Source organism: Pseudomonas corni (genome assembly GCF_057128765.1).
This window is the reverse complement of the sequence record NZ_JBSKHW010000001.1, coordinates 559,364-616,079: the sequence shown is the minus strand read 5'-3', so window position 1 is coordinate 616,079 and position 56,716 is coordinate 559,364. Positions and strand designations below refer to the sequence as shown.

Annotated in this window: 55 protein-coding genes and 1 riboswitch; of the genes, 26 read left to right on the top strand and 29 right to left on the bottom strand. The window is 59.7% G+C overall.

Going from position 1 to position 56,716, the window contains the following annotated elements; genetic code table 11:
- The first annotated feature begins 166 nt into the window (after window positions 1–166).
- The 3 genes from speB to ACWKV9_RS02760 all read left to right on the top strand — a co-directional run bounded on the left by speB (window position 167) and on the right by ACWKV9_RS02760 (window position 3,236).
- Entirely contained in the window at window positions 167–1,117 is a 951-nt protein-coding gene (gene speB / locus ACWKV9_RS02770; protein WP_483834546.1) for an agmatinase, read from the top strand.
- A 213-nt stretch (window positions 1,118–1,330) separates the two neighbouring features.
- Window positions 1,331–2,710 (top strand): sodium:solute symporter family protein, encoded by a 1,380-nt coding sequence (locus tag ACWKV9_RS02765; protein ID WP_483834545.1) that lies wholly within the window; start codon window positions 1,331–1,333, stop codon window positions 2,708–2,710.
- A 235-nt stretch (window positions 2,711–2,945) separates the two neighbouring features.
- Window positions 2,946–3,236, top strand: a complete 291-nt coding sequence (locus ACWKV9_RS02760) for a hypothetical protein (protein WP_483834544.1) — start codon at window positions 2,946–2,948, stop codon at window positions 3,234–3,236.
- Window positions 3,237–3,361: 125 nt separating this feature from the next.
- On the opposite strand, the gene ACWKV9_RS02755 is transcribed toward ACWKV9_RS02760, so the two are convergent.
- The 3 genes from ACWKV9_RS02755 to ACWKV9_RS02745 all read right to left on the bottom strand — a co-directional run bounded on the left by ACWKV9_RS02755 (window position 3,362) and on the right by ACWKV9_RS02745 (window position 6,879).
- Window positions 3,362–3,487 (bottom strand): PA1414 family protein, encoded by a 126-nt coding sequence (locus ACWKV9_RS02755; RefSeq protein WP_483834543.1) that lies wholly within the window; start codon window positions 3,485–3,487, stop codon window positions 3,362–3,364.
- Between the two features lie 182 nt (window positions 3,488–3,669).
- Window positions 3,670–5,121, bottom strand: a complete 1,452-nt coding sequence (locus tag ACWKV9_RS02750) for an NCS1 family nucleobase:cation symporter-1 (RefSeq protein ID WP_483834542.1) — start codon at window positions 5,119–5,121, stop codon at window positions 3,670–3,672.
- A 393-nt stretch (window positions 5,122–5,514) separates the two neighbouring features.
- The gene (locus ACWKV9_RS02745; protein WP_483834731.1) at window positions 5,515–6,879 is read right to left on the bottom strand and encodes a DNA recombination protein RmuC; all 1,365 of its coding nucleotides are present in this window, start codon (window positions 6,877–6,879) and stop codon (window positions 5,515–5,517) included.
- Between the two features lie 1,094 nt (window positions 6,880–7,973).
- Here ACWKV9_RS02745 and ACWKV9_RS02740 point away from each other — a divergent pair.
- The 3 genes from ACWKV9_RS02740 (at window position 7,974) to ACWKV9_RS02730 (ending at window position 10,400) form a co-directional block, all read left to right on the top strand.
- On the top strand, window positions 7,974–8,198 hold the full coding sequence (locus tag ACWKV9_RS02740; protein ID WP_483834541.1) for a hypothetical protein: 225 nt from the start codon (window positions 7,974–7,976) through the stop codon (window positions 8,196–8,198).
- 278 nt (window positions 8,199–8,476) lie between these two features.
- Window positions 8,477–8,968, top strand: coding sequence for a hypothetical protein (locus ACWKV9_RS02735; RefSeq protein ID WP_483834540.1), 492 nt, complete (start codon window positions 8,477–8,479; stop codon window positions 8,966–8,968).
- Window positions 8,969–9,107: 139 nt separating this feature from the next.
- Window positions 9,108–10,400 (top strand): OmpP1/FadL family transporter, encoded by a 1,293-nt coding sequence (locus tag ACWKV9_RS02730; protein ID WP_483834539.1) that lies wholly within the window; start codon window positions 9,108–9,110, stop codon window positions 10,398–10,400.
- A gap of 182 nt (window positions 10,401–10,582) precedes the next feature.
- On the opposite strand, the gene ACWKV9_RS02725 is transcribed toward ACWKV9_RS02730, so the two are convergent.
- From ACWKV9_RS02725 to cobO, 12 genes are all read right to left on the bottom strand, one after another.
- On the bottom strand, window positions 10,583–11,134 hold the full coding sequence (locus ACWKV9_RS02725) for a glutathione peroxidase (RefSeq protein ID WP_483834538.1): 552 nt from the start codon (window positions 11,132–11,134) through the stop codon (window positions 10,583–10,585).
- 210 nt (window positions 11,135–11,344) lie between these two features.
- Window positions 11,345–12,553, bottom strand: coding sequence for an MFS transporter (locus tag ACWKV9_RS02720; protein ID WP_483834537.1), 1,209 nt, complete (start codon window positions 12,551–12,553; stop codon window positions 11,345–11,347).
- Window positions 12,554–12,804: 251 nt separating this feature from the next.
- Window positions 12,805–13,536, bottom strand: a complete 732-nt coding sequence (locus ACWKV9_RS02715) for an adenosylcobinamide-GDP ribazoletransferase (RefSeq protein ID WP_483834536.1) — start codon at window positions 13,534–13,536, stop codon at window positions 12,805–12,807.
- On the bottom strand, window positions 13,537–14,109 hold the full coding sequence (cobC, locus tag ACWKV9_RS02710; RefSeq protein ID WP_483834535.1) for an alpha-ribazole phosphatase family protein: 573 nt from the start codon (window positions 14,107–14,109) through the stop codon (window positions 13,537–13,539).
- Window positions 14,106–15,158: a nicotinate-nucleotide--dimethylbenzimidazole phosphoribosyltransferase gene (gene cobT, locus ACWKV9_RS02705; RefSeq protein ID WP_483834534.1), complete on the bottom strand. Its 1,053-nt coding sequence runs from the start codon at window positions 15,156–15,158 to the stop codon at window positions 14,106–14,108. The genes cobC and cobT overlap by 4 nt, the downstream gene beginning before the upstream one ends.
- Window positions 15,155–15,679: a bifunctional adenosylcobinamide kinase/adenosylcobinamide-phosphate guanylyltransferase gene (cobU, locus tag ACWKV9_RS02700; protein WP_483834533.1), complete on the bottom strand. Its 525-nt coding sequence runs from the start codon at window positions 15,677–15,679 to the stop codon at window positions 15,155–15,157. The genes cobT and cobU overlap by 4 nt, the downstream gene beginning before the upstream one ends.
- Complete coding sequence (locus tag ACWKV9_RS02695) at window positions 15,676–17,142, bottom strand: cobyric acid synthase (protein WP_483834532.1); 1,467 nt, start codon at window positions 17,140–17,142, stop codon at window positions 15,676–15,678. The genes cobU and ACWKV9_RS02695 overlap by 4 nt, the downstream gene beginning before the upstream one ends.
- Entirely contained in the window at window positions 17,139–18,143 is a 1,005-nt protein-coding gene (cobD, locus tag ACWKV9_RS02690; RefSeq protein ID WP_483834531.1) for a threonine-phosphate decarboxylase CobD, read from the bottom strand. The genes ACWKV9_RS02695 and cobD overlap by 4 nt, the downstream gene beginning before the upstream one ends.
- Window positions 18,136–19,044 (bottom strand): adenosylcobinamide-phosphate synthase CbiB, encoded by a 909-nt coding sequence (gene cbiB, locus ACWKV9_RS02685; protein ID WP_483834530.1) that lies wholly within the window; start codon window positions 19,042–19,044, stop codon window positions 18,136–18,138. Before cbiB ends, cobD begins: the two co-directional genes overlap by 8 nt.
- Window positions 19,041–19,691 (bottom strand): 5,6-dimethylbenzimidazole synthase, encoded by a 651-nt coding sequence (gene bluB, locus ACWKV9_RS02680; RefSeq protein ID WP_483834529.1) that lies wholly within the window; start codon window positions 19,689–19,691, stop codon window positions 19,041–19,043. Before bluB ends, cbiB begins: the two co-directional genes overlap by 4 nt.
- A 289-nt stretch (window positions 19,692–19,980) precedes the next feature.
- Window positions 19,981–21,276 carry a cobyrinic acid a,c-diamide synthase CobB gene (locus ACWKV9_RS02675; protein WP_483834528.1) on the bottom strand — a complete coding sequence of 432 codons (1,296 nt, stop codon included), beginning with the start codon at window positions 21,274–21,276 and terminating at the stop codon, window positions 19,981–19,983.
- A 10-nt stretch (window positions 21,277–21,286) separates the two neighbouring features.
- Window positions 21,287–21,898 carry a cob(I)yrinic acid a,c-diamide adenosyltransferase gene (gene cobO / locus ACWKV9_RS02670; protein ID WP_483834527.1) on the bottom strand — a complete coding sequence of 204 codons (612 nt, stop codon included), beginning with the start codon at window positions 21,896–21,898 and terminating at the stop codon, window positions 21,287–21,289.
- 109 nt (window positions 21,899–22,007) lie between these two features.
- Window positions 22,008–22,208, bottom strand: a riboswitch (cobalamin riboswitch).
- 147 nt (window positions 22,209–22,355) lie between these two features.
- Between cobO and ACWKV9_RS02665 the strand changes: the two genes are divergently transcribed.
- The gene (locus ACWKV9_RS02665) at window positions 22,356–23,702 is read left to right on the top strand and encodes a PQQ-dependent sugar dehydrogenase (RefSeq protein WP_483834526.1); all 1,347 of its coding nucleotides are present in this window, start codon (window positions 22,356–22,358) and stop codon (window positions 23,700–23,702) included.
- Between the two features lie 58 nt (window positions 23,703–23,760).
- Here the strand turns inward: ACWKV9_RS02665 and ACWKV9_RS02660 are convergent, their stop codons facing one another.
- The 6 genes from ACWKV9_RS02660 to ACWKV9_RS02635 all read right to left on the bottom strand — a co-directional run bounded on the left by ACWKV9_RS02660 (window position 23,761) and on the right by ACWKV9_RS02635 (window position 29,139).
- The gene (locus tag ACWKV9_RS02660) at window positions 23,761–24,297 is read right to left on the bottom strand and encodes a C40 family peptidase (protein WP_483834525.1); all 537 of its coding nucleotides are present in this window, start codon (window positions 24,295–24,297) and stop codon (window positions 23,761–23,763) included.
- Window positions 24,298–24,393: 96 nt separating this feature from the next.
- On the bottom strand, window positions 24,394–25,080 hold the full coding sequence (locus ACWKV9_RS02655) for a C40 family peptidase (RefSeq protein ID WP_483834524.1): 687 nt from the start codon (window positions 25,078–25,080) through the stop codon (window positions 24,394–24,396).
- 75 nt (window positions 25,081–25,155) lie between these two features.
- Window positions 25,156–25,929: an NAD-dependent deacylase gene (locus ACWKV9_RS02650; RefSeq protein WP_483834523.1), complete on the bottom strand. Its 774-nt coding sequence runs from the start codon at window positions 25,927–25,929 to the stop codon at window positions 25,156–25,158.
- Window positions 25,926–26,630 carry a DnaA regulatory inactivator Hda gene (gene hda / locus ACWKV9_RS02645; protein WP_483834522.1) on the bottom strand — a complete coding sequence of 235 codons (705 nt, stop codon included), beginning with the start codon at window positions 26,628–26,630 and terminating at the stop codon, window positions 25,926–25,928. Before hda ends, ACWKV9_RS02650 begins: the two co-directional genes overlap by 4 nt.
- A gap of 304 nt (window positions 26,631–26,934) precedes the next feature.
- Window positions 26,935–28,008 (bottom strand): AI-2E family transporter, encoded by a 1,074-nt coding sequence (locus ACWKV9_RS02640; RefSeq protein ID WP_483834521.1) that lies wholly within the window; start codon window positions 28,006–28,008, stop codon window positions 26,935–26,937.
- Window positions 28,009–28,080: 72 nt separating this feature from the next.
- Window positions 28,081–29,139, bottom strand: coding sequence for a DUF2066 domain-containing protein (locus ACWKV9_RS02635; RefSeq protein ID WP_483834730.1), 1,059 nt, complete (start codon window positions 29,137–29,139; stop codon window positions 28,081–28,083).
- A 327-nt stretch (window positions 29,140–29,466) separates the two neighbouring features.
- On the opposite strand from ACWKV9_RS02635, the gene purM reads away from it, so the two are divergent.
- The 4 genes from purM to ACWKV9_RS02615 all read left to right on the top strand — a co-directional run bounded on the left by purM (window position 29,467) and on the right by ACWKV9_RS02615 (window position 32,413).
- Entirely contained in the window at window positions 29,467–30,525 is a 1,059-nt protein-coding gene (purM, locus tag ACWKV9_RS02630; protein ID WP_483834520.1) for a phosphoribosylformylglycinamidine cyclo-ligase, read from the top strand.
- Window positions 30,526–30,536: 11 nt separating this feature from the next.
- Entirely contained in the window at window positions 30,537–31,190 is a 654-nt protein-coding gene (gene purN, locus ACWKV9_RS02625) for a phosphoribosylglycinamide formyltransferase (RefSeq protein WP_483834729.1), read from the top strand.
- A gap of 32 nt (window positions 31,191–31,222) precedes the next feature.
- Entirely contained in the window at window positions 31,223–31,939 is a 717-nt protein-coding gene (locus ACWKV9_RS02620; RefSeq protein ID WP_483834519.1) for a DUF3108 domain-containing protein, read from the top strand.
- A gap of 291 nt (window positions 31,940–32,230) precedes the next feature.
- Window positions 32,231–32,413, top strand: coding sequence for a DUF3110 domain-containing protein (locus ACWKV9_RS02615; protein WP_483834518.1), 183 nt, complete (start codon window positions 32,231–32,233; stop codon window positions 32,411–32,413).
- A 237-nt stretch (window positions 32,414–32,650) separates the two neighbouring features.
- On the opposite strand, the gene ACWKV9_RS02610 is transcribed toward ACWKV9_RS02615, so the two are convergent.
- The 7 genes from ACWKV9_RS02610 to ACWKV9_RS02580 form a co-directional block, all read right to left on the bottom strand.
- A complete protein-coding gene (locus tag ACWKV9_RS02610) occupies window positions 32,651–33,193 on the bottom strand; it encodes a DUF2058 domain-containing protein (protein ID WP_483834517.1) in 543 nt (180 codons plus the stop codon).
- 26 nt (window positions 33,194–33,219) lie between these two features.
- Window positions 33,220–34,053: a nucleoside triphosphate pyrophosphohydrolase gene (gene mazG / locus ACWKV9_RS02605; protein ID WP_483834516.1), complete on the bottom strand. Its 834-nt coding sequence runs from the start codon at window positions 34,051–34,053 to the stop codon at window positions 33,220–33,222.
- Window positions 34,054–34,182: 129 nt separating this feature from the next.
- Window positions 34,183–36,426: a GTP diphosphokinase gene (gene relA, locus ACWKV9_RS02600; protein WP_483834515.1), complete on the bottom strand. Its 2,244-nt coding sequence runs from the start codon at window positions 36,424–36,426 to the stop codon at window positions 34,183–34,185.
- A gap of 160 nt (window positions 36,427–36,586) precedes the next feature.
- Complete coding sequence (rlmD, locus tag ACWKV9_RS02595) at window positions 36,587–37,942, bottom strand: 23S rRNA (uracil(1939)-C(5))-methyltransferase RlmD (protein ID WP_483834514.1); 1,356 nt, start codon at window positions 37,940–37,942, stop codon at window positions 36,587–36,589.
- Window positions 37,942–38,844, bottom strand: a complete 903-nt coding sequence (gene cysM / locus ACWKV9_RS02590; protein ID WP_483834728.1) for a cysteine synthase CysM — start codon at window positions 38,842–38,844, stop codon at window positions 37,942–37,944. Before cysM ends, rlmD begins: the two co-directional genes overlap by 1 nt.
- A 704-nt stretch (window positions 38,845–39,548) precedes the next feature.
- Window positions 39,549–40,913, bottom strand: a complete 1,365-nt coding sequence (locus ACWKV9_RS02585) for a HAMP domain-containing sensor histidine kinase (RefSeq protein WP_483834513.1) — start codon at window positions 40,911–40,913, stop codon at window positions 39,549–39,551.
- Window positions 40,906–41,646 (bottom strand): response regulator transcription factor, encoded by a 741-nt coding sequence (locus ACWKV9_RS02580; protein WP_483834512.1) that lies wholly within the window; start codon window positions 41,644–41,646, stop codon window positions 40,906–40,908. The genes ACWKV9_RS02585 and ACWKV9_RS02580 overlap by 8 nt, the downstream gene beginning before the upstream one ends.
- 218 nt (window positions 41,647–41,864) lie before the next feature.
- Here ACWKV9_RS02580 and ACWKV9_RS02575 point away from each other — a divergent pair, with 218 nt between their 5' ends.
- The 4 genes from ACWKV9_RS02575 (at window position 41,865) to ACWKV9_RS02560 (ending at window position 47,002) form a co-directional block, all read left to right on the top strand.
- Window positions 41,865–44,618, top strand: a complete 2,754-nt coding sequence (locus ACWKV9_RS02575; RefSeq protein WP_483834511.1) for a response regulator — start codon at window positions 41,865–41,867, stop codon at window positions 44,616–44,618.
- A 352-nt stretch (window positions 44,619–44,970) separates the two neighbouring features.
- Window positions 44,971–45,954 (top strand): 2-hydroxyacid dehydrogenase, encoded by a 984-nt coding sequence (locus ACWKV9_RS02570; protein WP_483834510.1) that lies wholly within the window; start codon window positions 44,971–44,973, stop codon window positions 45,952–45,954.
- 194 nt (window positions 45,955–46,148) lie between these two features.
- Window positions 46,149–46,586, top strand: coding sequence for a hypothetical protein (locus ACWKV9_RS02565; protein ID WP_483834509.1), 438 nt, complete (start codon window positions 46,149–46,151; stop codon window positions 46,584–46,586).
- Window positions 46,583–47,002 (top strand): META domain-containing protein, encoded by a 420-nt coding sequence (locus ACWKV9_RS02560; protein ID WP_483834508.1) that lies wholly within the window; start codon window positions 46,583–46,585, stop codon window positions 47,000–47,002. The genes ACWKV9_RS02565 and ACWKV9_RS02560 overlap by 4 nt, the downstream gene beginning before the upstream one ends.
- Window positions 47,003–47,183: 181 nt before the next feature.
- On the opposite strand, the gene ACWKV9_RS02555 is transcribed toward ACWKV9_RS02560, so the two are convergent.
- Window positions 47,184–47,651: a TlpA family protein disulfide reductase gene (locus ACWKV9_RS02555; RefSeq protein WP_483834507.1), complete on the bottom strand. Its 468-nt coding sequence runs from the start codon at window positions 47,649–47,651 to the stop codon at window positions 47,184–47,186.
- A 127-nt stretch (window positions 47,652–47,778) separates the two neighbouring features.
- Between ACWKV9_RS02555 and arsC the strand changes: the two genes are divergently transcribed.
- From arsC to ACWKV9_RS02500, 11 genes are all read left to right on the top strand, one after another.
- The gene (gene arsC, locus ACWKV9_RS02550) at window positions 47,779–48,132 is read left to right on the top strand and encodes an arsenate reductase (glutaredoxin) (protein ID WP_483834506.1); all 354 of its coding nucleotides are present in this window, start codon (window positions 47,779–47,781) and stop codon (window positions 48,130–48,132) included.
- The gene (gene wrbA, locus ACWKV9_RS02545; protein ID WP_483834505.1) at window positions 48,129–48,734 is read left to right on the top strand and encodes an NAD(P)H:quinone oxidoreductase; all 606 of its coding nucleotides are present in this window, start codon (window positions 48,129–48,131) and stop codon (window positions 48,732–48,734) included. Before arsC ends, wrbA begins: the two co-directional genes overlap by 4 nt.
- Window positions 48,727–49,143, top strand: a complete 417-nt coding sequence (locus ACWKV9_RS02540; protein ID WP_483834504.1) for a DUF2069 domain-containing protein — start codon at window positions 48,727–48,729, stop codon at window positions 49,141–49,143. Before wrbA ends, ACWKV9_RS02540 begins: the two co-directional genes overlap by 8 nt.
- 221 nt (window positions 49,144–49,364) lie before the next feature.
- Entirely contained in the window at window positions 49,365–50,036 is a 672-nt protein-coding gene (locus ACWKV9_RS02535; RefSeq protein ID WP_483834503.1) for a DNA-3-methyladenine glycosylase I, read from the top strand.
- A 104-nt stretch (window positions 50,037–50,140) separates the two neighbouring features.
- Complete coding sequence (locus tag ACWKV9_RS02530; protein WP_483834727.1) at window positions 50,141–50,812, top strand: GntR family transcriptional regulator; 672 nt, start codon at window positions 50,141–50,143, stop codon at window positions 50,810–50,812.
- A gap of 108 nt (window positions 50,813–50,920) precedes the next feature.
- A complete protein-coding gene (locus tag ACWKV9_RS02525; protein WP_483834726.1) occupies window positions 50,921–51,871 on the top strand; it encodes a 4-hydroxyproline epimerase in 951 nt (316 codons plus the stop codon).
- Complete coding sequence (locus tag ACWKV9_RS02520) at window positions 51,868–52,995, top strand: NAD(P)/FAD-dependent oxidoreductase (RefSeq protein WP_483834502.1); 1,128 nt, start codon at window positions 51,868–51,870, stop codon at window positions 52,993–52,995. The genes ACWKV9_RS02525 and ACWKV9_RS02520 overlap by 4 nt, the downstream gene beginning before the upstream one ends.
- The gene (locus ACWKV9_RS02515) at window positions 52,983–53,219 is read left to right on the top strand and encodes a (2Fe-2S)-binding protein (RefSeq protein WP_483834501.1); all 237 of its coding nucleotides are present in this window, start codon (window positions 52,983–52,985) and stop codon (window positions 53,217–53,219) included. Before ACWKV9_RS02520 ends, ACWKV9_RS02515 begins: the two co-directional genes overlap by 13 nt.
- Window positions 53,216–54,475 carry an FAD-dependent oxidoreductase gene (locus tag ACWKV9_RS02510; protein WP_483834500.1) on the top strand — a complete coding sequence of 420 codons (1,260 nt, stop codon included), beginning with the start codon at window positions 53,216–53,218 and terminating at the stop codon, window positions 54,473–54,475. Before ACWKV9_RS02515 ends, ACWKV9_RS02510 begins: the two co-directional genes overlap by 4 nt.
- A 79-nt stretch (window positions 54,476–54,554) precedes the next feature.
- Window positions 54,555–55,301, top strand: coding sequence for a PAS domain-containing protein (locus ACWKV9_RS02505; protein WP_483834725.1), 747 nt, complete (start codon window positions 54,555–54,557; stop codon window positions 55,299–55,301).
- Between the two features lie 325 nt (window positions 55,302–55,626).
- Entirely contained in the window at window positions 55,627–56,439 is an 813-nt protein-coding gene (locus tag ACWKV9_RS02500) for an ABC transporter substrate-binding protein (RefSeq protein WP_483834499.1), read from the top strand.
- Window positions 56,440–56,716 lie beyond the last annotated feature (277 nt).

Here is a 56,716-nt window from a genome sequence, read left to right as displayed (position 1 = left end):
AATGCCGCCTTCGCGGACAGGTCCCCTCCCACATTTCGCGCAGCTTACCCGATACTTCAGAAATCTCTGAACTAAGTATTTCTCCCCAGCGATTGTTCCTGTTCGCCGCGCTTCGCAGAATCCGCCCCAGGCAAAACCACTCTCCAATAACCGATGAGGCAATCCCGTGGACAAGATTTTCCACCAACCACTGGGCGGCAACGAAATGCCGCGCTTCGCCGGCATCGCCACCATGATGCGTCTGCCCCACCTGCAAACGGCCGAAGGCCTGGATGCCGCGTTTATCGGCGTACCCCTGGACATTGGCACGTCGCTGCGCGCTGGCACTCGTTTCGGCCCGCGGGAAATCCGCGCTGAATCGGTGATGATTCGCCCCTACAACATGGCCACCGGCGCTGCGCCGTTCGACTCGCTGTCGGTCGCAGACATCGGCGACGTGGCGATCAACACCTTCAATCTGCTGGACGCAGTGCGCATCATCGAAGAGGCCTACGACGGCTACCTAGAACACGGCATCATCCCGCTGACCCTGGGCGGCGACCACACCATCACACTGCCGATCCTGCGGGCCATCCATAAAAAGCACGGCAAAGTCGGGCTGGTTCACATTGATGCCCACGCTGACGTCAACGATCACATGTTTGGCGAGAAGATCGCCCACGGCACCACTTTCCGTCGCGCGGTTGAAGAAGGTTTGCTCGATTGCGACCGCGTGGTACAGATCGGTCTGCGGGCGCAGGGCTATACCGCTGAAGATTTCAACTGGAGCCGCAAACAAGGCTTCCGTGTGGTGCAGGCTGAAGAATGCTGGCACAAGTCACTGGCGCCGCTGATGGCCGAAGTGCGCGAGAAAGTCGGCGGCGGCCCGGTGTATCTGAGCTTCGACATTGACGGTATCGACCCGGCATGGGCGCCAGGCACCGGGACGCCGGAAATCGGTGGGCTGACCACTATTCAAGCTATTGAGATCATCCGTGGCTGCCAAGGCCTGGACTTGATTGGCTGCGATCTGGTGGAAGTCTCCCCGCCCTACGACACAACCGGCAACACCTCGTTGCTGGGCGCAAACCTGCTGTATGAAATGCTCTGTGTGCTGCCGGGGGTGGCGCATCGCTAGCTAACGGCTACGCCAAAACCGTAGGAGCGCGCTTGCCCGCGAATGCTGTATGTCAGTCACCAAATTCGGTGCAGATTAATGACAATCGCGGGCAAGCGCGCTCCTACAAATGCACACCAATAATTCAATAAAACCGCTCACCCGCTGACTGCCTGCTTTTTCTCAGACGGCTGATTCGTGCCTCACTATAAAAACAAAGATTGGAGACACCGCATGACCCTGGATATTTTCGTCGTCGTCATTTATGCCCTCGGCATGCTCGTGCTGGGCTGGTACGGCATGCGCAAAGCCAAAACCCACGAAGACTACCTCGTCGCCGGACGTAACCTGGGCCCCAGCCTGTACATGGGCACCATGGCCGCAACCGTTTTGGGCGGCGCGTCCACTGTTGGCACCGTGCGTCTGGGGTATGTCCACGGGATTTCCGGCTTCTGGCTCTGCGCCGCGCTGGGCCTGGGCATCATTGCCCTGAACCTGTTTCTCGCCAAACCCCTGCTCAAACTGCGTATTTTCACCGTCACCCAAGTGTTGGAAAAACGCTATAACCCCATGGCTCGTCAGGCCAGCGCGGTGATCATGCTGGCCTACGCCTTGATGATTGGCGTGACCTCGATCCTCGCCATCGGCACGGTGATGGAAGTTCTGTTCGGGTTGCCGTTCTGGGTATCAGTTTTGCTGGGCGGCGGCGTGGTGGTGGTTTACTCGACCATCGGCGGCATGTGGTCGCTAACCCTGACCGACATCGTGCAGTTCGTGATCAAGACCGTCGGCTTGATGTTCATCCTTCTGCCCATCTGCCTCTATCGCGTCGGCGGCTGGGACGAACTGGTCAGCAAGCTGCCAGCGTCGAGTTTCAGCTGGACCGCCATCGGCTGGGACACGATCCTTACCTACTTCCTGATCTACTTTTTCGGCATTCTGATCGGCCAGGACATCTGGCAACGGGTGTTCACAGCGCGCACTGAAAAAGTGGCGCAGTACGCCGGCACCGTCGCTGGCGTGTATTGCATCTTCTACGGCCTGGCTTGCGCGCTGATCGGCATGGCAGCGCACGTGCTGCTGCCGGATCTGCAAAACGTCAATACGGCGTTCGCCGCCATCGTCAAAGCCTCTTTGCCCGATGGCATCCGCGGCCTGGTGATTGCTGCCGCATTGGCGGCGATGATGTCCACTGCAAGCGCCGGCCTGCTGGCGGCGTCGACGACGCTCACAGAAGACCTGTTGCCCAAGTTGCGCGGCGGCAAGCAATCGAGCCTGGGCATCAACCGCTTGTTCACCTGTCTGACCGGTTTCGTAGTGCTAGCCATCGCGCTGGTGGTTAACGATGTGATCAGCGCCCTGACCCTGGCCTATAACCTGCTGGTGGGCGGCATGCTGATTCCATTGATGGGGGCGATTTTCTGGAAACGCGCGACCACCGCAGGCGCTATCACCAGCATGGTGTTGGGGTTTGTTACCGCACTGGTCTTCATGCTCAAGGATGGTCTGGACGCCAACACGCCGATCTATTGGAGCCTCGCAGTGGGCCTGGTGAGCTTTGTGCTTGTCAGTCTGTTCTCGCCACGGCCTATGGAGGTGCGCGCAACAGCATGAAGCTGGACCTCAAATCAACAGGACGCCCGAGTGGCGTCCTTTTTTGTGGGATCGGATAAAAGTCGCACGCCGATGCAAGCCCCCTCGGCGAAACTTCAGCTAGCCTTGATCCCAGAGCCGCTGACACCTGCAATTCAGCGTCGGGTTTGAGCGAAACCGACCGCGCAGTTGGCTCCCCACCACCCTCTGTCTTTTGAAGTAAGGGTCTCTCTACGACATCACAGCAGAGGCATTCATGGACCGCCCGGAAATCTACCAGCACGTAATCGATGCACTCGGCAAGATTCTCGTCGATAAAGATCCCATCAGAGACGATGCGCTGATGACTGACCTGATTCTGGACAAGCAGGACTTCGACCAGTTTTTCAGTGATTTACAGTCAGATTTCGGCATCGTGATGCCACCGCGCCTCAAGGCTGAGCTGTCGCAACTGCCGGACAACGATGAACATCATCAACTGACCCTGAACGGATTCGTGGATGTGATCGCGGCAGAAATGAAAGACAGAAACCTGCTCAAACGCTGATGCGTTTAATTACTGATTGGGCAGGGATTAGTCAGGAACCGGCTGTTGAATAACAGCATCGGGAGCGGGCATTCGCGGGCTATCGAGTGATAGCACCGCAGGTCCGGGTACGTTGTGCGTGGGAATCAGCGCCGAGGTTGGCGGCGCTTGTCGTCATTAGTGCGCACGGGAATAGGCTGTAGCTTGGGGGGATCGATCAAACCCAGCGCAACACCTACATCATGGAGCCATTCTTGCAATTTGCTGTTCATGTTAACGCCCCCTTCAGGGAAATTCTCGGCAGCTGACCTCTGAGCTACCTACGGCAGATCATAGTGCCTGAGCGCACTTTACGCCTGCTACGGAGTGTCGCGGCAGATATTTTTTCTCGTAGCGAGAAATCTGACCAACTGAACAGCCTATCGACAGAAAGCGGCCGACAAACGGTGCCGTTTTAGCTCATGGCAACCGGGGCCAGGGCCCCGCCCTCATGGGCTTGCGTACGACGGGCCAGGATATAGAACACAGCGCCGCCCAGGAAACATCCGGTAAACCATGCAAAATTTGCCATCACCTGCAACGCAGGAATGAAAGTAATCGCCAAACCGGCCAATGTTGCCAGCACCAATGCCTTGACCGCTGTGTAGTTCACCCCGCCGGTGTACCAATAACGGCCTGTCGGGCCGTCGTTGAAGAGCGCATCGACATCGATCTGCTGTTTCTTGATCAAGTAGAAGTCCACTAACAAGATGCCAAACAAAGGTCCGATGAATGCGGCGAGCACATCAAGCGTGTAGTGGATTACCTGCGGATTGTTGAACAGGTTCCAGGGCGTGATGAAGATCGAAGCTACGGCCGCGATCATTCCACCAACGCGCCAGCTGATCTTGCTCGGCGCGACATTAGCGAAATCGAATGCAGGGGATACAAAGTTGGCGACGATATTGATGCCGATGGTGGCAGTTACGAAAGCGAAGGCTCCGAGCAGAACGGCTACGTCGTTATCGATGCGCGCAACGGTGGCAATCGGGTCATGCAGCATCTCACCGAACACGGGCAGTGTCCCTGAAACAATGACCACCGTTACCAGTGAAAACGCCAGAAAATTTACTGGCAGGCCCCAGAAATTTCCGCGCTTGACGTCGGCCATGCTGCGGCAATAACGACTAAAATCTCCAAAATTCAGGGTCGGACCGGAGAAGTAAGACACCACCAGAGCGGTAGCCATGACGATCTGCGAAAACGCTTCCCAGCCCGTCAGGGATTTCTCGGACAGGGTGAAACTGATGTTTGCCCAGCCAGCTTTCCATACGATCCAGCCCGCCAGCATGAACATTACGGCGTAGACCACCGGCCCTGCCCAGTCTATGAACCGGCGAATCGAATCCATACCGGTCCAGAACACCGCAGCCTGAACCACCCACAACGCCAGGAATCCGAACCATCCCAGGTAGGAAAGCCCGGCAAAATGCGGCTCGGCGAAAACGCCCATTTGCGGGAAAAACCGCAGCACCACGATGATCAGCGCACTGGACGCCAGATAGGTCTGGACGCCATACCAGGCAACTGCAATCAGGCCACGAATGATCGCCGGGATATTCGCCCCGAAGACACCGAACGCCAGCCGGCAGATGACCGGATAAGGCACGGCCGCCTGCTGGCTGGGTTTAGCGAGCAAATTGGCGATCACCTGAATAAAGCAGATGCCCACCAGTAGCGCGATCAATACCTGCCAACTCGCAAGGCCAAGCGCGAAGAGGCTGGCCGCGAACACGTAGCCCCCGACGCTGTGCACGTCGCTCATCCAGAAGGCGAAAATGTTGTACCAGGTCCACTTCTGCGGCAGCGGACCGAGATCCTCGTTATACAAGCGTGGGCTGTAAGCTTTGGGGCTTGGCTCGGTCATCGCATTTCTCCCTGAAGACGAACAAGCTCCCGAGTAACGTCTTATGCACACTGCGTACGGGAGCGCATGTGGGTTGTATACGAATGGATAGGCAGAATGCGTGCCAGAGTGATTTTGATTAGTCCCGAGATGGCGTGAATAGTGGGATTTAAAAAGAGCCCAGCTGAAATGGTGGCGATGGGAAATCACGCCAAGTCAGGTCGAAATGCACGCTGGCTGTGCACGAATGCCTGTTGTTAGTGCGTGGCGTGGGCGTTACGGTCAGAGAGATAAGAGCACCAAGAATTGTATACAGAAGGCAATTCCTGTAGGAGCCAACTTGTTGGCGAGAAGACTAACTCGCACGTCAGGCATATTGCTTCGCGAACAAGTTCGCTCCTGCAGGTGAGGCGTTCACTCTTGTAATTGGGGCAAACCGTCCTCGTCAGTCATCGCCCGCTCCAGCAAATCGGCTGGCAGGGATTTACTCGCCCGAGCCCCAAGCAGCTTGAGCTGCTCACTGCGGCTGACCAGGTTTCCGCGTCCTTCAGTCAGCTTGTTACGTGCAGCGCCATAGGCCTTATCCAGCTGTTGCAGACGGTTGCCCACCTCATCGAGGTCCTGAATGAACAGTACAAATTTGTCATACAGCCACCCCGCTCGCTCGGCAATTTCCCGCGCGTTCTGACTCTGCCGCTCCTGCTTCCACAGGCTGTCGATCACCCGTAGCGTGGCAAGCAACGTGGTGGGGCTGACGATGACAATGTTGCGATCGAAAGCCTCCTGGAACATGTTCGGTTCGGCCTGCAATGCCGCCGAAAACGCAGCTTCGATGGGCACGAAAAGCAAGACGAAATCCAGGCTATGAAGCCCTTCGAGACGCTTATAGTCTTTGCCCGACAAACCCTTCACGTGGTTGCGCAACGACAACACGTGCTGCTTCAAAGCCAGTTGCCCGATGACGTCGTCATCCGCCGACACGTACTGTTGATAAGCGGTCAGGCTGACTTTCGCATCGACGACCACCTGTTTGTCGCCGGGCAACATGATCAGCACATCAGGCTGGAAACGTTCGCCGTCCGGGCCTTTGAGGCTGACTTGTGTTTGATACTCGCGGCCTTTTTCAAGGCCCGCGTGCTCCAGCACCCGCTCCAGAATCAACTCACCCCAGTTACCTTGAGTCTTCTGGCCTTTCAGTGCGCGAGTCAGATTGGTCGCTTCATCGCTCAGGCGCTGGTTGAGTTGCTGCAGACGCTCCAACTCCTTGCTCAACGAAAACCGCTCGCGAGCCTCTTGCTGATAGCTTTCTTCCACACGTTTTTCGAATGACTGAATGCGCTCTTTCAGCGGATTGAGCAGTTGCCCAAGTTGCTGCTGACTGGTTTCGGCAAACCGTTGTTCGCGCTCGTCGAAGATCTTGCCTGCCAGCTCAGCGAACTGGGCCCTTAATTCATCCCGCGAACCTTGCAGATCAGTCAGGCGCTGCTGATGACTTTCTTGCTGTTCGCGCAATTCGGCATTGAGCGACGCGCATTGCGAATCCAGGCGCCGCAGTTCCGCTTCTTTATGTGCGCGCTCCTGATTCCACTCTTCTAGCGCATCACGGGCGCCCTCATGCTGCTGGCGCAGTAATTCAACTTCTCTGCGAAGCGCCGCCAGATCCGCCTGCTTGGCGGCGTTGGCCTGGCTCAAATCACTGATTTCATCGCGACTGGCGTCGAGCTGCGCGCTGAGCCCGTCTTGTGCGAGCTGTGCGTTGCTAAGCCGTTCATCCATCAGCGCCGCATCGGCGTCCCGCATCGCCAGCTTTCGCTGTAATTGCCACGCCAACGCCAATAACGGCAACGCTGCTACCCCAAAACCCAGCAACAGGCTGGTCAGGTCCAAAGCCATACATTTTCCCCACGTACCGGTTGATGCTGGCGGCATTATGCGCAGAATGCGCTGAGCCGTCCGAATTCCGATCAATGGCTACGTCACCAAGGTGCGAGCAGGGAGTTGCCCGAGCTGAGGACGCGAAACAGAGCCGCTGGTTGGGACAATCCACAGAACCTGTGGATAACTCAGTGGACAACACCCCGTGAACCTTCGCAAACGCACGCGGAATGGGGCCTGCGTTCAAACTGACGATTTTTTCACCAGCGAAAAAAAACGATGGTTTTCATTGACTTAATAAATCGCCACGTTAAATCAAGCTGTTAGCGGTGCATGTGACAGTGATATGGCAACTACCGCCGCTAATGTGTACAAGTCAATTGGCCATCGCCGTGAGCGCTGACTTGTGCCGCCGTGAATCACCGTTAAAGCCGATACAGGCGAGCCAATCAGGGTGAATGCGGGCGTGAAATCTCGGATTTATAGCTGCACCCTCAATACCTGGCCACGCCTGAACATGGCTGCGTATCAAAACAGCGCTTCCATCGGTGAGGCAATTGAGTTAGCATCGCCGCCGTTAGTACCAAGCTGAAAGTCAATTCTGGTCGAACAAATCCCCCAGCCATGCTCATTCAACGATAGCGGGCTGAAAAAAGGGATCGACCACCTCGATGGTTTCCAGACATTACTCACTCACATGGCCTTCCCTACTGACTGGAAGGATGTTTTGAGATCCATGCTCTGCCAAAGCCAGCCTGCAAATTGATCAGGATCTTCACCTCGAGCCTCGAACCTTCGCTCTTGTTGTGATGCCTGCCCTCCTAAGTACCTACCGGTCAGCCCAGCGCTACACGATAACTGCGCTTTAACTGGCTGCTTTTGTTCCAGACAGGTTCTTCGCCCTGCCCCTGACTCGCAATCGAGCAATGGCCCGCGTTTTCTGGAACGTTTTAATTTTGCACGGCTCTATTCCGTGTCGTTTTAGGAACACCATTACCATGACTACTCATATGCATACTCAGGATGCTATCCGCACCCTCACCACCGCCTTCGCACCAATGAACTGCCTGATCATGGCCGCTCGCAAAGGTTGCTTCAGCTTCACGATCGTCAACGAACACGGCATTGCGCGTCATAGCGAACGCCTGTATCCAGACCAGTACTCCAGCGCTGAACCGCTGCAGGCTGTGATCGACCGGACCCGCCAGGCACTCACCGCCTGATACCGTCCGTCGCGTAATACGATCGATACAACAAGGCCTCGCCCTTCAACGGCGGGGCTTTTTTGTGCCTGTTTTTCTTAGCAAATTTCATTCTGCGTCAGAAACACTCGCTATAAAGCGGACACGCATGATCAGGAAAGATTTTAAAAACAGCCCGTTACATCAGGAATATGACACTACACTTGAACTCAAGCGGCCTGTGCCGCTTCCGGCGAGCCCATTCGATCCACTGCTGCCAAGCGCCGGGCTCGTCGGACCACCTACTTCCCGAGGGTGTTATGGGAATCGCTGCCAGTGAGCTGTGCCGATATGTGATCCGCCCGACGTTGATTTACCTCGGACGCCACACCCCCAACGCCGAATTGTTTCTGGTCGGCGTGGCTGCCAGCCAGTCAGCACTGGGGTCCGAACTCGACAGCCATCGCGGCCATGGTCTTTACAGCATTACTGACACCCTGCACTGGCGGGTGTGGGATGAATATCTGGCCAAGGACCCTGACCTTGCCAGCCTGGTGCGCGGCCTCGCGAGCCAGCATGCTTTCCTCACCGGCCCTGATCTGGAGCTGACGGTAAATCTGCGCTACTCCACCGCAATTGCCTGGCTGATGGTCGAAGCCAGTCGCCTCCCCTTGCCAGCCGAGCATGACTTGTTGGGCATGGCCCGAATTTGGCGCCAGATATTTCAGCCTCAGGGGCATCTGAAGGATTTCGCCACAGCGTGGGATACCTCGGTTCGCCCCTTGTATCAGGTCGCACCAGCCATTTCGTGACCCATCAGTATCGCTAAAGATGGCGACACTTTTCTAAGATTGTCCTACAAAAACAGCTCTAACTCGGGTGATCCAGCCTATAGCGCGTTGTGGAAAATGTTGGTAATTTCCGCGCGGTGATCAACAAGGAGTTCTAATAATGAAAAAAGTAATGATCAAAACCAGCCTAAGTCTCGCCGTAACACTTGCCTCCACCCAACTCTTCGCCTCCGGCTTCGCCCTCAACGAACAAAGTATCAGCGGCATGGGTACCGGCTTTGCGGGCCGCTCCTCTTCCGTCGATGACGCCAGCATCGTGTACGGCAACCCCGCCGGCATGTCGCGACTCAAGCGCCAACAAGTCACCGTTGGTGTTGCAGCGATCGATGCAAAAACCGATATTTCAGACGCCAGCGGCCGTAGTGCCGGCAGTAACAAAGGCGACATGGTGCCGTTTACTGCCGTGCCAATGGGGTTCTACGTCAATCCAATCGACGATCACTGGGCCTTTGGTCTGGGCGTTTACGCGCCGTTTGGCTTGATCACCGATTACGAAAACAATTTCCAGGGCCGTAACTTCGGCAGCAAGAGCCAAGTGAAGGTCATCACCTTCCAGCCAACGGTCAGCTACGCATTCAACGACAAAGTGTCGATCGGTTTCGGTCCGACCATCAACCGTATTTCCGGCGTACTGGAATCGGCGTTGAACGTCAGTGGCGCGCTTGGTCGGCCGACCGGTGATGGTCGCGTTCAGGTCAAAGGCGATGATGTCGGCTACGGCTACAACATCGGCCTGATGGTGCAGGCGACCGAAACCACTAATCTGGGCCTGACCTACCATTCGAAAGTTACCTACAAGCTCGACGGCCATACCGAAATTGCTCCGGGTGCTGGCGTGCCTGCTCAAGTACTGGGCGCGGGGCGTTACGACGCCAAGCTGAGCCTGGACACCCCGGAATCGGTAGACTTCTCTGTGACCCAGAAGCTGACCGACGACTGGAAACTCTACGCCGGTAGCACCTGGACTCGCTGGAGCCGTCTGAAAGACATCACCGTTGAAAACTCCGGTGTGACCCGTGCCGGTGGCGCTCTCGCCCCGCAACTGGCCAGCACCATCACCGAAGAACAAAACTGGCACGACACCTGGGCCTACGCCATTGGTACCTCGTACCAGCTCAACAAGCAGTGGGTATTGCGCACCGGTCTGACCTGGGACCAGTCGCCTACCAACAACACCGATCGTTCGCCACGCATCCCTACCGGTGACCGCACGATCTTCAGCATCGGCGCTGGCTGGAGCCCAACCGACGACATCACTGTCGACGTGGCTTACTCCTACCTCGACGAAGAAAAGGTGAGCGTCAACCGTACCAACGCTTTGGGCAACGCCTACAGCGCCAAGTACGACAACAGCGCCAACGGCTTCGGCCTGGGCCTGACTTACCGCTTCTGATGCAGTCGGCGGAACGGGCTGAAAAACCCGTTCGCCAGACCCGAAAAACCCCGCAGCCAGTGATGGATGCGGGGTTTTTTGTTTGATCGGTTCGCCTTTCTGTAGGAGCCAACTTGTTGGCGAGCCGATCAGCGCGGCGCCAAATAAAGCCTCGCGAACAAGTTCGCTCCTACAGGTAGTGCTCAGGGCTTTGACGCTAGCGCCTTCTCAACCGCAGCAATCAACTCAGGATCATCCGGTGTGGTCGTGCTGGAGAAACTGGCAATGACATTACCCTTGCGATCCACCACGTATTTATAGAAATTCCAGCGCGGTGGATTGCTCTGCTCGGCCAGCACCTTGAACAGGTGCGTTGCGTCGTCGCCCCGAACGGGCTGCGGCTCGGTCATGGTGAAGGTCACGCCGTAATTGACGTAGCAAACCTTGGCCGTTTCGGCTGCATCGTTGGATTCTTGCTTAAAGTCATCCGAAGGCACGCCGATCACTTCCAGCCCCTGCCCTTTGAAACGCTGATTCAACGCCTCCAGCCCTTTGAACTGAGGGGCGAAGCCGCAGAAGCTAGCGGTATTGACCACCACCAGTGGCTTGCCGGCGAATTGTTTGCACAGGTCGATATTCTGTTTGGCGCGCAGTTTGGGCAGCTCGCCCTGCAACAGCGGCGGGCAATCGGCGGCAAGGGCCGCGCCGCTCATGGCAAGGAACAGCACGGGCACAGCAATCCAGCGAACTCTCATGGCAGCATCCATCGCTTACGCGCAGCAGTTATTGTCTGAAGACACGCTACTCCATGGCGCTAAGAAAGCCTAGGCACGCCCCACTGACGATTCAGCAGGCACCCATGCCAAGTTGCAACGCCCCAAGGCCTACGTGTTGCCATCCCCACCACGCGAACGCGAGCAAAGCGGCGCCGATGAGCGCGCCACCCACCCACGGCAACAGTCTGGTCACAGCGCTACCCCCGGGACCTGCAATCGCGCGACCGGACGCTCACGCACCGGCCAGTTCAACGCTGCCGCCATCAGGCTGAGCAGAATCGACACTTGCCAGATCAAGTCGTAATTACCAGTGCGGTCGTAGACCACGCCGCCCAGCCAGCCACCGAGAAACGCACCCAACTGGTGAAACAGGAACACGATACCGCCGAGCATCGACAGGTTACGCACGCCGAACAGAGTCGCGACGGTGCCGTTGGTCAGCGGAACGGTGGACAGCCACAACAGGCCCATCGCGACGCCGAACAAGTAAGCCGTGGTTTCACTGAGCGGTATCCACAGGAACAGGCTGATAACCACGGCACGCAGCAAGTACAGCGCCGTGAGCAAACGAGGCTTGGACATCCGACCACCGAGCCAGCCTGCGATGTACGTACCGAAGATGTTGAACAGGCCGATCAAGGCCAGCACCGTGGTGCCGATTTTGGCTGGTAAGTGTTGGTCCACCAGATACGCGGGCAAATGGATACCGATGAACACGACCTGGAACCCGCAGACGAAGAAGCCAAACGCCAACAGCCAGAACCCCGAATGGGTACACGCTTCGTGAAGGGCTTCGCGCAAGGTTTGCTGACCTTCAACCACCGGCAGCGGTTTGTCCTTGAGCATCCCCACTAACGGCAGGATGAACGCCACCAGCAACCCCAGCGCCAGCAGCGCCATGGACCAGCCCAACCAACCGATCAACCCCAAGGTGCCAGGCAGCACCGCGAACTGCCCGAACGAGCCCGCCGCGCTGGCGATGCCCATCCCCATGCTGCGCTTCTCGGGCGGCAAAACCCGACCGACGACGCCGAGAATGACCGAGAACGTGGTGCCCGACAGACCGATGCCGATCAACAAACCCGCGCTCAGGGACAGGCTCAACGGTGAGTCAGCCATACTCATGCACATCAGGCCGGCTGCGTAGAGAATGCCGCCGACGAACACCACTTTCGCCGCGCCGAATCGGTCCGCCAAGGCACCCGCGAAAGGCTGCGCCAGCCCCCAGATCAGGTTTTGAAAGGCGATGGCGAAGGCAAACACTTCCCGGCCCCAACCGAACTGCGCGCTCATGGGCGGCAAAAACAGCCCGAAGCCGTGGCGAGTGCCAAGAGACAGCGCCAGGATCAATGCGCTGCCAAAGAGTATCCAGCCACTGGCTCGCCAAACCGATGTCATTGTTATGCTCCCGGCGCGTGGGCCGTACGGATGGAAATAGGCGGATATGCCCGCACTTCGGAAGGATCGGAAATTACGCCGCAGATACTGATGATGTCAACGCTCTTGTAGGAGCTGACGAGCAGCGCGAGGCCGCGATTGCGGCGTGTCTGGCGACTCACGATCTGTAGGAGCCAACTTGTTGGCGAGCCAGACAGCGTGATTCATCAGGCCGAACGCCTCGCGAACAAGTTCGCTCCTACAGACGGACGTCACATAAGGACCAGCGCCACCAGCACGGCCACTTCCAGCAATTCCAGCAGCGCACCCGCGGTATCTCCAGTGGTGCCGCCTAACCGGCGGACCATCAGGTGTCGCAGCCAAAAGAACGCCGCACTTGCCACCAGCAGCGTCAGGATGGCTGACCATCCTGCCAACACAATCAGAACAGCAGCGACTGCCAGCAACACCTGACGCCCCAAACGCTTGGGCAGATGTTCGGCCAATGCCTGACCCAATCCGCCCTGTCGCACGTATGGCGTATCCAAGAACAACCCCAGCAACGCAGCACGCCCGATCACCGGCGCCAACAGCAGTCCGACACCGTGTTGCTGTTGGATCAGCGCCAGGATGGCGGTGAACTTGAGCAGCAACACCAGCACCAGCGTGATCACCGCAATCGGTCCGCTGCGTGGGTCTTTCATGATCGTCAGGGTGCGCTCGCGATCACCAAAACCGCCAAGCCAGGCATCAGCGCTGTCTGCCAGCCCGTCCAGATGCAAGCCACCGCTGATCAACACCCACGCGGTCAGCACCAGCGCGGCATGCAACAGCAACGGCGCACCATTCAACAGCGCGCTGAACGCCATCAACACAACGCCGAACACCAGACCGACCAAGGGATAAAACAACAGCGAGCGACCTGATTGCTCAGGCGTGGGCATGCCGGGCAAGCGGATCGGAAAGCTCGAAAGAAACTGCAAGGCGATCCAGAACGGCAGCATCTAAAACTCCTTTAGCGCACAGCCAGCGTCCACTTCGAGCGCGAACAGCCCGCCGTGCCCGACCTCGACCTGCAACAGTTGCTCTCGCGGCAGACCCCGCGCCTGAGCCAAAAGCAATTTCATGACCCCACCGTGGCAGACCAACAGCACGCGTTCGCCATCATGTGCCACCTGCAGATGCTCAATCGCACTGCGCACGCGCACTGAAAAATCGGCAACAGGCTCACCGTTGGGCGGCGTAAACCCGTAGGGATCGGTCCAGAACCGGCCAAGCCCATCGGCATCGGTTTCCATCAACTGCGTCGCACTTCGACCCTCCCAGTCTCCGAAATGCAGCTCTTGCAACGCAGGTTCCAGGCGCAACGGCAACCCCAGACGCGCCGCCAGCTCTTCGGCGAATCGGGCACAGCGTTGCAACGGCGAGCTGATGATCCGATCCCAAGGTCCGGCCTCGGTCACTGCCGATCGCATCTGCTGCCAACCAAGGTCGGTCAACGCATCGTCAAGGCTGCCCCGCAGGCCGCCGCCGAATTCGGTTTCGCCGTGCCGCAACAGATCCAGATGCAAGCTCATGCAGAGCGATCCGCCACAGCGGCTTCGGCAAAAGTCGCCATGCAGTTATGCAGTTCACAGGCCAGGCGCAAAAGCGGTACTGCCAATGCGGCGCCACTGGCCTCACCCAGACGCATGCCTAAATCAAGCAACGGCTCGGCCTCTAGCGCTTCCAGCACATGACGATGGCCGGGCTCTGCGCCACGGTGCGCAAAAAACAGCCACGGGCGACACGCCGGATTCAGACGCACCGCCACCAAAGCCGCAACGGTACAGATGAAACCGTCGACCAGCACCGCAATGCCTTCCTGGGCGCTGGCCAGGTAAGCCCCGACCAACGCCGCAATTTCAAAACCACCCAGGCAAAATAAAACGCCCAAAGGATCTGCCGTTTGATCGGCATGCAACACCAGCGCACGTTCGATGACCTGCGCCTTGTGACTGATGCCATGCGGGTCCAGACCGGTGCCTGGACCGACCACTTGTGTCGCCGGGCAACCCAATAACGCGCAGGCCATGGCACTGGCCGCCGTGGTATTACCGATGCCCATTTCGCCACCGATGAACAACTGCGCCCCTGCCGCCTTGGCCCGCAGCACGCTGTCGCGACCGGCTTGCAGCGCCAGCAGGCCCTGCTCGTGGGTCATCGCAGGACCTTTGGCGAAGTTCGCGGTGCCCGCACCGATGTTCAGGTGGACCACACCCGGCAAGTTGAGTGGCGAAACGGTGCCCAGATCCACAACATCCAGCTGCGCCGACAACTGTTTGGCAAGCACGCTGATTGCCGCGCCGCCCATGACGAAGTTGTGCAGCATCTGCCCGGTAACCGCTTGTGGGTAAGCCGAGACACCTTCGTCCACCACGCCGTGATCACCGGCAAAAATCGCAATCCAGACGCTGTCGACATGGGGCTTTACCCTCCCCTGCAGACCGGCCAGCTGTACCGCGATCCGCTCCAGTTGCCCGAGCGATCCGGCAGGTTTAGTCAATTGCTGTTGCCGGGCCTGCGCCTGTTCCAGGCTGTGTGGGTCGATCTCGACGGCAGGCGCGAGCCACCAGACATTACTCATAACGCGGATCCTTTGAGGGTCATCGGCAAACCGGCAACAGTCAGCACAACACGCTGGCAGCGTTCGGCCAGCGCTTGATGCAGCCAGCCGGCTTCATCGACGTAACGGCGGGTCAGCTCACCGAGGGGCACGACACCCATCCCGGTTTCGTTGCTGACAAAAATAATCTGGCCCGGCAAGGCAGCCAGGCAGTCCAGCAAGGCATCGCGCTCCTGGTTCAAGCGCTGCGGGTCTTCGAGCATCAGCAGATTGGTCAGCCACAGCGTCAGGCAATCGACCAAAAGGCAACGTCCCGGTTGCGCGTTTTCCCGCAGCACGCGGGCCAGCTCGACAGGCTCCTCGATCAAGCCCCAATGCTCGGGACGACGCTGACGATGGGAGATCACTCGCTGGTTCATCTCCCCATCCAGCGGCTGGCTGGTGGCTATATAAATGACATCCAGCCCGCTCTCAACCGCCAGTCTTTCGGCCAGACGGCTCTTACCTGAACGTGCGCCGCCCAGAATTAATTGCAGTGTCATTGGTTATCCAGTCCACAGAGTTGGCGCAGCAGCGTCAGATCCAGATGGTTCTCCACCAGATCGGCCAGGCGCTCGATGTCACGTTCGCGCAGCGCGTGGTAATCCACTGCCTCTACGTTCGTCAGACCCGCCCAACGCAACAAAGCGCTGCACGCGGCCGGGGTTTCGAACAGGCCGTGCAGGTAGGTGCCGAAAATCTGCCCATCCACGCTTTGCGCGCCGTCGCAGCGCCCGCCGTCCAGCAGCACAGCAGAACGCTCCAACGCAGGCCCGGAGGTCACACCAGCATGAATTTCGTAGCCGCTGACTTCAGCGTCTTCCAGCGTCAGGCGCCCGCGCACATTGCGCAGCTGTTTCTCTTCTTCCAGCACGGTGCTGATGTCGAGAAGACCCAAACCCGGGCTGGAACCGGCATCGCCTTCCAGGCCCAACGGGTCGTGCAGTTGGGTGCCGAGCATTTGCAACCCGCCGCAAATCCCCATCAATTTGCCGCCGTAGCGCAAGTGACGAGCGATGGCGCTGTCCCAGCCATTCTTGCGCAGGAACGCCAGGTCACTGCGCACGCTTTTTGAGCCAGGAAGGATAATCAGGTCCGCTGCGGGAATCGGCTGACCAGGCCCTACGAATTGCAGATTGACCTGCGGGTGCAGGCGCAGCGGGTCAAAATCGGTGTGGTTGCTGATGCGCGGCAGCACCGGGACGATGACGTTGAGCACGCGCTCCGCTTTGTCGGTCTGGCGCTGATCGAGGCCGTCTTCGGCCTCAAGATGCAGGTCCATTACATAGGGCAGCACGCCCACCACCGGTTTGCCGGTGCGCTGTTCGAGCCAGTCCAGGCCCGGTTGCAACAGCGCGATATCGCCGCGAAACCGGTTGATGATGAAGCCTTTGACCCGCGCCTGTTCAGTGGGAGACAGCAATTCCAGTGTCCCGACCAGATGCGCAAATACCCCGCCGCGATTGATGTCGGCCACCAGCAATACCGGGCAATCCACCGCTTCGGCAAACCCCATGTTGGCGATATCCCCAGCCCGCAGGTTGATCTCGGCTGGCGACCCGGCCCCCTCGACCATGACCACTGAATAGGCGTCGCTCAGCCGTTGATGTGATTCCAGCACGGCCTGCATGGCGATGACTTTGTAGTCGTGATACGCCACTGCATTCATGGTGGTCACCGCGCGGCCATGGATGATGACTTGCGAGCCGGTGTCGCTGTTGGGTTTGAGCAACACCGGGTTCATGTCGGTGTGCGGGGCTAGTCCACAGGCCTGGGCCTGTACCGCCTGGGCACGGCCAATCTCACCGCCGTCTGCGGTCACGGCGCTGTTGAGCGCCATGTTTTGCGGCTTGAACGGCACCGTAGTCACGCCCTGGCGGGTCAGCCATCGGCACAGCGCCGTCACCAACGTGCTTTTACCAGCGTCGGAGGTGGTGCCCTGAATCATCAGGGTTTTGCTGGTCATTGAGCTTCCTTCGAAAACGCTTGAAGCGCTGTTTCGAGTCGTTGCCAGTCCGCGTCGTCACGGGGCAGACCGAAACGCAGACTGCTGTTGTGCGGGCCGTTGTTCTGGAACAGACGCAGCAGGATGCCGCGTCGGGCGCAGAACTCGTAAAGCGCTGACGCCTGGGGCGTGATCAGCCATTGAAACAGCGCGCAACCACCCAGCGGCGCAAAACCGTACTGGGTCAGCAGCGCGGTCAGACGCTGACTGGCCTGGTCCGTACGCTCGCGCTGCACGCGTTGGCCCTCGCGATCGTTGAGACACTGCTGCCCCAATACTCGCGTAGGACCATTCACTGTCCAGGGACCGATGTGTTTACCCAGCACGTTGAGAAACCGCTCTTCGCCAAGCACGAAACCCAGGCGCACCCCTGCCAGACCAAAGAACTTGCCGAACGAACGCAGCACGATCAGCCCGACGCGATCGGACCTGTTCGCAAGGCTCAAGCTCGGCGTGTTGTCCATGAATGCCTCGTCCACCACCAGCCAGCCGCCGCGAGAGGCCAGGCGGGCATGCCAGTCAAGTAGACGTTTGGGGGGCAGGCTCAGGCCGGTGGGGTTGTTCGGGTTAACCACCACCAGCACATCCAGCGTGTCGATGAAGCGATCGACTTCGTGCTCCAGCACCTCGCGCACCAGAAACCCGCTGCTGCGCCAGGCTTCTGCGTGTTCGGCGTAACAAGGCGACAGCACGCCGACCTTGCCAGCCTGACGCAGACGCGGCAACGCCTGAATCGCCGCCTGTGAACCGGCCACCGGGAGAACGTGAGAGGCGCCGTAATAATCGCAGGCCGCCAGTTCAAGACCATCATCGGTTTCGGGCAGTCGCGCCCAGGCTGAAAGAGGAATCTCAGGAATGGGCCATGGCCAGGGCGAAATGCCGCTGGACAGGTCGAGCCAGTCGGCCTCGGCGATCCCGTAACGTGCAACCGCCCCGCGTAAACGACCGCCATGTTCAAGCATAGAATTCAGTCCCCACACACAGGATCAGTAGCCAGAGCCAGACGCCACGCTGTACCAATTGCCAGCCGCGATCAATGGAGTCGGCATCGGCAGGCGTGCCTTCCCCCAGTTGCGGTCTTTGATGCAGCTCGCCGTGATAGATCGCTGCACCGCCTAATTCAACGCCCAACGCGCCAGCGCCTGCCGCCATGACCGGGCCAGCGTTGGGGCTGTCCCACTTCGGTGCTTGGGTGCGCCAGCAGCGCAATGCGAGTCGGGTTTTGCCCAGTAGCGCGTAGGTCAACGCTACCAACCGCGCAGGAATATAGTTAAGCAGATCATCGATCTTGGCCGCTGCCCAGCCGAAACGCTCGAAACGCGCGTTGCGATAACCCCACATAGCGTCCAGGGTATTGCTCAATCGGTACAGAACCACGCCTGGCGCACCAAACAACACGAACCAGAAAATGGCGGCGAACACTGCGTCGCTGCCGTTCTCCAGCACCGATTCGGTGGCGGCACGGGCGACTTCGGTGCTGTCCAGTTCTGTGGTCTGGCGGCTGACCAGATAACCCACCCGCCGCCGCGCTTCGTCCAGGTCGTCGGCGCGCAACGCCTGAGCCACCGGCTCGACGTGTTCGCCGAGGCTGCGCAGTCCCAGCGCGCAGTACAACGCGGCGATCTCGAACAGCCAGCCGATGTAGGGCAGCCAGCTCAAAATGGTCGCCAGAATCGTGACCGGAATGACGGCGATAAACCACGCGGTAACGCCATGACTGCGCCAGCCGCGCCCAGCGGAGTTGAAACGTTGCTCGAGGCGCTCGGCAAAACTGCCGAACGCCACCAGCGGGTGGTTTCGTTTTGGCTCACCGAGCAGCGCATCCAGCGCCACCCCGGCGACGCTCAACAACGCCACACTCATGGATGCACTCCCCAGGTATTTTCGTAAACCAGTTCATTGAGAGGACGCGCCTGTGCCCAGCCTTCCAACACCAGCATGGGCTGTGGATAAAATTCGGCGACGGGTCCCAGACACAAGATGGCCAGCGGCTTGGCGCCAGCGGGCATGCCGAGCAGATCGGCCAGCGCGTGAGGGTCGAACAGCGACACCCAGCCCATGCCCAGCCCTTCAGCGCGCGCAGCGAGCCACATGTTCTGGATCGCGCAGGACAATGAGGCCATGTCCATTTCCGGCAGCGTGCGCCGACCGAAGATGTGCTTCTCGCGGTCGTCCATCAACGCAGCAACCAGCACTTCAGCGCAATCGCTGATGCCTTCGACCTTGAGCCTCATGAAGTCGTCGGCGCGCTCGCCCAATGCCTCAGCGGTGCGAATGCGCTCTTGTTCGACCTGCGCCTGAATCTGCTCGCGCAATTGCCCATCGCTGACACGAATGAAGCGCCAGGGCTGCATCAACCCCACGCTGGGTGCGTGATGGGCGGCTTCCAGCAAACGCGCCAGCAGCTCCGGCGCCACCGTGCCGCCACTGAAGTGACGCATGTCACGCCGCTCGGCGATTGCGCGATAGACCGCGGCGCGCTCGTCCGGGCTGAAGGATTGGTCGGTCACGATGTCCACCCCGAATTCGCTGACGAACACAGATCGCCGTGGGAGCGGAGCTGTCCGCGAATGGGTCGGTACATTCGCCACATCTTTAGCGCCTGATACAAAGCCATCGCGGGCAAGCGCGCTCCTACAGCGTTCTGCGACAGCGGCAAATACCTGCGCCGTACACAAAACCCGTGGGAGCGGACCTGTCCGCGAAGAGGCCAGTGAGTCTGATGCATTTGTTGCGCCTGTAACTGAGTCTTCGCGGACAAGTCCGCTCCCACGGGTTTGGCGGCGTGACAGAAATACCTCATGGCAAAAACAGCGCCGCCACCGCCTGGGGGTTGGAAGGGAAATAGAAGTGCACGTAGGAAGCGGTCATTCGGCCGTCGCGATACACCGCTTCCGCGCCGCGCCCGCCATTGGGGCTGACGCCTCGGGCGATCGGTTGCAGCTCGGTGCTGGTCAGAGAATGGTGATACGTGTGGCCGCGCAAGGTGCCTTCGGGCAGCTCGACATTCTGCAGCGCCAGCGCCGCGAGACGCTTCTGCATCACCGCCTCGCCCTTGAGCAAGCCAACCAGCTCGGCGCGCTGACCATCGACGTCCGTCAAGGCATCGAGCAGATACAACATGCCCCCGCATTCGGCCAGCAGCGGTTTGCCGTCGGCATGATGCTGCCGGATCGCATCAAGCATCGGTTTGTTCTCACCCAGTGCGACGTGGTGCAGTTCCGGGTAACCGCCCGGCAAATAGAGGCTGTCGGCGTCGGGAATCTGCTGATCACGGATGGGCGAAAAGAACGACAACTCAGCACCCATCGCCCGGAGCAAATCGAGACTGGCCCCATAGATGAAGGCAAAGGCTTCGTCATGGGCGATGGCGATACGCACGCCTTTGAGCAGCGGCTCTGCGGTAATGAAGTCCGGTGCATCGAACCTGACAGCAGGCGGCAACGCGACTTCGCAAGTGCTGGCGAGCGCATTGGCTGCAGCATCAAGGCGCACATCCAGATCGTTCAGCTCGCTGGCTTGAACCAGGCCCAGATGCCGGCTCGGCAGTTCGATCCCGGTTTCCCGGGACAGCGCGCCGTACCAGCGCAAGCCTTCGGTAAGGCTGCCCTCCAGCAGTTGCGCGTGGCGCACGGTCCCGACCCGGTTGGCCAGCACGCCGGCAAACGGCAGGTCCGGCTGATAACGGGCCAGCCCCAAAGCCAGCGCGCCGAATGTTTGTGCCATGGCGGTGCCGTCGATCACACCCAACACCGGCACGCCAAAACGTCGCGCCAGGTCCGCGCTGGAAGGCGTGCCGTCGAACAACCCCATCACCCCTTCAATCAAAATCAAGTCAGCATCAGCGGCAGCTTCCCACAACAGGCGTCGGCTTTCGTCCTCCCCTACCATCCACATGTCCAACTGGTAAACGGAGTTACCGCTGGCGCGTTCGAGGATCATCGGGTCGAGAAAGTCCGGTCCGCACTTGAACACTCGAACCTTGCGGCCTTGATTGCGATGCAACCGGGCCAGGGCCGCTGTAACGGTGGTCTTGCCCTGACCGGAGGCGGGAGCGGCGATCAATACTGCAGGGCATTGCCTGGCTTGAATCATGAACGGTCACTCACAGCTCAATGCCCTTCTGCGCGCGAATGCCGGACTGAAACGCGTGCTTGACCACGGCAATGTCCGACACTGTGTCGGACAGATCGATCAATTCCTGCTTGGCGCCACGGCCAGTCACAACCACGTGCTGCATCGGCGGACGCGACTGCAGATCGGCAAGCACCTGCTCAAGATCCAGATAGCCATGTTTGAGAGCGATATTGAGTTCATCGAGGATCACCAGGCCGATGTTCGGATCTTGGAGCATGTCTTGAGTCACGCGCCACGCGGCTTCGGCGGCGGCGATATCGCGCTGGCGATCTTGAGTTTCCCAGGTGAAGCCCTCGCCCATGACGTGGTAGCGCACCTGTTCGGGGAAGCGGCGAAAGAACAGCTCCTCGCCCGTGCTGTTGCGGCCCTTGATGAACTGCACCACGCCGCACTGCATGCCATGGCCCATGGCGCGGGCTAGCATGCCGAAGGCCGAGCTGCTTTTGCCTTTACCGTTGCCGGTCAGCACCAGCAACAGCCCGCATTCGTTGGGGGCGCTGGCAATACGCTCGTCCATCACGGCCTTTTTGCGCAGCATGCGCGCCAGGTGACGTTCGTCGCGTTCGGGGGTTTCGCTCATCTCAGCTCTCCGCTTGAGGGCAAGTAGGCGCAGACGGAGAGCACGAGCAGGCACTGGCAACACGGCGCCTGTTAGACAGGCCGTGACGCAGAGCATCGCCCTCCGAAATGCTGTGGAATTGGATCAGGCCGGTCTCCGGACTCATGAGCGAACGTTCGGGCCGCGCGCCTTCCCATGTTCAGAGAACACAGTGGCATTGTGCGTGGCTTTTCTCATTTACCGTTGCGGAGGCAGTGCCGGAATCTAACCGGCTTCCCTGTTTCACCCTGTCGAGACTGGTCCGAAGGGCACCTGAAACAAGTGGCGAAGGGTAGAGGGTTGAGGTTTGAGCGTCAATCAATGCGGCTCCCCATCGGCACTTGGCACAGACCCGGGTTGCCGGTTGAACCTAAGAAGGCTCAGGTACCTCTACCTAGATACACAAAAATACTAAATGCCTACGAAATGGAGATCGACAATGTTCAAGCTCAGACCTCAGGTTGTCTTGGTGCTGCTGGTTGCCGGAGGGCTCGCGGGCTGCGGCGAGTCATCGAAACTGCAAGTCAGTGAAGGCATGGGCACATCCCCCAAACTGCCCGAGCCCAACAAGACGTTGATCCCTACCGTAAACATCGCGCCCGCCGTCGGCTGGGCCAATGGCGCCAAGCCGACTGCGGCGCCAGGCACTCAGGTCGTCGCGTTCGCTGAAAACCTCGATCATCCACGCTGGCTGTACGTGCTGCCTAACGGTGACGTGCTGGTGGCTGAAACCAATTCGCCACCCAAACCCGATGACGGCAAAGGCATTCGCGGCTGGGTGATGGAGAAAGTCATGGGCCGCGCCGGTGCTGGCGTTCCCAGCCCGAACCGCATCACCCTGTTGCGCGACAAGGACCACGACGGCGTCGCTGAAACGCGCACGGTGTTCCTGCAAAACCTCAATTCGCCGTTTGGCATGGCGCTGGTGGGTAACAAATTTTACGTTGCCGACACCGATCGGCTGATCAGCTTCAACTATGAAGCCGGCCAGACCTCGATCAGCGGTGAGCCCACCAAAGTGGTCGATTTGCCGGGCGGCACGCTCAACCATCACTGGACCAAGAACGTCATCGCCAGCAAGGACGGGAAAAAGCTTTACGTGACCGTTGGCTCCAACAGCAATGTGGGTGAAAACGGTCTGGACAAGGAAGAAGGTCGTGCCGCTATTTGGGAAGTGGACCCGGCGAACGGCTCGCACCGAATCTTCGCGTCCGGGCTGCGCAATCCCAACGGCATGGATTGGGAACCCCACACCGGGGCGCTGTGGACAGCAGTCAACGAGCGTGACGAAATCGGCAGCGATCTGGTGCCTGATTACGTGACTTCGGTGAAGGATGGCGCTTTCTACGGCTGGCCATTCAGCTACTACGGCCAGCATGTGGACGTGCGCGTGACGCCGCAGAATCCTGATCTTGTGGCAAAGGCCATCCCGCCTGATTTCGCAGTAGGCCCGCACACGGCTTCATTGGGCCTGACATTCGCTGATGGCAAAACCTTGCCAGCGCCGTTCACTGAAGGGCTCTTCATCGGTCAGCATGGTTCGTGGAATCGCAAACCCTACAGCGGTTACAAGGTGCTGTTTGTGCCATTCAAGGACGGCAAGCCCAGCGGCACGCCGGTCGATCTGCTGACAGGCTTTTTGAGTTCAGACGAAAAGGCGCAAGGCCGTCCGGTTGGCGTGATCAACGACAATAACGGCGGGCTTTTGGTCGCCGATGACGTCGGCAACAAGATTTGGCGGGTGACAGCGGCGAAGACTGCTCAGGCTTCTAGCGCGGCAAAATGATTCGCCGATAAATCTGTGGGAGGGGAGCTTGCTCCCTTCCACACCATAGTTCAGGTCTTTATTGCCGCGCCAGGCTCGAAGGCTGAATCACGCGCTTGGCGTTCAGCCAGGCTTTCTGCCAATAGGGCTTGTCCAGGCTGTCCAGTTTGACCGTGCCACCGGTTGCGGGTGCATGCACGAACCGCCCTTCCCCGACATAGATCCCCGCGTGGCTCACATTCGAGCCGCCGCTTGTGGCGAAGAACACCAAATCACCGGTCTGCAACTGGCTGCGGCCTATGTCCGGGCCACGCAAGGTGATCATGTCCCGGGTAGAACGAGGCAAGCTGATACCGGCAGCGTCTCGGTAGACGTAGCCAATCAGACCACTGCAATCGAATCCTGAATCGGGAGTATTGCCGCCCCAGCGATAAGGCGTGCCCACCAGCCCAATGGCACGGACAAGCACGTCATCAGCAAGCGGGGAGGAAAAGTCAGAAGGAGCGGAAACCACGGGCTTGGGAGCAACCCGTTTCGGAGCTGGCGGCGGAGGGCTGGCACATGCAGCCAGCAACAGAGCCAATGACACGACAATCAGGCGAACCGGTAACGACATAAACACAACAACCTATAACAGGATGCGGCTTGAGCCCCCAGGAATCAGGAGCTGGAAGTGCGTACAAACGGGGTTTTCCGGTTTGTACGCCCGGTATCAGCGGTGTTGGCGCTTGAGTGTAGTCGAGCTCATTGCGGTCGTGGTCTCGGCAACCTGGGAAGGTGCCATGGCCAGCGCGCGCTTGGCTTCGATGAAAGTCTTGGCCCAGTAGGCATCGTCCAGGCTGTCTACCCGAACACCACCACTGCGACGGCTGCTGGAGTGAATGAATTGATCATCACCCAGATAGATACCGGCGTGGCTGACACGACCACGGCCTGCGGTGCTGAAGAACAGCAGATCGCCTGGCTTGAGATCGTTGCGTTTAACGAGGGGAGCGTCGACGTTGATCATTTCACGCGTGGAACGCGGAAGGCTCATGCCGGCTTCTTCACGAAAGAGGTAACCGATGAAGCCGCTGCAATCAAAACCTGAAGAAGTCGACGTGCCGCCGAAACGGTAGCGCGTACCGATCAGGGATTTGCCTCGCTCGAGGATGCTGTCTGCCAAAGCTGGCAGCTGGTACGGCTTGCTGTCAGCAAACTGCGCCAGCTCATCTTCGGTGGCGATTTCGTCTTGCAGTACCGAAGCGTAATCAGCTCGCTGAGCGGCAGACTGCGCGGTAATCGAATTCTGGAGATTCTGGTGTTGAACCTGTTGTTGCGATGCTGGCATCTGGGCCGCGCAGCCGAACAAGAGGGTAACAAGTGCGAGAGGCACGAGGGGTGCTAAGCGATTCAGCATGGGCACGACCGTGGCGAGAGTGTAAAGAAGCCGAGACTATGCCTTCTATCATCCTCATTTGCAAATTCAATCGAATCAAATGTGACTTACGAGGTCCGCCATCACATCTAAGGCCCTGCATTTCAGGAACACGTCCATCTGCGCAGAATGATCGGTTTGCGAGGGATTAATCTCGGCGGTAAAGCCTCCAGATACCCTCGCGCGCAGCATCGGCTCGTGAATATACGGAAAGCTGGCAGTTGTGCCAATGCTTATAACTGCATCGAAGCCTTTTGCCATTTCTTCGTACAGCATTTTCAGTGCCAGTTCCGGCAGCATTTCCTCGAATAACACCACCGGCGGTCGCAGGACGCCGTGGCATTTCGCGCAAAGCGGCGGCAGTGGCCGTTGCAGATGCTCGCTCAAAAGCGGATCAACGGCGCCGCAAGACTGACAATAGAGCGGCGCCATCTGTCCGTGAATTTCGATCAGACGCTCAGGCGGGCTGCCCGCTGCGCGGTGGTAGCCGTCGATATTTTGTGTCAGCACCCAGCAATCGGGCTTGCTGCGCTGCAACTGGGCTATCGCGTAGTGCGCCTCATTGGGCTGTCCACCCAGGCAAGCGCTGCCTAATTGGGCGATATATTTCCAGCACAAGGCGGGATCGCGACGCAGCATCGGCCCGGATAGCGCCACTTCAATGGGCAACCCATCGTCAGTGCGCCCGTTATAGAGCCCGCCAACCCCACGATAGGTCGGCAGCCCGGAATCGGCCGAAAGCCCGGCACCGGTGATGATCAGGATTCGCTTGGCGTGACGCAGCGCTGCCGCTGTCTGCAGCACCAGCGCCGGGTCGACAGTGGCCGTCACCAGCCGAGGGTCTCTTTAAGGAAGGGGATGGTCAGCTTGCGCTGGGCCTGCAGTGACGCCTGATCGAGTTGTTCGAGCAGATCGAACAGCGCGCTCATGCTGCGTGTGCCGCGGGTCAGGATGAAATGACCGACTTCGTCCGTCAGGTGCAAGCCCCGGCGCGAAGCCCGTAGCTGCAAGGCGCGCAACTTCTCTTCGTCCGACAGCAAACGCATCTGGAACACCAGCGCCATAGTCAGACGGGACTTGAGGTCTGCCAGCTTCACCGGCAGCTCACGGGGGGAGCACGAAGCGGCGATCAACAGGCGACGACCGCTGTCACGCAAGCGATTGAACAGGTGAAACAGTGCTTCTTCCCATTCCGGCTTGCCGACGATGGCCTGAATGTCGTCCAGGCAGACCAATTCGTATTGTTCAAGGTGATCGAACAGCTGGACCCCCTCATCGAGGAGTTCGGCCAGCGGCAGATAAACAGCCGGCTCGCCCAGTTGCTCGAACCGCAGACAAGCGGCCTGCAACAAGTGAGTGCGCCCTACCCCGTGTTTGCCCCACAAATAAATCAGGCTTTCCGTCCACCCGGCGTCGGCTTCGCACAGCCGCTCGACATAGCCGAGTGCTGCGGCATTGGCGCCTGGATAGTAATTGACGAAGGTGGCGTCATCACGTAGACGCACACTCAAGGGCAGCTGAATAGGTTTCATGCTGGCTGAACGGCTAAGAAATCGCCGCCTGGGGGCCTCTGTGAAAAGTGCGCAAAGTTTATACCCGTGAGGCAGACCGCACAATGCGACGGACAGCCTGCAAAATCAAAGAGTTGCGTGAGCTGGCTTGCAGGCCTTGGTTTCAGGGCGCAGTGACAGCCATAAAAAAAGCGCCTGCCGCCAAATGCGCCAGACGCCCTTTCTCTCTGTAGGAGCGCGCTTGCCCGCGATCGATCTCCGCCTCTGACAAACAGTGACTGAGACATCCCAATCGCGGGCAAGCGCGCTCCTACAGGTCAATCTGCTACAGCTTCAAATCTTCCGAGCCGCCGTAGATATCCGAATCCTTGTAGACATCATGGATATGGCGCACCAGCACCATGATCACCGCCGCCACCGGAAGTGCCAGCAGAATCCCGGTGAAGCCGAACAATTCGCCCCCCGCCAGAATGGCGAAAATCACGGCCACAGGGTGCAGGCCAATCCGATCACCTACCAGCAGCGGCGTCAGAACCATGCCTTCAAGGGCCTGCCCCACCATGAACACCGCGACAATCCCCAGCATCGGATACAAATCACCGCCGAACTGAAAGAAGCCCGCGATGATTGCCGAGCCAATGCCGATCACAAAGCCCATGTAAGGCACGATCGCGGCCAGACCGGCAATCACGCCGATCAACAGCCCCAGCTCGAGGCCCACCAGCATCAGGCCAGCGGCGTAGATAAAGCCAAGCGCGACCATCACCAGCAATTGGCCACGGATGAACGCGCCCAGTACCTCGTGACATTCACCGGCCAGCGCGACGATTTTGCTCTCACGATGACGCGGCAGCAGACTGCGCACCTTGGCCATCATGACGTCCCAGTCACGCAGCAAGTAGAAGCAGACCACCGGGATCAACACCAGATTGGTCAGCCAGCCGATCAGGGCAAGCGTCGAAGTGGTGGCCTGCGCCAGCACGATGCCAACGATGTCGCCGGTCTGGCCCATGTGCTCGGAAATAGCAGCTTTGACCTTGTCGAATTTCCAGAAGCCGTCCGCCAGTCCCAGCTTGGCCTGGGTCCACGGCAGCGCAGTGTGTTGCAGCCAGTCGAGGATCTGCGGCGCCAGCTCATACAAGCGATACAACTGCTTGGCGAGCATTGGCACCAGCACCAGTAGCAGCCCCATCATGATCAGCGTGAAGACGACGAACACCGATACCACACTGAGCGTGCGCGACATGCCCAGTTTCTCCAGACGGTCCGCCAGCGGATCGCCCATGTACGCCAGCAATAGCGCCACCAGAAACGGCGTCAGGATCGAATGCAGCAAATAAACGAACAGACACAGCAGGACAACCCCACCGATCCAGAACCAACGACGCGTATCAGTCATTACCGCCCCTAGCGCCACGTAATGCGTGGCCAAAAATGAATGCCCTGTTTTACAACGTCGTTATGAACGCCGCTACCAGCGAAAGTGCAGTTGTGGCGCTGAAACAGGTTGAATAGTCGGCGCAGCACCCGGAACGGCAGTCTGGTCCGGCGTGACAGGCGCGGCTGGCGTTACCTCACCGGCTGGCACTTCCTGCAACTTGGCGAGCGACAATTGCGAACGGATTTGGTCAGGACTGCCGGACACGTCAAACACTACTTGATCGCCTGTGACCGACTTCAACCGCCCACCGAAAGGCTCCAGCAAACGCGACAGCTGCGCATAGCGCTCAAGGGTCATGCCCTGGACTTCAAGGGCGATGCCGGAGGAAGCGCCCGGCTTGACCACAAATTTCGGTGCCAGGCGCTGACTCACTGCCAGCAGTACGGCATCGGCCAGCGTGTCAGGACTGGTGCCAGTCGCAGTGCCCTGCTCGCGTTGATCGCCCAGCCACAGGTGCCATTTGCCCTGCCATTGGCCCGCGCTCTCGACAGCGTGTACTGCCAGAATCGCGTCAGAGCCGTAGCGCTCGGATGCAGTTTTCAGCGGCCCGACGTCATTGCTTTCAAGCGCTTTGGCGTCGCCCATGCTTTGCTCGCCCAGATCTGCCAGCGGCAGACGTAGTGGCAGACCGCGGTGCTGAGCGGCGCGGCGCAGAGGTTCGGCCGAGCCTTGACCGTCGCCCACAAGGTTGGAGCCGTCAGTGGTGTCGTTCAACCACCACGCCAGAATCACCGGGCGATTGCTACCCCACAGCGACAGGCCCGCACCGCGCAGGGTGCGATCCGTGCTCACAGGGTCGAAATCCACCAACAGCGATTCCGGCGGACCCGCTTCGTAACCGTACTGACTGATGATTTGCTGCGGATCGCTACGCACCGCCGCCAGACCTGAGCCTTGCGCGGCCTTGGGGTCGCCGGTCAGGCGGATCACCAGGGTTTCCAGCGCCGCTTGCGTGGCGCGCGTCTTTTCGTCGGGGGTTTGCCCGCTGACGGGCTCGCGGACCTGGTACAGGTTGTTCACCGTCTCAGCGAAACTCGGCAGACTGATCAACGAAAGGCAGCCTGCGAGCAGGCAGCTTGTCAGACGCATGACAGGGGGTAGAGGCATGAAAAATTCCTGTAGAGCAAACAGCCGTAAAAACAGCTGCGTGAAAATGATTGGCGAGATTCAGACCGCACCATGGTCTGAATCGCTCCCTGTGGCGACGAAGTTACACCTTATATAGCTGTCGACGAACGGGTCAGCCTCGCAAAACCGCGTTATTTTTTCTTCATGATGCCCTGCCCGTCGGCCCAAGGATGGCCGCTTGCGCCCAAGCCTGATAAAATCGCGCGCCTTCGCAGACCGGCTGTGACAACGGCCACGCGCCGTACCCGCCCCGGTCGATATCCCGAATCCCCCCTAAAGGCCTGGATCATGAGCAAGCAACCCTCCCTGAGCTACAAAGACGCCGGTGTAGACATCGACGCCGGTGAAGCATTGGTCGAACGCATCAAGAGCGTTGCCAAGCGCACCAAACGCCCGGAAGTGATGGGCGGCCTGGGGGGCTTCGGCGCTCTCTGCGAAATCCCGGCCGGTTACAAACAACCGGTACTGGTCTCCGGCACCGACGGCGTTGGCACCAAGCTGCGTCTGGCGCTGAACCTCAACAAGCACGACACCATCGGCATCGACCTGGTCGCCATGTGCGTCAATGACCTGGTGGTGTGCGGCGCAGAGCCGTTGTTCTTCCTCGATTACTACGCCACCGGCAAGCTGAACGTCGACACCGCAGCACAAGTTGTGACCGGCATCGGCGCTGGCTGCGAACTGGCTGGCTGCTCGCTGGTCGGCGGCGAAACCGCTGAAATGCCCGGCATGTACGAAGGCGAAGATTACGACCTGGCCGGCTTCTGCGTCGGTGTGGTCGAGAAAGCCGACATCATCGACGGCACCAAGGTCGCAGCTGGCGACGCCCTGATCGCCCTGCCTTCTTCCGGCCCGCATTCCAACGGCTACTCGCTGATCCGCAAGATCATCGAAGTGTCGGGCGCCGACATCGAAACCATCCAGCTCGACGGCAAGCCACTGACCGATCTGCTGATGGCGCCGACCCGCATTTACGTCAAGCAACTGCTCAAGCTGATCAAGGACACTGGCGCGGTCAAAGCCATGGCCCACATCACTGGCGGCGGCCTGCTGGACAACATTCCTCGCGTATTGCCTGAGGGCGCCCAGGCTGTGGTCGATGTGGCCAGCTGGACCCGCCCGGCGGTATTCGACTGGTTGCAAGAGAAAGGCAACGTCGACGAGCACGAAATGCACCGCGTTCTGAACTGCGGCGTTGGCATGGTCATCTGCGTAGCGCAGGAACACGTTGAAGTATCGCTCAAGGCTCTGCGTGACGCGGGCGAGCAGCCTTGGGTCATCGGTCAGATCGGCACCGCTGTTGCGGGTGCTGCACAAGTCGAGCTGAAAAACCTCAAGGCTCATTGATGCCTCAGCCGATGCACGACACCTGTGATGTCGTGGTGCTGTTGTCGGGCACCGGCGGCAACCTGCAAGCGATGATCGACAGCTTTCAGGATGACGCCAGTGCTGCGCGGATTCGCGCGGTGATCTCCAACCGCGCCGAGGCATTCGGCCTTGAGCGCGCGCAGAAAGCGGGGATCGAGACCCGCGTTCTGGATCACAAGGCGTACGAAGGTCGTGAGGCCTTCGATGCTGCCTTGATAGAACAGATCGACGCCTTCAAACCCAGGCTGGTGGTACTCGCCGGCTTCATGCGCATCCTGACCGCGAACTTCGTTCGGCACTATCAGGGCCGCCTGCTGAACATCCACCCTTCCCTGCTTCCGTTGTATAAAGGCTTGCACACGCACCAGCGAGTACTGGAAGCTGGCGACCTTGAGCACGGCTGCAGCGTGCACTTTGTGACCGAGGAACTCGATGGAGGACCTTTGGTCGTACAGGCTGTTGTTCCAGTAGCGCCAGATGACTCCCCCGCCACATTGGCGCAACGGGTTCACGCTCAGGAACATCAGATTTATCCGTTGGCCATACGCTGGTTCGCCGAAGGCCGATTGAGTCTTGGCGAACAAGGTGCATTATTGGACGGCCAGCGACTGGGGCCAAAGGGCCACCTGATTTCGGCCGTTTAATCCCGGCCATTTATTTAAAGACAGGAGATATTATGCGTCGCGCTCTGCTCTTCGCTTTCGCTCTGCTCGCAATCCCTGCGGTCAATGCGGCAGACCTTCAACCTTTCTCCGCCAGCTACACCGCCGACTGGAAACAGCTGCCCATGAGTGGCGGCACCGCCGAGCGCAGTCTCGAAAAGAACGCCAACGGCACCTGGACCTTGAGCTTCAAGGCTTCGATGATGATCGCCAGCCTGTCCGAAGTCAGCACCCTCAAAGTCGACAAGGACGCGCTTCTGCCACAGACCTACCATTTTGAACGTGGCGGCCTGGGCAAAAGCAAAACCGTTGACCTGGTCTTCGACTGGCCAACCAAGTTCATCACCGGCACCGATCGCAGTGACGCAGTGAAGCTGCCGCTGAACGCCGGTATCTTCGACAAATCCACCTACCAGCTCGCCCTGCAACACGACGTGGCTGCCGGCAAGAAAAGCATGAGTTACCAGGTGGTCGATGGCGATGAGATCGACACCTACGACTTCCGCGTGCTGGGTCCGGAGAAGGTGTCGACCAAAGTCGGCTCGGTCGATGCAATCAAGGTCGAGCGCGTGCGTGATCCGACGCAGAACAAACGCATCACCGTGATGTGGTTCGCCAAGGACTACGACTACCTGCTGGTTCGCTTGCAACAGGTTGAAACCGACGGCAAGGAATACAACATCATGCTGCAGGACGGCACGGTGAACGGTAAGTCGGTCAAGGGCAGCTAAGTCTGCGTTAGCCTGATCTTAAAAAACCCCGCCATCGAGCGGGGTTTTTTATTGATGAATATCTGGAGGAGCGCATTTATGTTCCCCAAACCAACATGAAACTTTCTTCATTGCACCAACCAAGGTGCGACAAAACGCCGCAGACCCTCTAGCGCAAGGCTTTGCGCGATTATTACGGTTACTGGAACTATCCTTTACCAATATGGGCGGTTTACTTAGGAAGCTACCAAATTCTATAAAAGAGTCCTGCGACACCCTGCCGCAGATTTCAGAGAGTCAGGAGTTTGCAATATGACCGTAACTGTTAGTGAACGCGACGACGCCCATATCTCCCATGAAAGCATTGCAGATGGCATTCAAATCTGGGATGTACGCCAACAAGACCAGCTGGTAGGGATGTTCCATCAAGAATCGGACGCACAGCGTTACGCAGCAGAGCTGGAAGAGCAGGAAAAGAAACGCGCTGTACTGTAAGACGACACTTCGGAATCGCTGCCAAAACAAAACCCGCCTCGGCGGGTTTTGTTGTTTTGGTGCGACCACGCTCTTGGTAGGAGCGTGGCTTGTCTCGCGATCGGCGACGCAGTCGTCGTGAATCTGCACCCAGAGTTCATCTGGAACACCGCATTCATCAATTTACGACGGGTTCCCCGCCGATCGCGGGACAAGCCACGCTCCTACAGAATCTAATACCCAGTGCCCAGCAGGAATTCACCACATCAAATCATCAGGAATCTTGTACGCCGCATACGGATCATCGCCATCGACTTCCTCAGTCGGCTCGCTGAGCATCACGATCCGGCGTGGGTCGCGTTCCTGGATCTTCAGCGCTGCCTCACGGGGGATCACTTCGTAACCGCCGCCGTGGTGGACGATGGCCAGCGAACCATTGCTCAGCTTGCTGCGCATCAACGAGTTGACCGACAGGCGCTTGACCTTCTTGTCGTCGACGAAGTTGTAGTAGTCCTCGGTGGTCAGCTTAGGCAAGCGGGTGGCTTCGATCAACTGCTTGACCTGAGCGGTACGGGCCTTGAGTTCAGCTTTTTCCTGCAACTGACGATTGAGTTCCTGATCACGCTTGGCCTTCTCGGCCGCAGCTTCCTGGGCAGCGCGCTTTTGCGAGTCATCGACCACCGCCTGGCCTTTATGCACCAGGCGCTGCTCTTTCTGCTTGTTCTTGGAGACCTGTTTGGCCTGCTTTTCGTTGACCAAACCTGCCTTGAGCAACTGGTCGCGAAGTGAAATACCCGCCATCTTTTCTCTCTCTCTTTAGCAACCACTCAGCCACAGCTGGGCGTGTTCTTTTCCTGACGTTTGGCTTCGCCCCAAAGCGCGTCCATCTCTTCGAGAGTGCAATCTTCGATGGGACGCCGGGTGTCGCGCAAGGCTTGTTCGATAAAACGGAAGCGACGCTCGAATTTGCCGTTGGCGGCACGCAAGGCGTTTTCCGGATCGACTTTCAAATGACGGGCAAGATTGACCGCTGCAAACAGCAGATCACCCACTTCCTCGGCAATGCCTTCGCGGTCGTTATCCGCCATGGCCTCAAGGACTTCGTCCAGCTCTTCACGAACGTTATCCACCACCGGCAACGCATCCGGCCAGTCGAAACCAACCTGAGCGGCGCGCTTTTGCAATTTGGCGGCACGGGATAGAGCGGGCAGCACATTGGGGACATCGTCGAGCAAAGACAGCTGTTCAGGAACACTGGCCTTGGACGCGCGCTCCTCTGCTTTGATCTCTTCCCAGCGCTGCTTGACCTGATCTTCGCTCAGGCGCGGTGTTTCCAGCGGCGCGTACAAATCCCCGGTGGGGAATACGTGGGGGTGACGGCGAATCAACTTGCGTGTGATGCCATCGACCACGCCGTCGAACTCGAACCGCCCTTCTTCCCTAGCCAACTGGCTGTAATACACGACCTGAAACAGCAGATCGCCCAACTCACCGCGCAAGTCATCAAAATCGCCGCGCTCGATAGCGTCGGCCACTTCGTAGGCCTCTTCCAGCGTGTGGGGGACGATGGTCGCGTAATTCTGCTTCACGTCCCATGGGCAACCGAATTCCGGGTGGCGCAGGCGGGCCATGAGGTGGAGAAGGTCTTGGAGTGTGTACATGGGAAAATCCAAATCAGTCCAGAGCGAACGCAAAGCCTGTAGGAGCGAACTTGTTCGCGAGGCGGTGTGACTGGCACACCGAGTCTAACCCTCGCCAACAAGTTGGCTCCTACAGGGATCGCGTGATCCTCAAGGCGTGCGATTACGCCGCGTCTCGATGATGTTCGGCAATTGCGAGATCCTGCCCAGCAAACGCCCCAGCGCGTCCAGCCCAGGGATTTCGATGGTCAGGGACATCAGCGCGGTGTTGTCTTCCTTGTTCGAGCGGGTGTTAACCGCCAGTACGTTGATCCGCTCGTTGAGCAGGATCTGCGAGACGTCACGCAGCAGACCGGAACGGTCGTAGGCGCGGATGATGATGTCCACCGGATAGGTGAGCACGGGCACCGGGCCCCAGCTGACCTGAATGATCCGCTCTGGCTCGCGCCCACCCAGTTGCAGCACCGAGGCGCAGTCCTGACGGTGAATGCTCACGCCACGCCCCTGAGTGATGTAACCGACGATCGCATCGCCCGGCAGCGGCTGGCAGCAGCCAGCCATCTGGGTCATCAGGTTGCCGACGCCCTGAATCTGAATGTCGCCACGCTTGCCAGGCTTGTAGCCCGTGGCCTTACGCGGGATCAGCTCCAGCTGCTCGTTGCCACGCTCGGGCTCGACCAGTTGCTGCGCCAGGTTGATCAACTGCGCCAGACGCAGATCACCTGCGCCCAACGCCGCGAACATGTCGTCGGCCAGCTTGAAGTTGGCCTTCTCGGCCAGTTTTTCGAAATCGACCTGTGGCAACGCCAAACGCGCCAATTCGCGCTCGATCAAAGTTTTACCGGCAGCGACGTTTTGATCGCGCGCCTGCAATTTGAACCAGTGAACGATTTTCGCCCGCGCACGGGAGGTAGTGATGTAACCCAGGTTCGAGTTCAGCCAGTCGCGGCTCGGGGTGCCGTGTTTGCTGGTGATGATCTCGACCTGCTCACCGGTCTGCAGGCTGTAGTTGAGCGGCACGATGCGCCCGTTGATCTTGGCGCCCCGGCAGTTGTGACCGATTTCAGTGTGAACGCGGTAGGCAAAATCCAGCGGTGTCGAGTTTTTCGGCAGGTCGATGGCATGACCGTCCGGGGTAAACACGTACACCCGATCAGGCTCGATATCGACCCGCAGCTGCTCGGCCAGACCACCGATGTCACCCAGCTCTTCGTGCCATTCCAGCACCTGACGCAACCACGAGATTTTCTCTTCATAGTGGCTGGAGCTGGCCTTGACGTCGGTGCCCTTGTAACGCCAGTGCGCGCAGACGCCAAGCTCGGCTTCTTCGTGCATCGCGTGGGTGCGGATCTGCACCTCCAGCACCTTGCCTTCTGGCCCGATAACGGCGGTGTGCAGCGAGCGATAGCCGTTTTCCTTGGGATTGGCGATGTAGTCGTCGAACTCCTTGGGAATGTGCCGCCACAAGGTGTGGACGATGCCCAAGGCGGTGTAGCAATCGCGCATTTCCGGGACCAGCACACGCACGGCGCGAACGTCGTAGATCTGGCTGAATTCCAGACCCTTGCGCTGCATTTTTCGCCAGATCGAATAGATGTGTTTGGCCCGGCCACTGATGTCGGCTTTGACGCCGGTGGCCAACAGTTCGTTTTCCAGCTGGCACATCACATCGGTGATGAAGCGCTCGCGGTCGAGGCGACGCTCGTGCAGCAGCTTGGCGATCTGTTTGTATTGTTCGGGTTCCAGGTAACGGAAGGACAGGTCCTCCAGCTCCCATTTGATGTGGCCGATGCCCAGCCGGTGGGCCAGCGGGGCGTAGATGTCGAAGACTTCCCGAGCAACGCGGTTACGTTTCTCGTCGTCGGTATTCTTCACCGCACGGATCGCGCACGTCCGCTCGGCCAGCTTGATCAACGCCACACGCACGTCGTCGACCATCGCCACCAGCATTTTGCGCAGGTTTTCGACCTGAGCCTGAGTGCCCAACACCAGCGATTGGCGGGGGCTCAAACTGGCGCTGATCGCCGCCATGCGCAGCACGCCGTCGATCAGCTTGCTCACCGTGGGGCCGAAGCGCTGACTGACATCGGGCAATGGAATTTTGCCCTCACGTACGCTGCGGTAGATGACCCCGGCAATCAGCGAATCCTGGTCCATCTTGAGATCGGCCAGGATTTCGGCGATTTCCAGGCCCGTCTGAAAACTCGACGTGCCCTCCGCCCAGAGGTTCTTGGCGGCGTTGTCCTGTTGCTCGGCCTGTCGAACGAATTCGCAGGCGTCTTTCAATGCTTGACGATCCACTGCCAGATCGACGCTGACCACATGATCAAGCCATGCGTCGAGATTGATACTGCCGTCTGTGTTTATCGGCTGGTGTGCTCTCACCTGTACCATGTTGCTTACCTTCCCTAAGGCGCGATGAAATGCGCCATCAGTCGCTGACCTTGTAAAGCGCACGTTGCTTGCCGGGCAAAGCAAGCGCTAGACGCGCGCGGTCAGTCGGATTAAACGAGACTCCGTGTGAAGCTCGGCTCAGATCCTCGAGCCGCATTCTTCACTTACTCGCTTCAAATAAAGCCATCGCCTCGACATGCGCTGTCTGCGGGAACATATCGAGGATGCCGGCACGTTTTAATCGGTAGCCCTGTTGAATCAGTTCGACACTGTCGCGCGCCAAAGTTGCCGGGTTGCATGACACATAAAGCAACCGTTCGGCGCCTAAAGCCTTGAGCTTGCTTACCACCTCGAACGCCCCGTCACGCGGCGGATCGAGCAGCACGGCAGAGAAACCTTCTGCCGCCCAAACAGCCTTGTTAAGCGGCTGAGACAGATCCGCCTGATGAAAATGCACATTGTGTAAATTATTGCTCACTGCGTTCTCGGCAGCACGTTCGACCATGGTCGCAACACCTTCAACCGCCACCACTTCGCGCGCTTTTTGCGCCAGTGGCAAGGCGAAGTTACCAAGCCCGCAGAACAAGTCCAGCACTCGTTCGTCTTCGCGCGGCGCCAGCCATTCCAGCGCCTGGGCAATCATGGCGGTATTCACCGCTTCGTTGACCTGCACAAAATCGCCGGGGCGATAAGCCAGCTGCAAATTCCAGGGTTCCAGGCGATAACCCAGTGCCTGGGAGGCGTCCACCGGCTGCGGGCCATCCTCGCCGTGCAACCACAGCTGTGCGTCGTGGGTGTCGCAGAAAGCCTGCAGGACCGTTAGATCGTTCTCAGACAAGGGCGCCATATGCCGCAGCAGAACCGCTGTCGCAGAGCCATGGAACAATTCCACATGACCCAATGCTTTGGGCGCGCTCAAGCGACGAAGCATGTCCGGCAGCGCCGTGATGATCGGCTGCAAGGCCTGTACCAGCACCGGGCATTCGTCGATGGCGATGATGTCCTGACTCGATGCGGCGCGAAATCCCACGTCCAGGCGTTTGGTCTTCACGTCCCAGCGAACGGCAACGCGGGCGCGACGGCGGTAGGCGAATTCCGGCCCACTCAACGGCGCGGCCCACTCCTCAGGTTCGATACCTGCGACGCGGCTCAACTGCTCGGCGAGCATGCGCTGTTTCAGGGCAAGCTGTTCGTCGTGGGGCATCTGCTGAACACTGCAGCCGCCGCAACGCCCGAAATGCACGCAGGGTGCCGGGCGACGCATCGGGCTTGGGGTGAACACACGCTCGGTGCGCGCTTCGACGACTTTGCCGTGGGCGCCAAGTACGCGGGCTTCGACTTCTTCGCCGGCCAGACTTCCGGCGACAAACCAGGTCCGGCCTTCGACGAACGCAATACCGCGCCCATCGTTAGCCAGCCGCTCAATGGTCAGGCGCTGTTTTTTACCGGTCGGGACCTGCGTGGTCTTGGTCCCACCCGCAGGCTGGAAACGCAGGCCTCGCTCATGCTTGGCCATCAGTTGGGCGCATCGTAAACGCCGGTCGACAGGTAACGGTCGCCACGGTCACAGATGATCGCGACCATGACCGCATTCTCGACTTCCTGAGACAGACGCAACATGCCTGCCACGGCGCCACCTGAAGAAACGCCACAGAAGATGCCCTCTTCGCGGGCCAATCGGCGCATGACGTCTTCGGCTTCTTGCTGGGCCATGTCCATGATGCGGTCGACTCGGTCTGCCTGATAAATCTTCGGCAGGTATTCCTGCGGCCAGCGACGGATGCCGGGGATGGATGCGCCGTCCATGGGTTGCAGGCCGACGATCTGGATATTGGGGTTTTGCTCTTTGAGGTAGCGCGAGGTGCCCATGATGGTCCCCGTGGTGCCCATGGAGCTGACGAAATGAGTGATGGTGCCTTCGGTCTGCCGCCAGATTTCCGGGCCGGTGCCGACGTAATGGGCTTCAGGATTGTCGCCATTGGCAAACTGATCGAGCACTTTGCCGCGACCTTCAGCCTGCATGCGCTCGGCCAGATCACGAGCGCCTTCCATACCGTCTTCCTTGCTGACCAGAATCAGCTCGGCGCCATAGGCCGTCATTGCCGCCTTGCGCTCGGCGCTGGAATTGTCCGGCATGATCAGAATCATCTTATAGCCCTTGATCGCCGCAGCCATCGCCAAAGCGATCCCGGTATTGCCGGAAGTGGCTTCAATCAGGGTGTCGCCAGCATGAATCTGACCGCGCAGCTCAGCCCGGGTGATCATCGACAACGCCGGACGGTCTTTCACCGAGCCAGCAGGATTGTTGCCTTCGAGCTTCAACAGCAGAGTATTGGAGGTGTTCCCGGCGATACGTTGCAGGCGCACCAACGGGGTGTTGCCGACGCAATCGGCGATAGTTTGATACTGCAGGGTCATGGCGTCTTCGCAATCCAGACTGCGGGGGTCGCCTATCATACCGGCAATCGTCGCGAGGCCATATCACGCAAAGTGAGGTCGATAGTGCTGGATGGAATAAGCACAGATTTCTTTTTCATACGTAGCGGCGGTCGCCTTTCTGCCGGTACCCGGCAGATCGTCGGCAAGCCGGACTCCTACGCCCTCCGGTCAGAAGCAGATTGGCGTCGGACCCGATTTCGTCTGCGCATCAGATCCGCTCTGCCGAAGGCGTAGGACCCGATTTCGTCTGCGCATCAGATCCGCTTCTGCCGAAGGCGTAGGAGCCCTGCTTGCAGGCGATGGGCTGCGCAGCGGCCCTGAATCAGGCCACCCGGTCTCACTGACACACCGCACGCGCAGGTTTTACTGCCGGTACCCGGCAGATCGTCGGCAAGCCGGACTCCTACGCCCTCCGAGCAGAAGCAGATTGGCGTCGGACCCGATTTCGTCTGCGTTTCAGATCCGCTCTGCCGAAGGCGTCGGACCCGATTTCGTCTGCGCTTCAGATCCGCTTCTGCCGAAGGCGTAGGAGCCCTGCTTGCAGGCGATGGGCTGCGCAGCGGCCCTGAATCAGGCAACGCGGTTTTACTGACACACCGCACGCGCAGGTTTTACTGCCGGTGCCCGGCAGATCGTCGGCAAGCCGGACTCCTACGCCCTCCGGGCAGAAGCGTTTCCACTGGTCAAACCGTCTGCGCGCGCAGGCGCATATTCATCCGCAATCCCTTCTCGCGGTTTTCGGCCCACATGTCGCCGCCCTGCAGGCGCAGGGAGTTGCGGGCGATGCTCAGGCCCAGGCCGAAGCCGCCGTTGCCGGGGCGGGCGCCGTCCAGTCGGATGAAGGGGGCGAAGATGCGTTCCAGGTCTTGTTCGTCCACGCCGCCGCCCTGATCTTCCAGCCACAGCAGCCAGTCGTCGCCTCGCCTGCGGCCGCTCAGGCAGACGATGCCCTGCGCCGGGGAGTGACGAATGGCATTGCGCAGGATATTTTCCAGGGCCTGAGCCAACGTATTCAAATGCCCCCGAACCCAGCAGGACGATTCCACTTCACAACGCAGTTGCTCGGGTGACCAGCCGCTTTCGAAACAGGCGTTTTCTACCAGCATCTCCCACAGCGCGACAATCTGGATGTCTTCGGAAGGCAGCGCTTGACGTTCAGTATCGAGCCAGGCCAGTTGCAACGTGTCGTCCACCAGCCGTTGCATGCCGTCGATCTCTCGGCTTAATCGTTCACGCAACTCGGTCACGCCCTGCTCGCTGTCGCACGCCACGCGCAAACGGCTCAGCGGCGTACGCAACTCGTGTGACATGTCACGCAGCAACTGCTGCTGGATGAGCACTGTGGACTGAAGCCGCTCAGCCATATGATCGAACGCCCGGTTCAGTTCGCCGAGTTCGTCCTGACGCTTGATCAACTGCGGCGACAGGCGACTGGAAAGACGGTCTGCGCGCCAGGCGTTGGCCTGTTCACGCAACTGATTGAGCGGCCGGATCAGCAGCCGATACAGCCCCACACACAGCAATAACGTGAACAGCGCCGGAATCACGACGTTGGTCAGCAGCCGCCAGACAACCAGATAGCGTCCCGGCTTGAAGCGCTCAGGCAACTCGATCACCAGGCTGCCCGCGCTGGAATCCTCAGGAAACGGGATCTTCAGCCAGGGCGTGGTTTGCTGGCGCCGACTCATGGGCCAATCCAGACCGCGCAAAAAGGTCAGGCGCTGAAACTGCTTGTCATCCAGCGGCGTACTGCCCAACGATTGCAGATCGCGACCGATCACCCCTACCCAACCGGGCTCATGACGGCGGACTTCCCGCAGCCAGTCATCAACGCCACGCGCCCCACCCGCCTGCCAGGCTTGCTCGGCGTCAGCGGCATAACCGGCCAGAGTCTGGTGTGCGGCTTTAGACAGATAGGCGTTCTGATCTTCGACGTAACGCCCCCACGACCAGCTCAGCCAGATCATCAGCAGACAGAATCCCACCAGCAATATGGCGAGCTTCCAGAACAGCGAATGCCTGCCCGGCAACACACAGCGCTTACGCATCGTGATCGACTGCGGTCAGCACGTAGCCTTTGCCCCATACGGTTCTGACCTGCCGCTCTTCATAGCCGATGGCCTTGAGCTTGCGACGAATCTGGCTGATGTGCATGTCCAGGCTGCGGTCGTGTTGGGAATACCCGCGTTGCAGAACGTGCTGATAAAGGAAGGGTTTGCTCTGGACCTCTTCGGCATTGCGCCAAAGGGTTTCCAGCAAGCGGTACTCGCTGCGGGTCAACTCAGCCGCCCGGTCCGCGAAGCTCACATCGCAACGGGTTTCATCGAACGACAGCTGATCGGCTGACGGCTCCGGCAATGACGGCGGCGACGACGATGCCAGGTTGAAACGCCGCTCCAGCGCCACACGGCGCAGAATCGCTTCAATGCGCACGCGCAGTTCATCCACGCTGAACGGCTTGGGCAGGTAATCGTCGGCGCCGTTGCGAAACCCGGTGATGCGATCAGCCTCAGCGCCCAATGCCGACATCAGGATGATCGGCGTGGCCTGTTCCCGCCGCAGATGCGTGAGGATGTCCAGACCGTTCATGCCTGGCAGCAAAATATCCATCAGCACCACGTCGAAGGTTTCGCGCTGGGCCGTCGCCAGACCTTCCGCGCCGTTCTGGCACCAGGTGACCTGAAAGCCCCAGCGATCCAGCTGATCGTGGACGAATGCCCCAAGCACTGGGTCATCCTCGATGGCGAGTACGCTGGGGCGGTAAATCGATTCGGGATTCATTAGCTTCTGCGACTGATTCTCAAGGCGCGATTATTCAAGATTGCACTGGGAGGAGCAAGGCACGCCGACAGCGGGCCGCCGTCGCCCTTTCCCATAGCTGGGCAATTTGCCGGGATTCCCGACCGGCAACTGTCTACACTGCGCAATTACTACTGACTGCACAGGGCTGCGTGGCGCAGCTTTTGCTTAATTGTGTGCCAGGTTGTTGGAGAAAACGTGTGCTGACCAAACTGGGCATCAAAAGCCGGGTAATGCTGCTGACCATCGTGCCGGCGTGCTTGATGGCAGCGTTGCTGGGGGGATATTTCACCTGGATGCAGCTTTCTGAGCTGCAGGCTCAGTTGCTCAAGCGCGGCGAGATGATCGCCAATGACCTCGCGCCGCTGTCCGCCGCAGCGCTGGCACGCAGCGATAAAGCGTTGCTCGAACGGATCGCCGGACAAACGCTGGAGCAGGCCGATGTCCGGGCGGTGTCGTTCCTTGACGCTGATCGCGAGGTGCTGGCGCATGCCGGACCGAGCATGATCAATCAGGCGCCGATCGGTAACACAACCCACTTGCTGCAACGCTCGGACAATGACGCCACCCGTTACCTGATGCCGGTATTTGGACGCCAGCGCCACCTTACCGGCGATATCGTGCCGCAGGAAGCTGACCGACTGTTGGGCTGGGTCGAACTGGAGCTTTCCCACAGCGGTACTTTATTGCGCGGTTATCGCAGTTTGTTTGCCAGCTTGCTGCTGATCGTCACCGGGCTGATCCTGACCGCGATTCTCGCGCTGCGCATGAGCCGCACCATCAACGGCCCCATCACCCAGATCAAACACGTCGTTGCCCAATTGAAGGACGGCAATCTGGAGGCGCGCTTGCCGCCGATGGGCAGCCATGAACTGGACGAACTCGGTTCGGGCATCAACCGCATGGCCGCCACGTTGCAGAACGCTCAGGAAGAATTGCAGCACAACATCGAGCAAGCCACCGAAGACGTGCGCCAGAACCTGGAAACCATCGAAATCCAGAACATCGAGCTGGATCTGGCGCGCAAGGAAGCCCTGGAGGCGAGCCGGATCAAATCGGAGTTCCTGGCCAACATGAGCCATGAGATCCGCACGCCGCTCAACGGCATTCTCGGCTTTACCCATCTGTTGCAGAAAAGCGAACTGACGCCGCGTCAGCACGATTATCTGGGCACCATCGAAAAGTCCGCCGACAGCCTGTTGAGCATCATCAACGAGATTCTCGATTTCTCGAAGATCGAGGCTGGCAAGCTGGTGCTCGACACCATTCCGTTCAACCTGCGCGACCTGTTGCAAGACACGCTGACCATCCTCGCCCCCGCCGCCCATGCCAAGCAGCTGGAGCTGGTGAGCCTGGTTTATCGCGACACGCCGCTCTCCTTGGTGGGGGATCCGTTGCGACTCAAGCAGATTCTCACCAACCTGGTTAGCAACGCGATCAAGTTCACCCGCGAAGGCACCATCGTCGCCCGCGCGATGATCGAAGACGATCAGATCGATCATGTGCAGTTGCGCATCAGCGTGCAGGACACCGGTATCGGCCTCTCGAATCAGGACGTGCGCGCTCTGTTTCAAGCGTTCAGCCAGGCCGACAATTCTCTGTCGCGCCAGCCCGGCGGTACGGGGTTGGGGCTGGTGATTTCCAAGCGTCTGATCGAACAGATGGGCGGCGAAATCGGTGTCGACAGCGAGCCCGGCGAAGGTTCGGAATTCTGGATCAGCCTGAGCCTGCCCAAGACCCGCGACGATATAGAAGACTTGCCCGCCCCGCCGCTACTGGGACGCCGGGTCGCGGTGCTGGAATATCACGACCTCGCTCGCCAGGCGCTGGAACATCAGCTGGAAGACTGCGGCCTGCAACCGATGGTGTTCAACAACCTCGAAAACCTGATCAATGGTGTGACGGTGGTGCACCAGACTCCCCACGCAATCGACATGGCGGTACTGGGTGTGACCGCCCATGAGTTGCCGCCCGAGCGACTGCGCCAGCAGATCTGGGACCTGGAAAACCTCAACTGCAAAGTGCTGGTGCTGTGTCCGACCACCGAACAGGCGCTGTATCAATTGTCGGTCCCGGACGCCTACACCCAATTGCAGGCCAAACCCGCGTGCACCCGCAAGCTGCGGCGCAGTCTGTCGGACCTGATCCAGCCCAAACAGCAGCGCAACGGATTAGCCGAGCCCCTGAACAGCCGTCCACCGCGCCTGCTGTGCGTAGACGACAATCCGGCGAATCTGCTGTTGGTGCAAACGCTGCTGGAGGACATGGGCGCCAAGGTGATGGCGGTCGACAGTGGTTATGCCGCCGTGCAAGCGGTCCAGGACGAAGCCTTCGATCTGGTGCTGATGGACGTGCAAATGCCAGGCATGGACGGACGACAAGCGACCGAGGCGATTCGTGCGTGGGAAGCCGAGCGTCAGAGTACGTCGCTGCCGATCGTGGCGCTGACCGCCCACGCCATGGCCAACGAAAAACGCGCGCTGCTGCAAAGCGGCATGGACGATTACCTGACCAAGCCGATCAGTGAGCGGCAACTGGCGCAGGTGGTGCTGAAATGGACAGGGTTGGCCCTGCGCAATCAGGCACCGGAGCGTCACCCGGAACTCGCCCACGGCACCGGTAACCTGCAAGTGCTCGATCATGAGGAAGGCTTGCGCCTGGCAGCTGGCAAGGCTGACCTGGCCGCTGACATGCTGGCGATGTTGCTGGCCTCGCTGGACACCGACCGGGAGGCGATTCGTGCGGCGCGTACCGTCAACGACCATGTTGCGCTGATCGAACGCGTCCACCGGCTGCACGGCGCGACCCGTTATTGCGGCGTCCCGCAGTTGCGCGCCGCCTGTCAACGCAGCGAAACCCTGCTCAAGCAAGAGTCCCCAGAAATCGATACCGCGCTGGATGAACTGGACAAAGCCATCATCCGCGTGGCGATGGAAGCGCGGGTGCATGCGTAACTTTGGTGGGTGACAGATTTCCCGTGGGAGCGGACCTGTACCTGTAGGAGCCAACTTGTTGGCGAGGCATCCAATGCGGTCCGCCAGATACACCGCCTCGCGAACAAGTTCGCTCCCACAGGCTCTCAGAACACGCTGCCCTGTAGGAGCCAACTTGTTGGCGAGGCATCCACTGCGGTCCGCCAGATACACCGCCTCGCGGACAGGTCCGCTCCCACAGGTTCTCAGAACACACGATGCCCTGTAGGAGCCAACTTGTTGGCGAGGCATCCAATGCGGTCCGCCAGATACACCGCCTCGCGAACAAGTTCGCCCCTACAGAGGGGCCGGGATCATATAAAGGATGACTGCAATGCGCACATTGATCTTCAGCAGCCAGACCTACGACCAGGACAGCTTTCTCGCCGCGCGGATTCCGGCGGACGTCGATCTGCATTTCCAGCCTGCGCGTCTGACCCTGGACACGGTGGCGCTGGCTAACGGTTACGAGGTGGTCTGCGCCTTCATCAATGATGACCTCAGCGCGCCGGTGCTCGAACATCTCGCAGCTGGAGGTACCAAGCTGATCGCCCTGCGTTCGGCCGGTTTCAATCACGTCAACCTCAGCACCGCCCAGCGCCTGGGCCTGACGGTCGTGCGTGTCCCGGCTTATTCACCCCATGCGGTGGCGGAACACGCGGTGGCGTTAATCCTCTCGCTTAACCGACATCTGCACCGCGCCTACAATCGCACCCGCGACGGCGATTTCAGCCTGCACGGCTTGACTGGTTTCGACTTGGTCGGCAAAACCGTGGGCGTGGTCGGCACTGGGCAGATCGGCGCGACTTTCGCCAAAATCATGAACGGCTTCGGTTGCCAATTGCTGGCGTACGATCCGTTTCCCAATCCTCAGGTTGAAGCCTTGGGCGCGCGTTATCTGCCGCTGGAAGAATTGCTGGCCCAGTCGCAGATCATCAGCCTGCACTGCCCGCTCAACGACCAGACCCGGCATTTGATCAATTTTCAGTCGCTGAACCACATGCAGCGCGGCGCCATGCTGATCAACACCGGGCGCGGCGCGCTGGTGGATACGCCTGCGCTGATCGAAGCGCTGAAAAGCGGCCAGCTCGGTTATCTGGGGCTGGACGTGTATGAAGAAGAAGCCAAGCTGTTTTTCGAGGACCGATCCGATCTGCCATTGCAGGACGACGTGCTGGCACGGCTGCTGACATTTCCGAATGTGATCATCACCGCGCATCAAGCCTTTCTGACCCGCGAAGCGTTGGGCGCGATTGCGCAGACCACACTGGATAACATCACCGCGTGGGCGGCGGGAAACCCGCAGAATCAGGTGTGAGACGCCCAATACTGTAGGAGCGCGCTTGCCCGCGATGAGGCCAATACATCCGACACATCCATCGCGCCTGACCCATAGTCTTCGCGCACAGGTACCGCACCTGATCCCATCGTCCCGGGATCGCCCTCCGGGCAGAAGCAGTAAGCAGCGCCTAAATCTAAAGTGTTAGCATGCGCGCCTATTTGGAGACCCCCATGGCCGAACACGATTTTCGTTACAGCATGCTCACCCCGCAACACACCCTCATTGAGTGCCGCAGCCTGGCCGTTGGTCGCTATCAAGTGACTGGCAACGGCGGTTCGATCAAGCACGACGACGTGCTGTTGGTCACCGTCAAAGGCAGCAAAACCCTGCACATGCGCCTGACCGTTGAAAAAGTCCGCCACCTGATCAATCCGCCCGGCCAATGGGTCGCGGTGGCTAACGGTCCGGCGTTCACGGAACTGGCGATTCACACCTGGAAAGTCAATTGCAACGGCTGCGGCAAAACCCAGGACATCGAGTTCATGGTCGAAGGCAAAGACGGCGAAAAAGCCCTAAAGCCTGCCGCTGAGGCGCGCATCGCCGAACTCGGCTGGAAAGTTGAAGGGGAGCACCACCTGTGTCCGGCGTGCGGGAAAAAAGCGGCATGAAACGGCTTGGTTTTTTGATGACGAATGCGGCTCTTGTCAGTGCGGCACTGTTGAGCGGATGTACCGCCGACGCCGAACGGGTGCAACGGGATAAAGGTTATCTGCTGGAGTGGATCGGCGAACGTCCGCTGATGGACAACAGCCACATGACCATGACATTGGGCAAAGACGGTCGAGCGTACGGCAACGCCGGTTGCAATCACTGGTTTGCGCCCTATCGCCTGGACGGCGAGAGCATCACTTTCGGCCCGGTCGGCAGCACCCGCAAGCTCTGCACTCCAGCGGTGATGGAGCAGGAACAACGCTTCCTTCAGGCGCTGCCCAAAGTTCAGCGCTGGGATATTTCCCCGGTTGAGCAATTACAGTTGTGGCCGTCGGAAGGCAAGCCGTTGCGGTTCTGGCTGGAAGAAAGCTGAGGGTCAGAACACTTTGAACAGTGGGAGGGAGCTTGCTCGCGATGGGGTAGGTATGCAGGAGACTGATGAGCGCTGGACTCTGTAGGAGCGCGCTTGCCCGCGATGACGGTGTGCCAGTCAACACACCGAACTCAGAAAGAACCATCCCGAGCAAGCTCCCTCCCACAGAGGCGAAGCGACGTCAGCCCTTGGCCTTCAGCTCCGTCACTTTCTGCGCCACGCCCGCTGCCGTCTGTTCCCCCATCAGCGTCTCACGCACTTTGCCCCTGTCGTCGATGATGTAGGTCACCGGCAGTGCCTCGCTTTTGGGCAGATCGTATTGCTCGGCCGGGTCCTGGGCCAGTACGGTGAACTGGATGCCCAAGGCATTGCTGGCGGTTTTCAGGTCTTCGCCTTGCAGCCCGTCGAAGTTGACCCCGAACACGCTCACTTTCTGGTCCTTCAACTGCTTCGACAATTTATTGAGTTCCGGGATTTCGGTCCGGCACGGGCCGCACCATTCGGCCCAGTAATTGACGACGAGCCAGTGTTTATCGACCCGCTCGCTGGCGACCTTTTTGCCATTCTGATCAGTGCCCAGGTCTACCCCGCAACCACTCAGCAACACACTGCCGATCAGTAGTACCGCCGCTGCCAACCGCCTTGCCATGATCCGCCTCTCTTTTCTGTCTTATTCCAGAAGTGCCACTGATAGTGCGACCAATCCACGCTACCCGTTGGCCTTTCTCGTCACGAATGTAGAATAGCCGCCACCTCAAGCAAGATGCGACCAGCAAATGACCGATCTGACGCTTTATCACAATCCGCGCTGCTCAAAATCCCGTGGCGCGCTGGAACTGCTTGAAGCCCGCGGCTTGGCCCCGACCATTGTCCGCTATCTTGAAACCCCGCCTGACGCCGCGCAATTGCGCGATCTGCTGAGCAAGCTTGGCATCAGCCCCCGCCAATTGCTGCGCACCGGCGAAGACGAATACAAGGCACTGAACCTCGCCGACCCCAGCCTGAGCGATGATCAACTGATCGCCACCATGGCAGCCAACCCCAAGCTCATCGAACGCCCGATCCTGGTCGCTGGCGACAAAGCGGTCATTGGCCGTCCACCAGAAAAAATCTTGGAGATCCTGCCGTGAGTGCGCCGTACATTTTGGTCCTGTTTTACAGCCGCAACGGCTCCACCAGCGAAATGGCCCGGCAGATTGCCCGTGGCATCGAGATGGGCGGTATGGAAGCGCGGCTGCGCACCGTCCCGGCGATTTCCGCTGATTGCGAGGCGACGGCGCCGAGCATTCCGGACAGCGGCGCGCTCTACGCCAGCCTCGACGACCTGAAAAACTGCTCCGGCCTGGCCCTTGGCAGCCCGACCCGCTTCGGCAACATGGCCGCACCGCTCAAGTACTTTCTCGACGGCACCAGCAACCTGTGGCTGACCGGCGCGCTGGTGGGCAAACCGGCCAGCGTGTTCACCTCCACCGCCAGTCTCCACGGCGGTCAGGAAACAACTCTGATGTCGATGCTGCTGCCGTTGCTACACCACGGGATGCTGGTCGCCGGCCTGCCTTACAGTGAAGCGGCGCTGATCGAAACCACTGGCGGTGGCACGCCGTACGGCGCCAGTCACCACGCCGGCGCTGATGGCAAACGCCCGCTGGATCAACACGAAACGGCTTTGTGTCGCGCACTCGGTCAACGTCTTGCGAGAACCGCGTTGCTGCTGGCGCCCTCCCGTGGCTAAAAAACTCAAGGCACTGCCCGCGCTGGCATGGCTCGAACCCCGCGTTCGCTGGAGTCGGGTCGCCGCGCTGCTGTGCTTTTTCGGGTTGATGGCGTTACTGACGATTTACTACCTGGTGTTCGCCGACCTGCATGGCGCTCGTCCGTGGGTGATTCTTTCGATTGAACTGGTGCCGCTGCTGCTACTCACACCCGGCATGGTGACGGGCAGCGCGCGCGGGCATTCGTGGACGTGCTTTGCAGTGAATCTGTATTTCATCAAGGGCGCGCTCGCGGTTTACGACCCCAACCGCTCGCTGTTCGGCGCGCTGGAAATGCTCGCGAGTTTGGCGGTGTTCATCAGCGCGCTGTTGTATGTGCGTTGGCGGTATCAGTACAACCGCAAGTTGGCCGAGACACATACCCTGTAGGAGCGAATTTATTCGCGAAGGGCCGGAACAGGCAACACACCTCATGAAATTTACTGACGCATCGCGAATAAATTCGCTCCTACAGCGTTCGGCGATGGGGCGTATGTACGCAAGCAATCGCTTTCGCGGACAGGTCCGCTCCCACATGAACACGCATTTCTTGTGGGAGCGGACCTGTCCGCGAAGAGGCCCTGAAGGGCGACATCTATTTTGGAGAGGGCATGCAAGATTACAAATGGCTCAATGAATACTGCCTCAATCGTTTTGGTTCCGCCGCTGCTCTCGAAGCACATCTGCCGACTCCCGCCACGCCGAAAAAACTCAAGGCCATCAGCGCCGACCGTTACCTGTCGACCATGGCGCTGCGGGTATTTCGTGCCGGGCTGAAGCACAGCCTGGTTGATTCGAAATGGCCGGCGTTCGAAGAGGTGTTTTACCGGTTTGATCCGGAAAAAGTCGTGCTCATGGGCGCTGACCACCTCGAACGCCTGATGCAGGACAAGCGCATCATTCGCCACCTGGGCAAGCTCAAAAGCGTGCCGCGCAATGCGCAGATGATCCTGGACATCGAAGAATCCCACGGCAGTTTTGGCGCATTCATTGCCGACTGGCCGGTGAGCGACATCGTCGGTCTGTGGCGTTATCTGGCCAAGCACGGCAATCAAATGGGCGGCCTGTCGTCCCCGCGCTTCCTGCGCATGGTCGGCAAAGACACCTTCATCCCGACCTGGGACGTGGTCGCGGCACTCAACGCTCAGAACATCGTTGATCGCGTGCCCACTAGTCAGCGCGACCAGGCGATCGTGCAGGACGTCTTCAACCAATGGCAGGAACAAAGTGGACGCCCGTTGTGCCAGTTGTCGGCCATGCTGGCGTATACCGTGAACCACTGATCCATTTTTCCAGCGGCAACGAACGGCGCGCGTGTAACAAATGGGAGGTCGTATACAATATTCGCCATTCCCCCACTGCCTGAGTTGCCCGCGTGCCCTTCCAGATAACAGACGCTCCAAACCTCGGCGTTGCGCCCTCCGCGTCCGAGGTCATTTCCAAGCACCTGCGTGACGCGATCATCTCCGGCCAGTTCGCCGAAGACGAGCCGATCCGCCAGGACGACATCGCCCGGGTATTCAACGTCAGCAAAATCCCCGTGCGTGAAGCCCTGAAGCGCCTGGAGGCCGAAGGTTTGGTGCAGTTCCAGCGCAACAAGGGCGCGGTAGTCACGCGGATTTCCGAACCCGAACTGGCGCAGATCTTTGAAGTGCGGGTGCTGCTTGAAACCCAGGCCATTCGCTTGGCGGTGCCGAAGATGACCCCGGCGCATATCGCCCGGGCCAACGCCATCTGCGACGAATTCATCGGTGACGACAACATCAGCCGTTGGGCCGAGCTGAACTGGGCGTTCCACACGTGTCTGTACGAAGCGGCCGAACGCCCTTTCCTGCTGAACATGATTCGCTCGATCCACGACAAGGTTGAGCGCTACCTGCGGGTGCAGATGAGTTTCGACGAAGGCAAAGAGCGCGCGGATCTGGAACACCGCGAGATACTGCGCGCCTGTGCCGATCGGGACGTGGAACAAGCCGTCGAACTGATCGAGCACCACATCATTGGCGTCTGCCGCACGCTCTACGCGCACCTGCCCAACGCCACCATCAGCGAAGTATGAGCGACTGACCACTGTGCTGATTTCGTCATCGGTCGGAGGGAAATCGGTCAAGACCACAGGTGCAACAAGCGCCAATCTGTGACCGATTCCTACAGCCTGGGTGACCCTATGAAACGCATCCGCATTCTTGATTCCCACACCGGCGGCGAGCCCACCCGATTGGTGCTCGACGGGTTTCCTGATCTGGGCAATGGCAGCATGGCCGAACGCCGCCAATTGCTGGCCGACGAATTCGATGAGTGGCGCGCGACCACCGTGCTCGAACCCCGTGGCAGCGACGTGCTGGTCGGCGCGCTGCTCTGCGAACCTGTGGACCCAAGCTCTGCAGCCGGGGTGATCTTTTTCAACAACAGCGGCTATCTGGGCATGTGCGGCCACGGCACCATCGGCCTGATCGTGTCGCTGGCGCATCTGGGCAAGATCGGCCCTGGCGTGCATCGCATCGAGACCCCGGTGGGCACCGTGGAAGCGCTGCTGCATGAGGACGGTTCGGTCAGCGTGCAGAACGTGGCGTCTTATCGCTATCGCAAAAATTTTGCGTTGGAAGTACCGGGAATAGGCAGCGTCAGCGGGGATATCGCCTGGGGCGGCAACTGGTTTTTCCTGATCTCCGAGCATGGCCTGAGTGTCAGCAACGACAACCTCGACGCCCTCACCGCTTACACCTGGGCGGTGCGTCAGGCGCTGGAAAGCCAGGGCATTCGTGGCGAAGACGGCGGCGTGATCGACCACATCGAGCTGTTCGCAGGCGACGATCAGGCCGACAGCCGCAATTTCGTGCTGTGCCCCGGCAAAGCCTACGACCGCTCGCCATGCGGCACCGGCACCAGCGCCAAACTGGCGTGCCTGGCGGCAGACGGCAAGCTGCAACCGGGTGAAATCTGGGACCAGGCCAGCGTCATCGGCAGCCGTTTCGAAGGCAGCTTTGAGTGGCAAGGCGGCGAGCGGCAGATTGGCGACCGAATCGTGCCGACCATTCGCGGCCGCGCCTACATCAGCGCCGAAGCCACTTTATTGCTGGACGCCGACGACCCGTTCGCCTGGGGCATTCGCCCGTGATCAAAGGCCAGGCCGCTGACGTAATCATCATCGGCGGCGGGATTATCGGCGCGGCCTGCGCAGATGAACTGGCAAGCCGGGGCCTCGAAGTGTTGGTGCTCGATTGCCAGCGCCCTGCTGCTACGGCGGCAGGCATGGGCCATCTGGTGGTGCTGGACGACAATCCGGCCGAACTGGCCCTGGGCGAATATTCGGTGCGCCTGTGGCGAGAGCTGGCAGGGCAACTGCCGGACGACTGCGCCATGCGCAACAACGGCACACTGTGGCTGGCCTGCAACGAAGCGGAAATGGCCGAAGCCGAGCGCAAGCAATCGGTGCTGCGCGACTACGGTGTGGCCTGTGAGTTGTTGAGTCCTGAGGCCTTGGCCGCCGCTGAGCCTTCGCTGCGCCCCGGTTTGTTTGGCGGTTTGAGGGTCACGGGTGACTGCATTTTGTATGCGCCCAATGCCGCGCGCTGGCTGTTGCAGCGCCAGCCCAAACGCGTTACGCAGCGCACCGCGAAGGTGGTCGAAGTACGTGGCAATCGCGTGCAACTGGCAGGCGGCGAACAGCTCAAAGCTACCGCCGTAGTCCTCGCCAGCGGAATCTATGCCCGCGAGCTGTGCCCCGACCTGCCGTTGCAGCCGAAAAAAGGCCACTTGCTGATCACCGATCGCTACCCGATTCAGATCAGTCACACGCTGGTGGAGCTGGGCTACATCACCGCCGCCCATAACAGTTCCGGCCCGTCAGTGGCGTTCAACGTACAGCAGCGCCCCACGGGGCAATTGTTCATCGGCTCGTCGCGGCAATTCGACAACCACGACCCGGCCATCGACGCCAAAATGCTCGGTCGGATGCTGCGTCGGGCTACCGAGTTTTTGCCGGACTTAAGCGAGATGAACGGCATCCGCAGCTGGACCGGCTTTCGTTCGGCCAGCCCCGACGGTCAGCCGCTGATTGGCGAACATCCTTTGCAGCCCGGCTTGTGGCTGGCAGTCGGGCATGAGGGTCTGGGCGTTACGACAGCAACTGGGACGGCACAATTACTGGCAGCCCAATTGCTGCGCAGCAAGCCGCCTATAGATGTCACCCCGTTTCTGCCCCAACGTTTCATTGGAGCCAACGTCCCATGCCTGAATTGAGTATCGACGGCCAGACTCTGCGCGTGGCCGATGGCACTACGGTTGCCGCTGCGCTGATGTCTTCAAGGGATCAATGCAGCCGCACATCCCTCAGCGGCCAGCGTCGCGCGCCGTTGTGCGGGATGGGCATCTGTCAGGAATGTCGGGTGAGCATTGACGGACTGCGCCGTCTGGCGTGTCAGACACTTTGCCGCGATGGCATGCAGGTGGAGACATTCCTGTGAGCCAGCATGTCGAACTTCTAATCCTCGGCGCGGGGCCAGCGGGCATGGCCGCTGCGTTGGCGGCAGCACCTAGTGGGATATCCATCGCCGTACTGGACGATAACCCGCTGCCGGGCGGGCAAATCTGGCGCGACGGGCCTCAGGCGCATTTGCCGCCGCAACCACACGCCCTGCGCGCACGCCTTCGCGAGCACAGCAATATTCAGCTGCACAGCACAACGAAAGTCGTTGCCCTGGCAGGCGCCAAACGGCTGCTGCTGGAAGACGCCGAACGCGGTTGGATCTTGAGCTACGACAAGCTGATTCTCTGCACCGGCGCACGGGAATTGCTGTTGCCTTTTCCGGGCTGGACGCTTCCCGGCGTGACCGGCGCAGGAGGTTTGCAGGCGTTGATCAAAAGCGGTCTGCCCGTTGCGGGCGAGCGTGTGGTGGTCGCCGGAACCGGGCCGCTGCTGCTGGCCAGTGCCGCTACTGCCCACTTGAACGGTGCGAAGGTTCAGCGCATCGCCGAGCAGGCTTCGCTTGCGTCTGTCAGCCGTTTCGCCAGCGGCTTATGGGCTTGGCCAAGCAAGGCGCTGCAAGCGGTAGGACTCAGGAATTCGCAATATCGGACGTCGGCTTATGTGGTCGAGGCGTTGGGCAGTGATCGGCTGGAAGCAGTACGGATTCGTGTCGGCAATCGCGATGAAGAGATCCCCTGCGAACGCCTGGCCTGCGGGTTCAGTCTGGTGCCGAATGTGGAGATAGGTCAGGCAATGGGCTGCCGGATTACGGATCGCGCTATTGCTGTGGATGAGTGGCAGGCCACGGGCCTTGAGGACCACTACGCAGCAGGCGAATGCACCGGCTTCGGCGGCAGCGAACTGGCGTTGGTCGAGGGGCGGATTGCCGGCTTAGTAGCGGTGGGCGAAAACGCTCCGGCCCAAGCGTTGTGGTCAGAGCGCCAACGCTGGCAGCGCTTCGCTGACCGGTTGAATCGTGCCTTCGCCTTGAGGCCGCACATCAAGCAACTGGCCAGACCGGACACGCTGGTGTGCCGGTGTGAAGATGTGCCGTTTTCGGCGCTGACTGCCCACGACGGCTGGACCGGCGCCAAGCTCAACACCCGCTGCGGCATGGGCGCCTGTCAGGGGCGGATCTGTTCGACCGCCGCACAAACGCTGTTTGGCTGGGAGCCGCCGAGTTTGCGTCCACCGTTCACCCCGGCGCGCATCGCAACCCTGGTGTGCCTGGATGAAGGTGGCGAGCTGTCTTGAGTCATCGCTCGATTGTGCTGCGCCGCCCTGTTGCAGCATGATCGGCTCGACCTTCGCCACCACTGATCTCATCGTGAACATGCTTGATCTGATTCCCGCCAGTCCCCCGCGCACGCTCGATCAGTTGCTGACCAGTCTTGAGCTGGTAGCGCCGCTGTTCGACGCGATCCCTGGCGTGGTGTTTTTCATCAAGGACACCGAGGCCCGTTACGCACTGGTCAATCAAACCCTGGCCCAGCGTCTGGGCTGCAAGCACAAACACGAACTGGTGGGGCGCACTGCTGAAGAAGTGTTTCCGGCGCGCTTCGGGCCGCTGTACACCGCGCAAGATCGTCGGGTGCTGGCAGACGGCCGACAGCTCAGCGATCAATTGGAACTGCACCTTTATTACGCCAATCAGCCGATCTGGTGCCTCACCCACAAGCTGGCGTTGCGCAATGACGCAGGCGAGGTCATCGGTCTGGCCGGGATTTCACGGGACCTGCAAACCCTGCAATCGACGCACCCGGCGTATCAAAAGCTGGTCGAGGTCGATGCCTACATCCGCCAGCACTTCGCCCGACCGATTTTGCTGGAAGAACTGACGGCGATTGCCGGATTGTCCATCGCCCAGCTGGAAAGGCACTGCAAACGGATTTTCCAGCTGACGCCCCGGCAGATGATCCACAAGGCACGGCTGGGGGAAGCGTCGCGGTTGTTGCTGCAGGATGTGTCGATCACCGAGATTGCCCTGCGTTGCGGGTACACCGATCACAGCGCGTTCAGCCGACAGTTTCGGGCGCTGACGGGGTTTTCACCGAGTCAGTTTCGGGAGTCGCAGGGTTAGCACCGTTTAAATAGAGCATTTCTGTAGGAGCGAACTTGTTCGCGAGGCGATTTGAGATCCTCCGTGAAATCTCTCGCGAACAAGTTCGCTCCTACAGATCACCGATATCCCCAAGTTTGACGTGCACCAATGAAGCACCGCTGCTCCTTTATGTAACAGTCGAAAGTCACTTCCTCCCCTGCGCCATCCCACGCCCTGTGCTAAGTCTCTGATCTACCGCGAGTCATGAACTGGATGACCAAACAGGCACAATCCATGCAAAGTAAATATCGTATACGAAATTACTTATCCGCCCGTTCTCTCATCTGCATCCCACGAGGCTTCTATGAAAAACCACGCTGTTGCCGTAGCCCTCCTCGCTGTCATGAGTGCTAGCGTTATCAACACCGCCATGGCCGACAAGCTCGATGACATCATCGATTCCGGCAAGCTGCGTTGCGCGGTAACCCTGGACTTTCCGCCGATGGGTTCGCGGGATGAAAAGAACACCCCGGTCGGGTTCGATGTGGACTATTGCAACGACCTGGCGAAGGTTTTGGGCGTGACCGCCGAAGTGGTCGAAACGCCATTCCCGGACCGGATTCCGGCGCTGGTGTCCGGACGCGCCGACGTGATCGTGGCGTCTACCTCCGACACGCTGGAACGGGCGAAAACGGTGGCGATGAGCATTCCTTACTTCGCCTTCCAGATGGTGGTGCTGACACGCGATGACACCAAGATCGAGAAGTTCGATGACCTCAAGGGCCGTCCGGTAGGCAATACCAGCGGCACGTTCGAAGCCATTGCACTGGAAAAAGACGTGAAGAAATGGGGCACCGGCAGCTTCCGCGCCTACCAGACTCAGAACGACACCATCCTCGCCGTCGCCCAGGGCCACATTGATGCCTCAGTGGTGACCAACACCGTTGCTGCCGCGACGATCAAGTCCGGCAAATACAAAAACCTGAAAATCGCCGGCAACGCGCCGTACACCATCGACTACGTTTCACTGGCCGCCAAGCGCAGTGAATACGGGCTGATCCACTACCTGAACCTGTTCGTGAACCAGCAAGTGCGCTCGGGCCGCTATGCCGAGCTGTATGAAAAATGGGTCGGCGGCAAGCCTGTGGATCTGACGGTGCCGGGCGTTTATTACTGAGGTAGAGGCATAACCTTTAGGAGCCAACTCGTTGGCGAGCCGATTTTGCGCTGTGTCAGCTAAGACGCCTCGCGAACAAGTTCGCTCCTACAGAGCAATGGGTTATCTGCGCGGATTGCGGCAACGCATGACCTGTAGGAGCGCGCTTGCCCGCGATGGCAGTGGATCAGTCACCTGATTCGTCGTCTGACACGCTGCCTTCGCGAACAAGTTCGCTCCTACAGAGCAATGGGTTATCTGCGCGGATTGCGGCAACGCATGACCTGTAGGAGCGCGC

Excerpts from the sequence above, each read along its gene's own strand:
- ACWKV9_RS02765 (WP_483834545.1), top strand. The coding sequence starts at position 1,331 with ATGACCCTGGATATTTTCGTCGTCGTCATTTATGCCCTCGGCATGCTC.
- ACWKV9_RS02695 (WP_483834532.1), bottom strand. The coding sequence starts at position 17,142 with ATGACCAGCAAAACCCTGATGATTCAGGGCACCACCTCCGACGCTGGT.
- ACWKV9_RS02760 (WP_483834544.1), top strand. The coding sequence starts at position 2,946 with ATGGACCGCCCGGAAATCTACCAGCACGTAATCGATGCACTCGGCAAG.
- rlmD (WP_483834514.1), bottom strand. The coding sequence starts at position 37,942 with ATGGCCAAGCATGAGCGAGGCCTGCGTTTCCAGCCTGCGGGTGGGACC.
- ACWKV9_RS02755 (WP_483834543.1), bottom strand. The coding sequence starts at position 3,487 with ATGAACAGCAAATTGCAAGAATGGCTCCATGATGTAGGTGTTGCGCTG.
- ACWKV9_RS02585 (WP_483834513.1), bottom strand. The coding sequence starts at position 40,913 with ATGCGTAAGCGCTGTGTGTTGCCGGGCAGGCATTCGCTGTTCTGGAAG.
- ACWKV9_RS02570 (WP_483834510.1), top strand. The coding sequence starts at position 44,971 with ATGCGCACATTGATCTTCAGCAGCCAGACCTACGACCAGGACAGCTTT.
- ACWKV9_RS02640 (WP_483834521.1), bottom strand. The coding sequence starts at position 28,008 with ATGACTGATACGCGTCGTTGGTTCTGGATCGGTGGGGTTGTCCTGCTG.
- ACWKV9_RS02620 (WP_483834519.1), top strand. The coding sequence starts at position 31,223 with ATGCGTCGCGCTCTGCTCTTCGCTTTCGCTCTGCTCGCAATCCCTGCG.
- cobC (WP_483834535.1), bottom strand. The coding sequence starts at position 14,109 with ATGAGCTTGCATCTGGATCTGTTGCGGCACGGCGAAACCGAATTCGGC.
- ACWKV9_RS02725 (WP_483834538.1), bottom strand. The coding sequence starts at position 11,134 with ATGAGAGTTCGCTGGATTGCTGTGCCCGTGCTGTTCCTTGCCATGAGC.
- purM (WP_483834520.1), top strand. The coding sequence starts at position 29,467 with ATGAGCAAGCAACCCTCCCTGAGCTACAAAGACGCCGGTGTAGACATC.
- ACWKV9_RS02660 (WP_483834525.1), bottom strand. The coding sequence starts at position 24,297 with ATGTCGTTACCGGTTCGCCTGATTGTCGTGTCATTGGCTCTGTTGCTG.
- ACWKV9_RS02735 (WP_483834540.1), top strand. The coding sequence starts at position 8,477 with ATGGGAATCGCTGCCAGTGAGCTGTGCCGATATGTGATCCGCCCGACG.
- ACWKV9_RS02560 (WP_483834508.1), top strand. The coding sequence starts at position 46,583 with ATGAAACGGCTTGGTTTTTTGATGACGAATGCGGCTCTTGTCAGTGCG.
- ACWKV9_RS02655 (WP_483834524.1), bottom strand. The coding sequence starts at position 25,080 with ATGCTGAATCGCTTAGCACCCCTCGTGCCTCTCGCACTTGTTACCCTC.
- cobD (WP_483834531.1), bottom strand. The coding sequence starts at position 18,143 with ATGCTTGAACATGGCGGTCGTTTACGCGGGGCGGTTGCACGTTACGGG.
- cysM (WP_483834728.1), bottom strand. The coding sequence starts at position 38,844 with ATGACCCTGCAGTATCAAACTATCGCCGATTGCGTCGGCAACACCCCG.
- cbiB (WP_483834530.1), bottom strand. The coding sequence starts at position 19,044 with ATGAGTGTGGCGTTGTTGAGCGTCGCCGGGGTGGCGCTGGATGCGCTG.
- ACWKV9_RS02535 (WP_483834503.1), top strand. The coding sequence starts at position 49,365 with ATGCAAGATTACAAATGGCTCAATGAATACTGCCTCAATCGTTTTGGT.
- relA (WP_483834515.1), bottom strand. The coding sequence starts at position 36,426 with ATGGTACAGGTGAGAGCACACCAGCCGATAAACACAGACGGCAGTATC.
- purN (WP_483834729.1), top strand. The coding sequence starts at position 30,537 with ATGCACGACACCTGTGATGTCGTGGTGCTGTTGTCGGGCACCGGCGGC.
- cobO (WP_483834527.1), bottom strand. The coding sequence starts at position 21,898 with ATGAGCGAAACCCCCGAACGCGACGAACGTCACCTGGCGCGCATGCTG.
- ACWKV9_RS02675 (WP_483834528.1), bottom strand. The coding sequence starts at position 21,276 with ATGATTCAAGCCAGGCAATGCCCTGCAGTATTGATCGCCGCTCCCGCC.
- ACWKV9_RS02740 (WP_483834541.1), top strand. The coding sequence starts at position 7,974 with ATGACTACTCATATGCATACTCAGGATGCTATCCGCACCCTCACCACC.
- cobU (WP_483834533.1), bottom strand. The coding sequence starts at position 15,679 with ATGACACTGCAATTAATTCTGGGCGGCGCACGTTCAGGTAAGAGCCGT.
- arsC (WP_483834506.1), top strand. The coding sequence starts at position 47,779 with ATGACCGATCTGACGCTTTATCACAATCCGCGCTGCTCAAAATCCCGT.
- ACWKV9_RS02505 (WP_483834725.1), top strand. The coding sequence starts at position 54,555 with ATGCTTGATCTGATTCCCGCCAGTCCCCCGCGCACGCTCGATCAGTTG.
- ACWKV9_RS02730 (WP_483834539.1), top strand. The coding sequence starts at position 9,108 with ATGAAAAAAGTAATGATCAAAACCAGCCTAAGTCTCGCCGTAACACTT.
- ACWKV9_RS02720 (WP_483834537.1), bottom strand. The coding sequence starts at position 12,553 with ATGACATCGGTTTGGCGAGCCAGTGGCTGGATACTCTTTGGCAGCGCA.
- ACWKV9_RS02580 (WP_483834512.1), bottom strand. The coding sequence starts at position 41,646 with ATGAATCCCGAATCGATTTACCGCCCCAGCGTACTCGCCATCGAGGAT.
- cobT (WP_483834534.1), bottom strand. The coding sequence starts at position 15,158 with ATGAGTAATGTCTGGTGGCTCGCGCCTGCCGTCGAGATCGACCCACAC.
- mazG (WP_483834516.1), bottom strand. The coding sequence starts at position 34,053 with ATGTACACACTCCAAGACCTTCTCCACCTCATGGCCCGCCTGCGCCAC.
- ACWKV9_RS02525 (WP_483834726.1), top strand. The coding sequence starts at position 50,921 with ATGAAACGCATCCGCATTCTTGATTCCCACACCGGCGGCGAGCCCACC.
- ACWKV9_RS02635 (WP_483834730.1), bottom strand. The coding sequence starts at position 29,139 with ATGCGTCTGACAAGCTGCCTGCTCGCAGGCTGCCTTTCGTTGATCAGT.
- ACWKV9_RS02515 (WP_483834501.1), top strand. The coding sequence starts at position 52,983 with ATGCCTGAATTGAGTATCGACGGCCAGACTCTGCGCGTGGCCGATGGC.
- ACWKV9_RS02665 (WP_483834526.1), top strand. The coding sequence starts at position 22,356 with ATGTTCAAGCTCAGACCTCAGGTTGTCTTGGTGCTGCTGGTTGCCGGA.
- hda (WP_483834522.1), bottom strand. The coding sequence starts at position 26,630 with ATGAAACCTATTCAGCTGCCCTTGAGTGTGCGTCTACGTGATGACGCC.
- ACWKV9_RS02555 (WP_483834507.1), bottom strand. The coding sequence starts at position 47,651 with ATGGCAAGGCGGTTGGCAGCGGCGGTACTACTGATCGGCAGTGTGTTG.
- ACWKV9_RS02565 (WP_483834509.1), top strand. The coding sequence starts at position 46,149 with ATGGCCGAACACGATTTTCGTTACAGCATGCTCACCCCGCAACACACC.
- ACWKV9_RS02500 (WP_483834499.1), top strand. The coding sequence starts at position 55,627 with ATGAAAAACCACGCTGTTGCCGTAGCCCTCCTCGCTGTCATGAGTGCT.
- ACWKV9_RS02750 (WP_483834542.1), bottom strand. The coding sequence starts at position 5,121 with ATGACCGAGCCAAGCCCCAAAGCTTACAGCCCACGCTTGTATAACGAG.
- ACWKV9_RS02715 (WP_483834536.1), bottom strand. The coding sequence starts at position 13,536 with ATGCTGCCGTTCTGGATCGCCTTGCAGTTTCTTTCGAGCTTTCCGATC.
- ACWKV9_RS02615 (WP_483834518.1), top strand. The coding sequence starts at position 32,231 with ATGACCGTAACTGTTAGTGAACGCGACGACGCCCATATCTCCCATGAA.
- ACWKV9_RS02610 (WP_483834517.1), bottom strand. The coding sequence starts at position 33,193 with ATGGCGGGTATTTCACTTCGCGACCAGTTGCTCAAGGCAGGTTTGGTC.